We start from the raw sequence: 57,671 nt of genomic DNA, 5'->3' as shown, positions 1-57,671 counted from the left end.
AAAAAGCAGCCGGTACAGCCAGTGATGTTCGATATTCAAAAACGTAGTAACATAATTTTTCTTCAGGTTTGCGGACGATATCCGTTCCCACAAATCCTTTACGGAGCAATTGCTGAAAAAGAGGCCTCGTTTTCATTCTCCAGTCAATGGCCAGCTGCAGATCCTTCTTTTTAATAGACTGAAAGTGATCCGGGATCGGAACGAGCCATCTGTCTCTCTCCTCCAGATCAGCAACGGATTTTTGACCTTGAATGAAAAGCAGCCCGTCCCTATTGATCTCCGTTTCCAGCAGACTGTTCTCATCATCCTCAGTTAAAGGGCCTCTACCATATGAATTCACATGAGGTTCTGCAATCCACCATTCCAGTTGAAACCGGTCCGTTGGAAGTCCCCTGTTTAAGGCATCATCCATGTCCCCGTATAGATTGACATGGTAACAGCCTGTTATGGCCCTGAGTTTATGGAGATTGAGGTAAGCATTGACACTCTCAAGGGGGTCAAAGGTCCAGGTAATGAGTGTATAACCCTTTGTCAGGGCCATTCGTTTTTGTTCATGTTTTAATCGTTCCCCCAGATTTCGAGATTGATAGTCAGGCAAAATCCCCATCATATGGGAGCATAAATAAACTTCACCATTCTTAAATCCAGCAAATCCATAAGAAAAACCGATCAGTTCTTTTCCATCGTATGCCCCGATTAAAATTCCCCCATTTTTAACTGCTGTAAAAGTCTGATGTACCGGTATGGGCTGCATATCCCATACTTTTTTCTCAAGATCCTGTACTTTTTTCATATCATTAAGACTTTCCAGAGGTTTAATCTCAATGGCCATTTTTCACCCACCCCTCAATGTGCGCATGATGGTACGAGATAAAATTTCCACGCCAACCAGAATCGCGTCATGATTAAAGGTCATCTTCGGGTGATGAAGACCTGGAGTTAAGCCACATCCTAGCCCGAGCATCGTCGCCTTTACATGGGGACGTTTAATGGTGTAAAAATGAAAATCATCTCCTCCGGTGGTTACCACAGGTTCCTTGAGACAGAACTTCCCTAACGTCTCTTCAATGGAAATCGCCATGATTTGCTGGGCTTCCGGATGGATTTTGGCAGCGGCCACATCCGCAGCAACCTCTAATTCGATCTCTACCTCATGCAGCTTTGCCAGATGGTTCACAATTTCGTATGTTTTTCGGGTTAATTCTTCCATCACTTCATTGGTCTGTGCCCGTAGGTCCAGGGAAAACGAAGCAGATCCGGGGATAATATTGGCATTTTTCTCCCCGCCATGAAACCTGGTCATTTTTATGGAATGGGGGACCATTGGGTCTGCATGAATGCCTTTTATCAAGTTGACCAGAGCAGCACCGACTTCTATGGCATTGACCCCTAAATGGGGGCGGGCTCCATGAGTATCCTCCCCGCTGATTTTTCCACTGATAAATCTTGCTGCACCGTGTTGAATGGCAGGAGATGCAGTTCCGTCCGGGATTTCCTGGACAGGGCGCAGATGCACTCCATAAAGATAATCTACATCGTCAATTACTTTTTCGTTTATAAAGTGAAGGGCACCCGTCCCTTTTTCTTCAGCAGGCTGGAAAAGAAAGCGGACCGTCCCCTCATTTTTAGAAAGGTAGTCTTTTAATACTAAAACAACCCCGGCAGCCATCGCCATATGGGCATCGTGTCCGCAGGAATGGTTGGCCTGAAGTTTTCCGTCTACTTCCTGCCACAGAGCATCAATGTCAGCTCTTAAGGCAACAACAGGTTTGCCTCTACCCAGATCAGCAACCAATCCTGTACTGCTGTCAAACGTACGGACCTGAAGCCCCTGCTTTTCAAGAAAATGTTTGAGATACTTTGTCGTTTCAAATTCCTCCCAGCTGATTTCCGGGGTGCTGTGGAGATGACGGAACATCTCCATAATCTGTGGACGTAACTCTTCGATCTGGTCTCTCATCTGAATTCCTCCTGATTATGCAAAAAAATGATGAAGATGAATCTCCTCATAAGCTTTTCTTCTTTGCTCGAACGTTTTCCGATCCTTTAAAGCCACACCTGCAACGAGGGAGTTCAAAAGGGATATCACCGCCGGAGCGGCATCTAACGTTGATTTCACCGGCAGTTGTACCGGAATCACCAGATCAGCGATTTCCCGGATCGGTGCTACTTCACTGTCAGTAATCCCAATGACGAATGCGTTTCGTTTTTTCGCTTCTAATGCTAAATTTAATGTATTTAAGGTATACCTGTGAAAAGAAACGGTCACAAATACACACTCTTCATTTAGTTCAGCCAGACGAAGGATAATATCATCCGTATCCGGGCGGAGTAAACGTGTGTCGCCTCGTATCAAATCCAGAGCAAAGACAAACCAGTGGGCCATAGAAAAAGAAGATCGTGCACCCGTAACCGTAATTTGTTGCGCATGAAACAGTTTTTCGACTGCCAGCTGATAGATTTCCTGATCAATTTGTCTGGCTGCCTGTTTGATGTGATCTGAATCTAATTCCATGACATGCTGATGCAAGGGTTTTTTCAGATTAGCCTGCGATTTATCTGCTTCATATTCCCAGAGGCTACTCCTGGGATTCAGCATTTTCTCCTTTATTTCTTTTTGGAGACTGCTATATCCCGAAAAGCCGATGGCTCGACTAAAGCGGATAACGGTTGTTTCGCTGACACCGATTTCTTTTCCCAATTGATTAGCCGTTTGGATCGCAAACAACGATGGATTTTTCAACAGCGTTTCTGCTACTTTTTTTAAACCAGCAGAAAAGGTGGAATAGTTCTGCTCTATTTTTGATTTAATGTCTTCCATTGATGAATTCTCCTTAAAAGTGGTATAGGATGAAGTTTAACCTTCATTTTTATCATTTTTGAAGTTTATAATTTTTTATATGGTAACATGGTGTTTGAATTTTCGCAATATTTCATTCAAAAAAAATGATCCTTTGGCTTAAATTTTTCCAGAGTTAATACAAACGATAATGGGTCGGAGTGGCGTGTTAGAAGTATCGAATGAACCGGGGGATTTGCAAAAAAACTTCCTGTCCGATTCATACAGGAAGCAAGGGTAAAGCAGAATGTATGGTTATCCTTACGATAAACCACATTCCCAACCAGTTGCTATCGGCGGATCCTCCTAAAAAATAAAATCAGTCCATACAGAGTTGCCCTGCATGGACTGATTGAGTAAGATTATTTCACTGCACAGCGGTTTGGCCCAATTTCCATTTCGCGCTGTTTTTCTTCGTCCGGTATCATTTTACCCATGTTGGTCTGACGAATCTCTTTGTAAGCATTTGGCTGCGGTGGCAGGTTCTCTGTTACCGTTTTTCTAAATACGTTATCATCATCAATATTTAAGCCGTGATTTTGCTTGTAAAGGATACCCAATTTTTCTGCCACGCTGCCGTCCTCATTTAGCTCTTCCATAATCATAAAGTGGGCAGGCAAGACAATCATATCGTCAGCCAGTTCTTTATAACGCTTATAAAGAGTTTCTCTTAGATCCGCTACCCAGTCTTCCGCTTTACCGGCAAGGTCAGGACGTCCAATAGAATCAATGAACAGGATATCACCCGTCAAAAGATAGTTGTCATCTACAATATAGGACGTACTTCCAATCGTGTGACCAGGAGTATAAACAGCCTTAATCGTTGTATTCCCCACTTGAATAACATCACCATCTTGAATCTGATTATATTCATACGTCACTTCACCGGCGTCTTTTGGTGGAAGGTAGTACTCCGCACCTGCTTTTTCGGCCAGTTTTCTTCCCCCGGAAATATGGTCAGCATGAAGGTGCGTATCCAGTACATGCTTTAACGTGAGATGATTCTCTTCAATAAAGTTCTCATACTGGTCAATCATCCGATTGGCATCAATCATTGCCGCTTCACCGTTTGATTCTACTAAATAAGATAGACAACCTTTCCCCAGGCGTACAAACTGATAGATGGCACCACCATTTTCCAGATCACCGATTTTTACGGGTCTCAAGTGTTCACTCCAGGCCTTCATACCGCCTTCAAGGGAGTACACTTCTTTTTTGCCCGCTTCTTCAAGCAAATCGGCCACGAATTCAGAAGATCCACCTTTTGCACAGACGGTTACGACTGGTTTGTTTTCAGGAATTTGATCAAGAATGGAATCCACACCATCAATTAAGTTAAAGTATGGTTCATTAATGATTTCCACAGACTCCCCTTCAATTTTCCAGTCCTTGAATTCATCCTGATTTCGAACATCTAAGATGAAAAGATCCTCTTTGTTAACTACCTTATTGGCTATATGTTTCGCTGAAATAAGCTTTGCCATGTTATACATCCTCCTTATATATTAATTTCTATCCCATCTGTGGGATGTTACTTCCACTATAATACCCTCATGGGTATTTTTCAAGTTAAACAACCTGGTTATGTTGTAAACCTATCTAACAAAAGATCTTTAACCTGGTGAAAAAGTGTATTGGAAAATGGTGGTTTTATTATTGACATTGAGAATCATTATCAATATAATTGAAAATGATTCTCATTATCTTTCCGGGAAGGGGGAGACATTCTATACAAACGACCTGGTATCCATCTGTTATGTAACCTATTCCGATGAAGAGTGCCGACCGTTCAAAAAGAAAGCCCATTCCAGGAGCCTGAATCAAAAAGAAAAAGGAAGTACATGCAATGAAAAAAAGATACTTGCTAGCATCTTTGATTCTATTATCGTTTTTCTCACTTTTTATAGGTGTAAAAGATCTTTCTCCTGTGGATCTATTTCAATTAACGGAGGATCAGCGTGAGATCCTCCTGATCAGTCGCATGCCACGCCTTATCAGCATCGTCATTGCCGGTATGAGCATGAGCATTCTGGGACTGATCATGCAGCAGCTGAGTCGCAACAAATTCGTCTCACCAACAACCGCCGGCACCATGGACTCAGCTCGGTTGGGTGTGCTTGTTTCACTGGTGATTTTTTCTTCCGCTAGCATGCTGGAAAAGATGGTAGTAGCATTTATTTTCGCACTGGCTGGAACATTTATCTTTATGAAAATCCTTGAAAAAATCAAATTCAAAGACGCGGTATTTATCCCATTGGTCGGGTTGATGTTTGGAAATATCATCAGTTCCATTACCACGTTCTTTGCTTACAAATATGACATGATTCAAAGTATCGGAACATGGCTGCATGGGGATTTTTCCATGATTTTAAAAGGGAGATATGAACTACTTTATATCAGCATTCCTCTGCTGATCATCGCATATCTATTTGCCGACCGATTTACGATTGCAGGAATGGGTGAAGAGTTTTCTGCCAATCTGGGACTGAACTATCGGCAGGTTGTCAATATCGGTCTGACGATCGTAGCCCTCGTGTCTACATCGGTCTTACTGACGGTGGGCATGCTGCCGTTTTTAGGTTTGATCATCCCCAATATTGTAACGATCTTTCGCGGGGATCATGTAAAAAAGAATCTTGGCCACACGGCGCTTTTGGGAGCTGTATTTGTGCTGGTCTGTGATATTCTGGGGCGCATCATTATTTTTCCATACGAAATTTCTATTGGCTTGACCGTAGGGGTCATTGGCAGTGCTGTATTTCTTTATTTGTTAATAAGGAGCAGAACCCATGAAACTTAAGTTCAAAATGACCATGCTTGCCATTCTATCAGTGACCGTAATTTCTCTGTTTCTATTTACCGAAATCGGACCCCACTGGGATTATGTGCTGCCCCGGAGATTAAATAAAATACTTGCTATCGTTATAACAGGTGGTGCCATCGCTTTTTCAACCATTATTTTTATGACGATCACCAATAACCGAATTTTGACGCCAAGTATTATTGGCCTGGATTCCCTTTACTTATTGATTCAGACAATCATTGTCTTTGTATTCGGTTCCACTACTCTGACGATGATGGATCAGCATGCCCATTTTCTCCTGTCTGTCGGATTGATGATCGTGTTTGCCGGTCTGCTGTTCCGAATATTGTTCAGAGGAGAGGGAAACAACATATATTTTTTACTGCTAGTAGGAATTATCTTTGGAACCTTTTTTGAAAGTTTGTCTTCCTTTATGCAGGTTTTAATAGACCCGAACGAATTTCTGATTGTACAGGATCGGATGTTTGCCAGTTTCAACAACATCAACACAGATATCCTTTATCTTACGATCGGGTTATTTTTGATCGTCGGGCTTTACTTTAAGCGATTTGCAAGATTTCTAGACACCCTTTCCCTCGGGAGAGATCATGCGATTAATCTCGGAATACATTACGACCATGTCATAAAACAGCTATTAGTAATCATTGCTATTCTCGTTTCAATCGCAACAGCCCTGGTAGGTCCCATAACTTTTTTAGGCCTTCTTGTGGCCAATGTAGCCCATGAATTTTTAAAAACATACAGGCATTCATACTTAATAGCCGGTTCCATTCTCATCAGCATCATTGCTCTTGTAGGCGGACAATGGATGGTTGAGCGGGTTTTTACCTTCTCCACAACATTGAGTGTCATTGTGAATTTTGTCGGGGGAATTTACTTTATCTATCTCTTGCTAAGGGAGCGTCAAACATGATCGTTGTAAAAGATGTAAGCAAACAATACGGAGATAAGATTGTCGTGGATCAAATTTCGGTTACCATTCAGAAGGGGAAGATTACTTCCTTTATTGGGCCCAATGGTGCCGGGAAGAGTACCCTGCTGTCCATGATCAGCCGTCTGTTGAAAAAAGATGCGGGAGAAATTTTGATTGATGGTCAGGAAATCAGCCACTGGAACAACAAGGAGCTGGCCAAAAAAATCTCAATACTGAAACAATCCAATCACTTTAATGTACGTTTAACCATCCGGGAACTGATTAGTTTTGGCCGCTTTCCATATTCTCAGGGAAGACTTTCCAGGGAAGACTGGCATGCGGTGGATGAAGCGATTCAATATATGCAGCTGGAAAATATACAGCATAAATATCTGGATCAGTTAAGCGGCGGACAGCGCCAGAGGGCACTGATCGCCATGATCCTGGCCCAGGATACTGAATATATTTTACTGGATGAACCGTTAAATAACCTGGATATGAAACATTCGGTTCAGATTATGAAAACGCTGCAACAGATGGTTCATGACCTGGGAAAAACCATTGTCATCGTACTTCATGATATTAACTTCGCTTCCTGTTATTCCGATTATATTGTTGCCTTAAAAGATGGCAAAATGGCATATCAAGGAGAGACAGGAGAGATTATTGAATCATCGATTTTAAAAGAAATATACGATATGGATATTCAAATTGAAAATATAAACGAAAATAAAATCTGTGTCTATTTTACGTAAAAAAGGATCGATTGCTTAAACGGTCTCATTCAGGTTAAAAAACCTGATTCTTATATAAAAAAAAAAAAATGATGTAGAGGTGAACGATTATGAAAAAGCTTATGACAATTGTTGTTTTAGCCTTGCTCGCTATTTTAATAACAGCCTGCGGAAATGCTGAAGGATCGGACGGGGAAGCTTCAGGAGACCAGCAAGAAAAGGAATCGTTAACGATTACCCATGAACTCGATGAAACAGAAGTAGAAAAAAATCCGGAAACAGTCGTTGTGTTTGACTTTGGAGCTTTAGATACCTTAGACAAACTTGGAGTAGAAGTAGCAGGTGTGCCTAAGTCCAATCTTCCTGAGTACCTGTCAAAGTATGCTGCTGAAGAATACACGAATGTAGGAAGTTTAAAAGAGCCAGATTTCGAAACAATTTATGGTCTGGATCCTGATCTAATTATTATTTCCGGAAGACAGTCTGGACTATATGAAGATCTCAGCGAAATTGCCCCGACTATCTATGTAGGTATTGATACTGCAAATTATATGGAATCCTTTACAAACAATGTATTAACATTAGGAAAGATTTTTGGAAAAGAATCTCAGGCAGAAGAAGAACTGGCTAAGATCGAAGAAAAAATTCAAACATTAAAAGAAACAGCATCAGAAAATAACGGCAAGGCACTTGTGACCTTAACAACCGGCGGGAAAGTGAGCGCTTATGGCCCGGGATCCAGATTCGGTCTTATTCACGACGTATTTGGATTGACTCCAGCCGACGACAATATTGAAGCATCCACACATGGCATGAGTATTTCTTTTGAATTCATTGCGGAGAAAGACCCTGATTATCTGTTTGTAATCGACCGTGATGCGGTAGTTGGTGGTGAAAAATCTGCAAAAGAAGTGATTGAAAACGAGCTCGTGAAACAAACAAAAGCTTATCAGAATGACAAGATCATCTATCTCGATCCAAACTACTGGTACCTTTCAGGTGGAGGATTAATTTCTATGACTGAAATGATCGATGAAGTATCTGAAGGCATAAAATAAAGAACATGCATTCTTTCTCATGAACACCCGGCTATTGTGGTTAACCGGGTGTTCATGTTTTTCATGTTCATGGATCATTCATCACTTCAGCCGTAACGTCTTCTCTTATTAAAATTTCTCCTAAAATGTCCCCATTTTCTGAATTGAATTGTGCCCCGAAAAGTGGACAGTTATAAAAACCTATGCAGCTAAGAGATGATCCCCGATATTGATTCGAGGTCATCTTTTTTAATGCCCATTGATACCTTTATGTGAATATCAAAAGTTGCCAAACTATCAAAGAACTGAAAGCATTAATTAATGATTATGTGTTGGACTACAATACAAGACTCCAGTTCGATTAAAACCGGCCACGTCCTGTGGCCAACGTCGACACGAGCACGTCCTGTTCGTCGCAGGAACAGCAGGTACCGAAAATCCCTAAAGACAGGAGGATGAGCTGCCTTAGGAAGCCTCAGGCCATGCCCGCGGAAAGCGAAGCATGTTGACGAAGCAAAAAATATCCGAACTTATTCATGTGATGATTGAATATCGTTCGGATATTTCATTTTCTGATGAAGTTTTGTCCAGCCTCTGGCGGATTACAGAAGCAAACCCGTAATTTCCCGTTTTAATTCCATAAAGGTAAGGGAATATTCTATTTCTGAATTTCTGGGTCGATCAAATGGAACCGTTATCATTTTTTTAATGCTTCCTGGCCGGCTTGACATCATGTAAATACGGTCCGAAAGGAAAAGGGCTTCATCAATATCATGGGTGATTAGTAAGACCGGGACTTGCAGTTCTTCCCACCTTTTCATCAGCCACTTTTGCATATGGCGCCTTGTGATGGCATCTAATTTGCCAAAGGGTTCATCGAGAAGCAGTAAAGGGTGTTCGGGGAGTACGGTGCGTAAAAAATTAGCTCTTTGCCTCATCCCCCCGGACAATGATCCTGGATATTTATGCTGAAACCCGATCAGACCAAAGGATTCAAGATAGTGTTCAGCGTTTTGTCTGGCTTCACCTTTTGGAACCCCTTTTAACTCAAGACCAAGAATGACATTATCCAGAACCGTTCGCCAGGGCATGAGCACATCATTCTGGGGCATATACCCAAATAAACCGGTTTTTCCTGTTACTGACTGGTCCATATAAAGAATATCTCCCTGATCCGGTCTTTCGATACCAGCTATAATGTTCAGCAGGGTACTCTTGCCGCAGCCACTTGGTCCTATGACCGAGACAAATTCTTTTTTCCCAATTGAGAGAGAGACGGCATTCAGGGCCTGAATATTTTTTTGCTGGGCCCGGTAGGTTTTAGAAATCTGATTGACTCTTAGTATGGTCATGACGCATCAGGAAGAAATTCATTGGTAAATGCGTTTTGCGGATCGATGTTTTTCTTAATCAGACCCTGTTCATACATCCAGTCCGCATACCGCTTCCATACTTCTTCCTTCTGCTCCCCCCATCGCTCAGCTTCGTCCTGATAACGGGGACTGAGCCATTTTTGGCTACTGATAACTAGCTCCTCGTCTAATTCTGGATTCAATTGCAATAGGATTTCTGCTGCTTCTTCAGGGTTCTGAATGGCATATTCATAGCCTGAACTCAGTGCCTTCATAAATTTCCGAACGGTCTCCGGGTCTTCCTGAATTCGCTTTTCGTTTGTAAGTACAACCGGAGTATAATAGTCCAGGGCTGGATGAAGATCCCGAAGCCACATTACATTTAGATCGATTCCGCGCTTTTCCGCTTCGACTCCATCCCAGCCATAAAAAATCCACATAAAATCAGCATTTCTTCCGATTGTCTGGAAGAAGTCCGAAATTCCAAGGGTAACCATTTCTACCTGAGAGAAGTCTGCACCTGATTGGTTCATCACAGCCTTGATCATCGCTTCCTCGAATGCTGACCCCCAACCGCCATATGTTTTGCCAGCAAAATCTTTAGGGGATTCAATCCCTGATTCTTTTAAGGAAGCAAAAGCCGACGTGTTGTGCTGAATAATGGCGGCAATGGAAACAATTGGTATTCCATTTGCTCTCGCCTGTGTGACACCCTCCTGGCTTCCGATGCCAAAATCAACTTCCCCTGAAGCTACCATTGAATCGACTCCAGCATTTTGGCCAGGCTGCAAGATTTCCACTTCTAACCCCTGTTCTTCAAAGTAGCCTTTTTCTTTTGCCACATACAACCCGGTATGATTGGTGTTAGGGTACCAGTCCAGCATGATGCTCACCTGTTTTTTCTCTTCTTGAGAATTTTGAACGTTCTCCTGACTGCAGCCTGTGGTGACAAACATAGCAAAGACAGCAGCGATCCAAGTAAGTATATTCTTCATTTTGCATCTCCTCCTGTTTATGATTGATTGTTCCATGGCATCATAACTCTTGATAACATTTCTACAATAAAAAAAACCAGCAAACTTAACAAAACAATGACGACGATAACCGCAAATAGAAGGTCAGTACGGTAGGATTGGGCTGCTCGAACAAGCTGAATTCCAAGCCCGCGGCTGCCGCCCAGCCATTCACCTATGACAGCACCCATTACACTGTAAGTTGCTGCGATTCTCATTCCCGAGAAAAAAAAGGGCAATGACGATGGAAGCTTTACTTTCCAGAAAATATGTCTGCCTTTTGCCCCATTTGCTTTCATCAGCTTCATCATCTCAGGATTCACTTCCCGAAAACCATCTGATACATTAACAGCAATCGGAAAAAAACAGACAAGAGCAACAATCAACACTTTGGGCAGCATCCCATATCCAAACCAGATCAAAAACAGGGGGGCCAGTGCGATAATTGGAATCGTCTGGGAAGTAATCAGCAGGGGATAAAAAGCCTTTCGCACCCAGCGGGAGGAATCCATCACAACAGCCAATGTCACGGCTGTACCCGTGGCTAAGAGGAGACCGGTTACTGATTCTTTGATGGTCGTTAAAGAATGGTACATGATTAAAGGACCATCTTGAATGAGCGTTACGAACACTTTAGTAGGAGCGGGCAAAATCCAGGCAGGTACCTTAAAAAGATAGACACTGATCTCCCAGACAACCAGTGCCATCAACACAACGGACACAGGGAGCAAACCGTTGAACCAGCGTGAAATCCATTTAAGACTTCCTATATTTGCAAACCTTTTCATCTATTGTGACACTCCTGTGAGCACTGTATTGTATTTTAATATTCGTAAAAACATCTGTAGCACCAGCTTTTATACAGGCTTCTTGAGCTTTCTTCACAATATCCAGCAATTGATCCAATTCGCCTTCCATTACCGTTTCAAATGGGCAAACTTCATGTTTAACCCCGGATTCCTGAACGACTTTAATTGCTTCATCTACTATTGGATAAATATCTTTGCCTTCTGCTTTTGGAATCACCTGAAAAGCAACATTTACATCCGGCATGGAACATCCCTCTCCTTTCCTGAACATAAGGATTCTTGCCATAATGAAATCTTGGGATCTTTTTTTGGACTTTGTACCGGCAGTTCATGAATTAGTCCCGGGATCAAACCCTCTTTTATTGACTGCCTTTTCGCCCAAATAAAAAAGCTGCCGCAAACGGGCAGCCAGACATCCAACACTCGTTTTTTCCCACGAGCTCATACTATACAAGAAGAAAAGGTTTTGAGTCCTATCCCTACGCTGGCATTACCCAGATCAGGTTCAAGGGTCGATACCCGCTTCTGGTATCCTCTCAGCCAGGTTCCGCCTGGCTCCCCACACTTCTATATACAGTTGTCAATGACTACTATAACAATGATGAACTGAAAAGTAAATGCTAAGCTTCTTAAACTTGTTTCCGTTTTAATTCTTTTCGTCTCTCCTCTCGCTCCACATCACTCATGGAAGGACACGTATAGCAACAACGTCCTCCTTCGGTCAAGTAATGAAAACAGCAGCGATGGCGCTGAATGGTCTTTTTATCATCGTCATAGGCATGGGGAATAGGAACAAATTCGATATCTAAAGGGTTGCGGTCCAAGCCAAACCACGTCGGATTCGCTTCTTTGGTCAAAAAAACATAATCCTCTTCCATGGCCTTCTTTATGGAATGGTCCAGTGTCTGTCCCATTAGACTATGTTTGATCTGGTATAACTTAAAAGCCATGTGTGACCAGAGCGTCTGCACAGGAATGCCGCTGACGTCTGCAATGGATTGAAAAACTGGTGTTATATTTTCCTCCAGTATGCGTTTGATAGCGTCCTCATGCTGCTTTCGGGTTGTTATTGTATAAGCCCTCGAATCTTTAAAATGGAAGTTTAATTGCTTTCCATCAAATTGCAATTGAATATTGTTCAGTGATACGTCCAGCATGGATGTTTGATGAGTTAAAAGAAAAAACACGATACCTGATAAACCGGCATAGCGCTTTCCAAACAATGACCCTGCTGCAAAAAACGTAGTAGCCTTTAAAGAATCTTGAACATCTTGCAACACCCGGTACAGTTCTGATTGATCCAACAAGCATTCGCCTTGAATCACAGGCTTTTGATGGTCAGTTTCCAGAACGACGGGAAAATTATTTTGAATACACGTTTGAAGAATGGTAATCAAGTTTAACACCTCATGGCGATAATGAAATTCATTTTCAATTATAGATATTTATCTTCATCTGTGTCAATACTGAGAGAAAACCTTATAGAAATCGAGTGCTCCTACCCTTCATCCTGGAACTGTTTTCTGGTTAGAGTTCTCTGTCAATTCATTCACTGGATAATCAGCATATATTCCTGGGCGATTAGCGAAAAGGTAGCTCGCACCTTTGGGTGGTCACTCTAATCTTAAGGTACAAACAAAATAATACCACAGCCCATTTACTGTGGTATCCAGAAAAGTTATGCAACCCGGTCGCCATCTATGCCATTTTGAAGCATGCTGATAACCTTTTTCCCTGTTTCCTGCAAAATAGGAGGAATCCATAAACCTTCGCGAGTCATCGTAACATACAATAAGAATCCGACCAGCTCGGAATGGGAAATAGTCAACCTTTCTGCCATGTATGCTAATGAACCTTTCGTTGCCAGCGATGGAGTTCCATTTACATCAATCACATATACATTTCCATGATCATCTTCCTTTAAATCAATACGGATGAGATCCCGTGCCCCAAGTGCCTGAAACACTTGAACAGCTGCTTCTCTGATTATGATTCCCTTTGGATCTGACATTTCCAATAACTCAAATTCGTTTCTGTTCTGATATTCTACTGACTTGACCTTCTGGCTTCGTACAGAGAAATATTCAGGAAATGCGATAATAGGAAACACATATGGGATTCCGTTGCCAATTACACCAGCAGTATATTCCCTTCCAGATAAATAGGTTTCCGCAATGATTGGCTGGTCCCCGATCAGTTTCCGTAGCTGTGAAACTTTGTTCAAAAACTGTTCACGATGGTAGACTACTGATTGAGGGTCAACCCCTATGCTTCCTCCCCCGCCAGCGGGCTTTACAAACATCGGATAACCTACAGCCTGTTCAGCCCTCAAAATATCCTGACGTTCTTCTCTGCCGGAAAAAGCATAAAATCGGGGAATAGCAATCCCGCTCCTGGATAAAGCCTCATAGGTCAAATCTTTGTTCCGACATGCCTCCATGGTTTCCACACCTGAATGAGTGTAAGCAATCCGATGGGATTCAAGAATAGCCCGTATCTCTAAAGGCCCAGAGCCGTCATAAAGGGACTCCGGATGATCCAGAAAGCCCTCAGCAATGACAAAAGCTATATCCAGTGGTGCGTTTGACTGAATAACCTCTTCTAATTGAGCAGGGTTAAAGAGATTAACCGGAACCACATCCATTTCAAAATCAGTGAGGGCCTGTGTAATTCGTTTCACCGTATCCATCTTTGCACATTCATGAAAACGGGAAGTGCGTTCATGATCCGGAACCCAGTTATAAAGAAAAAGAACTCGCTGTTTCAATCCTTCATTCCCCATTTCCTATAGTTTGGCAAGCTAATTATACTTACAGTCTCAACGTCTGGCAATAAAAATGTTGCTGGTACCATTGGAAACATCTGGGGGGCAATTTATTTATCAAAAAAATGGAAAAACCGGGTCCTCATCCCGGTTTTTCACCCTATTCATCAGATGTTTTTTTGTCCTGATCACGAAATTTTTTATGTTTTTTGTCATCCCATTTCATCACAAAACCGTTTTCTTTTAGCTTCTCGTAGTGCTTGTCCAAAAAAGAAATTTTCTTCTCCGCTTTTTCCTGGTCCATGATACCGAATTCGACGTACTTGTTAATAATATCTTTGTGCACCGCAAAATACTCCTGATACATGGCATCCAGTTCCTTTTTTTGCTCATCCGTCAGTGTGACATCTTCGGTTTTTACATCCTCTTCTTCATTTTCTGCACTTGCAGGAGTCACAGCTGCAAGCAACCATACAGTCATAAAAGTAATACATAAAATGGTCAGCCGTTTCATCAACTCACCTCCTTATGAATTTTTTTCTTCTATAGTTTGCCGTCCATATAAAAGAATATGTAAAAAATAATGGAAAACCAATCAGACGCTTTTTCCCTCCTGACCTTTTTTATAGTCCCGTGAACTCAGCCAGGTTGTTTGGCAGAAATATCGGCTGATCAGCATGTTAAACATGTTTTGTATTTAAAATAATTTTAATTAGATATTCATTTTTATTACGGAATCTATATAATAGGTAGTAAAGGCACTTAATTGTAGGGATTCATACGCTTTTTCCCGGGAGATCACACTCCAGATATGCATTATTGTTCTCATTTATGTAAGTGATAATAATAATCATACTGAAACGGTGAGCCTATACATGTGGCTGAACGTGTACCTTATGATCATGGTGATCTTTCCACACAACCTTGAGACTCGTATCGATTGTTGAGCTTTGGTTCTGTTTGGACTTCTTGCATACAGAACCGTCTATTTCGAGCCTATTTATAGTAAGAACAGATTCTCAATCTGTTCTCACGAAATGAGTTATATTTTATCTTTCCCCCATCGCAGGGCATTCGGAGGGTGCTGGACATAGCAAAAAATCGGGTGCGAAACCGTGTGCCCGATTCCCCGAATACCCAATGAAACACACGATTTTGAGGATATCGAGAAGATTCGACCTTTTGATCTTCTTGAAATGAAAACTTTTAAAAAGGGTGTGTGATGGTGAAAACATTAAATGATACCCTTCAAACTCTTTCCCGTATGGGGCTCCGTCTCACTCAGCAGCGCATTGAAATTTTGCGCTATCTTGAAGAAAATCGGGGACATCCCTCTGCTGAAGAAATTTATAAAGCTTTAAAGGACCATGTGCCTGGCCTTAGTTTAACAACGGTCTACAATAATTTAAAATTATTAACCGATTATGGTGTCATCAACGAACTTCCTTTTGGAGAAGGACTGTCCAGATATGAGTGGAAAGATGCGGGCCATTATCATGTCATTTGTGAGTCTTGCGGGACTGTTGTGGATTTTCAATATCCACATTTAAAAGAAATTGAAGAACTGGCCAACCAGCTTTCTCATTTCCAAATTAAGGGGCATAACCTTCAGATTTATGGCCTTTGTCAAACATGCAAAACGTCTAACCGGGGTGATTCTTCTTGAAACAGATGGGATTATTAGTGATGGCTTACGGAACACCATACTCAGAAGACGATCTTCTTCCCTATTACACACATATTCGTCACGGAAAAACGCCGTCCCCAGAACTTGTAGAAGATCTTAGAAAACGTTATGAAGCCATTGGAGGTATTTCGCCGCTGGCAGCAATCACGCAAAAACAGGCCGAAGCTATCGAAAAAGCGATCAATACCGCACAACATGAGATAACGTTTAAAATGTATTTAGGTCTCAAACATATCGATCCATTCATTGAAGACGCCGTCCAGCAAATGAAAAAAGATGGGATAAGAGAGGCTGTCAGTATTGTTCTTGCCCCTCACTACTCCACATACAGTGCAGAGATTTACAACAGACGGGCCATTAACGAGTCCAGACGAATTGGTGGTCCTATCATTTATACCATAGACAGCTGGTATGATGAACCCCTTCTTATTCAATATTGGGCGAAACATATTCAGGACATCTTGAAAGAAATGACCGAATCCGAAAAAAAACAAACAACCATCATCTTCTCAGCCCATAGCTTACCAGAAAAAATCAAACAGTTGAACGATCCCTATCCCGTTCAGCTTGAGGAAACAGCCAGACTGATCGCTGAAAACATTGATCCTGTTCCCTATCACATTGGCTGGCAAAGCGAAGGCAATACCCCCGAACCCTGGCTGAGACCTGATGTACAGGATTTAACCCGTGAGTTATTTTGTAAAGGCTATCGGTCTTTTATTTATGCTCCCGTTGGGTTTGTAGCCGATCATTTAGAAGTCCTGTATGATAATGATATTGAATGTAAAGCGGTTACCGATGAACTGAACGCCCGTTACGATCGACCGCCAATGCCGAATACCGACCCCCAATTTATAAAAGCACTGGCAAACGCAGTGTTCAGGCGGGCAGGGCAATCCAAAACAAGCAAAGTGAGTGGATGATCATGATTTGTCCGACGTGCAAACGCACAGTAAAGGTGCTCAAGCATTCAACCCGGTGCGGCTGCGGGTTTAAAATCAAAACAAAGAATCACAGTCACTAAACAGGATGCCCGGGCCTGCGGGCATCCTGTTTCACATGAATCACTTTCGTTTACGTACGTTCATTGCCGCAAGGATACACACAAATGCACCTACAAAAACCGTAAACATGGCAACAAAAGCACCATTTCCCATTTCAAAAACCTCCATATAAATTATAGGGTTTTTACAGGAAGATTAATCTCAAATGTTAATTCTGTAGCAGACGTTATTTGTTCAGCCTGTTCCATGCTGTAAACTTCCAGCTTCAATGTGTCGTGAAGCAATTGAATTCCCTTGTTCTCCAATTCACGGTAGGCCTGTTTATAGGTTTCAAATACTTTTTCCACCGGTCCACTATGGGTAAAAGTTGCATACTCCCTGGCCGGGATGTGTATTTTTGTCATCTCCGGCGGCAGCTCGGATAATTCCGTATCTCCAACTTCAAGACCGATATAATAAGTGAATTCCGTTTCCCGGTCATGGAAAGGACAGATGACTCTGGGTTTATCGGTCGAGTACGAGATTTTTCTGATATCTTCTAAAAAACGTGCCCATACCTTTTGAACTTCTCCTCTTTCAGCTGCCTGATAGGATCCCGACCATCCATACCCCATAACCATAATCGAATCTTTTTTGACGATATTCATATGATTTCCCTCTTTTCGTTGTGATTATCTTCTTTATACCATAGAATATGGACAAAACATGTCATATTTTTAAAATGTTGTTTCGAAAGGAGCAGCTCCAACTGAAAAAGTCGAAAAGAATGATTCAGATTCTGATGTATATTCATGTCAACCCCAAATTTACCATCAGAAGACTGGCCGATCATTTTCAAGTATCCTACCGCACCATCCAGCGGGACTTGCAGGAGTTGATCGAGATGGGGGTTCCCCTTTATTCAGAGCCTGGAGTAAACGGTGGTTATCGCCTGATCAATCAAGGGGCGCTTCCCCGCCAATATACACCATCGGCACAAAAAGTTTTCGGGAACCTTGAATACCTGGACAGTTTCTATGCAGCAGGCTTCTGCGTAGAGGCTCCCTATGATGCCCGGGAAGAGATGCATTTAATCGTACCTAAAATGTGGATTGAACTGAAAAAACGGGTAAATGAAATTTCTCAGATAAGAGACACCAAAACAAAAATTGGAATATCATGGATGAAAGAAGAAGGGTTTACATACTATGTTACATTTGAAGTGAAACAGGAAGTAACCCTCCCATCTGATATGGTGCTGACCAGGGTTGAAAGCGGAAGCTATATTCGCTTTACTCATCGTGGCGCTCTGGATAAGACAGCTATTGATCGCACCTATTATTCCATTTACGACTGGCTGAAACAGCACGCTTATGAAATCGATCATAACCGCCCCTGGCTTGAAATGTTTGATCAGCGTTATTCTCCGGGAGCACCTGATAATGCTTATGATATACTTGCTCCTGTTACAGTAATCAATCCGTGAGATAGCATCTCATCAACAGAAAGGTTCTGGTAGCACTCCGCCCTCATGTTTTGAAACATTCGTATGAATACGGGTATTTTTGAAGAAGGAAGATTGCCCTACATGAATAATGAAATAGCTGAAAGAAGAAATAAAAAAGAAATCGAAGCAAGATGTACTTAAGTTTGGGAATGTGCCTACCAGGGTATACATGTCCGTGTAGAAAATGACTATCATGAGGAAAAGTTATAGATCAATCAAAAACTAGCCGCACATAACCAAAGAAATTCCTGAATTTCCTGGCCTGTACCCTTTTCCCGTCTATCTGCCCTTGTGCCGCGTTTGATAAAGTGTCCGTAACCATTTATGGTTCTCCTTCTAGAACTTGTGTCATGAAAGTCAATGGACAGACTTTTTATGGAAAAAGAAAACTCCCGATAGTAAAAAAATAGAGAAAGATCGAATTCTCATAAGACAGGCCCTATTACTCTTTTAATATCCCCAGATATTCTTTCCAGGGGCCGACATCTTCGCGATATCTATGGGCCATTACCCTCACAATTTGTGAAATATGGGTTAAATCATGAACCGCCCAGGTGGAAATCAATTCTCTCAGCTTCACAGTCCCAAAAGCCGGATGGGTTCCTGTTAATTCCAGGGTTGATTCAGATGTGATGAATGGTTTAAGCCTGGATAAGTTCTCTTTTCTCAGAGCTCTAAATTCTTTTAGCTTTTCTTCAATAGTCGCTGCTGACTCCTGTTTCAGGTGACTGAAACGGTCGAATTCAGGGAAAGGCTTATTTTCACCTTCCGTCAGGATCGTCTCAATTCTCGGAATCCAATTATGTTTTTCCCCCTCAATCAGATGTTCGACCACTTCTGTTGCATTCCATGTTCCTTCACCCTCATTGCAGGTCAGCCACCCTTCAGATAAACCGGACAAAAAATATTCCAGCGATTTCGGTGTCCGCTCCAGCACTTCTATAGCTTCTTCCAGTTTAAAGTTCATGTCACTGCTCCTTCCAAATTTTTATACTTTTATTATATACTAAAGGTTCTTCTGTCTTTCTAATATATTCAGAAAGGCTTGAACCTGCGGGAGTTTTCGGGCATCTTCTGTAAAACATACCCATGTTTTTCTGCTTACCTGCTCTTTATTTATCGTGAGAGGAATGAAATGATACTCTTCCCGTTTCAAATCTCTAATAGCTATTTCAGGAAGGACAGCCATCCCAAGCCCCTTTGACATCAATTGTTTACAGGTTTCGATCTGGTCCACTTTGATTTTCCTGGAAAAAGAAGAGTTTCTGCTATTGTTTATAAACCATTCATTGACAGTAGAGTAAAAGGTGGGATCACTTTGAAACTCAATCAACGGTTTTTCACCATGGATGGATCCCTCCTTCTTCTTTTCTACCAGATACAGCTTATCCGAAAACAGTTCATAACCATTTAAATTCGGTATTTTTTCGCCCCTGACAATACAAAGGTGATAATGTTCATAAGAGGTTCTGAACATTTCACTTAAACCCGTCTGAAGTTCCACTTTGACATCAGGATAAGTGTCTATGAAGCTTTCCAGAATTGTCGGAAGCACATACTGTCCGATCACGGATGACACACCCAGGGATAGAGTGCCTGCCACTCGATCTGACATAGCATCCACTTTCTCTTTTACTTTTACTTCTTCCTTTATGATTTTCTCAGCAAAACGGACAATTTCTTCCCCAGCAGGTGTGAGCAGCAATTTTTTATGTGATCTGACAAATATCTGCTTTCCCCATTGTTCCTCAATCTGTTTCAAACGCTGACTGAGGGCAGGCTGGGAAATCAACAACTCCCTTGCTGCTCCCCTGACCGTTCCAATTTGATTCAAAGCCACCAGCAATTGATAATCTTCTATTTTCATCATAACTCTCCTATTGATTTTACTTATCATTTTTGATAAAAAATAAGTATTTTCCTTATCACTAAACATTATATATACTTTTCAGTGAATAAAAAAGCCTGGAAACGGAGAAAGCATCCAGCCTTCCCTTTTCCTTCATCCTTTGGAGAGGATAATCATGCGAAAAATTTTGTATACGAACGCTCAATTGATATCGAATATGGGAGATGGGATGCAGCAAATCGCTTTGTACTGGTATATTTACACCCTTACAGGCAGCCCTTTATCCATTGGGATCATGATTGCTATTTATTATCTGCCATCTATGGGGCTGTCACCATTTGCAGGTGCTCTTTCCGACCTGATCCACCCTAAACGACTAACGATCATCGTCAACTTCTTTCGAGGGATTGCCGTTTTGATCCTGGCACTTGTCATCTGGTTTGAAGTCAGCAGTCTTTATCTACTGTATCTATTTCAATGGATCATGGCAATTCTTTATACGATTTATAAACCAGCTTCACAGCGTTTTATTAAGCACAGCTTTTACAGAAAAGAAATCCCATCAATCATGGCACTTTCCAATTCTCTCGAACAAGTCGGGTATATTCTGGGAACAGGGCTAGCTGGATACTTGATTACAATTTTACCTGTAAGCATTACCATCGGACTGAATGGTATATCATTTGTGCTGACAGGCCTACTGTTCCGTTATATATCATTGGTTGCGAATCCTGAAAAAACGATCAACCATCATACTTATCGCTCCATGATTGCGGAAGGTATCCAATATATTAAATCTAAGCCTGATCTCAAATGATTGCTGTTGATATCCGTCTTAGGAAGCTTTGGCCTACAACTCACCATCACCGTCTTACCTGCACTGGCTTACCAACTAGGAGGAGAGGGAAGTTTTTATGCAATCCTTGATATCACTTTTACCGCAGGGGGGATAGCAGCTGGTCTAATACTGGGGATCATTTTAAAAAAGCAGCCAAAAGGCGTGTTCATTAGTACCGTTGCGGGAATGATGGGCACATCCATTGTCATTTCCATCAATCATAATGCGGCCATTGCCGTTCTGATGCTATTTCTGTTTGGGGTCTTTGTAACGGGGCATTTAATCGTCTCGCACACATATATTCAATTACGTTCATCCCATGAGATGATTGGAAGAGTTATAGGCGTCAGAACGATCCTTGCATCAGCAGTTAAAGTCACATCCTCATTGTTAACCGGCTTATTCGCTGCCAATTTTGGTGTTCATTTTATTTATCTCATCTTCGCTGCCCTGCTTCTCATCACTTTAGTAATCATCTTTCTGACAAAAATGTTTCAGAAGCAGTTAGCCCTTTAGGAAAAAGCCCATGCTTCAGTCATCTCTGCCCAAAACCTGTTTAGGAGGAAGCCGGCATGTTCAAGCTCTCTCGATCGTTGTTATATATTGTTATGATACTCGTTTCTTCTATTGCTACTTCGATGTACACCATCGTCGTTGCCTGGGTTTTATATGAGATTTCAGGAAATGCCTTTTATTCAGGAATGCTGATCGGGGTCGGTTTTTTGCCAGGTCTTCTGTTCAACCTCTTTTTTGGGGTATTTGTTGACCGGTTCAATCGATGGAAAATAGCTTTGGCAGGTTTTAGTGTGTCCAGTCTTGTATTTTTGGTTTTTACAATGACCATCCTCACAAATGTCATGGAAGTCTGGATGATTTTATTATTTCATGCCGTTATCCAGCTGATGAATTCCATGAACAGACCGGCTCTTCAGGCCTATTTGACGCAGCTGTTTTCCAGGGATCAATATGCCAAAATGATCGGACTTTCTTCCAGTTTAAGTGAGTTAGGGTGGATTGCCGGAGTCAGTATAGCCGGCTTTCTTCTGGTTGTACTGGGGGATGCATGGATGATGGGGTTTATCTTTTTCATCAGTCTGCTCGCGTTGCTCTGTTTATCCTTATTAAAATCAGCAGGAGATCAACATGAGATGCAGCCAATACCTCACCAATCGATGCTCAGCGAACTGAAGAATGGTTTCGGCTATCTGTTGAATCATACGACTATTGCAGGAATGATGATCATCGGCTTTGTCGGTCAGCTGGTTCTTCATTCCAATACTGGACTTCTCCCAGTTTATACAAGCTCTTACCTGGGAGAATCCAGTCATATTTTCGGGCTGCTGGAAGGCACGCTGTCAACCGGGGCTATAGCGGCCGGTGTTGCCGCTTCATGGGCGCTCAGAAAACTGAAGTACTGGATAACTGTTTACGCTAACCTGACCATGATAGCTGGAGTTTCTTTGTTATCGTTCAGCCATTCCGTCCATCTATCTTTTCTGGGCATTTTTCTTATTGGTATTGGCACTACACTGTTACGGGTCAGCACCCAATCCATTCAGCAAATGCTCACGGAACCTTTATATCATGGGAGAATGGCCAGCTATCGTATGGTTATGAACCAGGGATCTGTGGTCATCGCCAGTCCAATTCTCGGATTCGTCAGTGAATCCCATGGGGCTAATGCAGGATATATGATTCTATTGATTCCTCTGATCTGTGTATTCATGTACTCAATGATCTTTCTTAGAAGAAATGCATGGTTTGCCGAAACAGCCATATAGTTTTACATAATCTTCCGGATTATTGTATGGGAACATAAATATCAACCTCGGACTCCTCATGGTCTGGCCCGAGAAAACGTTCATCATACCATTCAAAATCATCTGCTTCCGCCAACTCATAGCCGGATTTCGGAAGCCAAATCGCATAAATATAATCATAGGCATCACCCAGGGTTTCTACACTTCCTTTATGGGTAACCACCACATATTTTTGAGCCGAAACCGTTTTGACTTCCATGCCATCCGGCACCTCTTTCACATTGGTGACCGGTGTACAAGCCATATAAGTAAATTCATCATCATATGGATTCATGCAAAATTCACAAAGCCCTATGGTGACATTTTGATTGGCCTGATTTTGGATTTCCCTGATTCTGGGGATAAATTCATTCCACAATTCAGGAATATGATTTTCTTTCAGCGTTGACGTGCACTTCAAACCTACAACTGTAAAGGATGGCTTTTCCACTATTCTCGGTTTCATGAATGATCCACCCTCTAAATGTTTTAAGATGGAGCTGGTCAGCCGGGGTTTCTCTTTTAATAACAGCCTCTCATTTTTCCTCCGATATTGCCCGGGTGTGACCCCGAACATTTTTTGAAAAGCCCGTGTAAAGGATTCTTGTGAACTGAATCCATATTCGGAAGCTATGTCAATAATCCGATAGTTGTTGTCCCTCAGCAGCTGAGCCGCGTTTGTTAAGCGGCGGCGTCTGATATAATCTCCCAGTGACTCGCCGACAAAAGTTTTGAAAATACGATGGAAATGATGCACAGAGAAATTGACCTGATGGGCAACTTCGGCAATCGTCAAATCGCTTCTCAGATTATTCTCAATATAGTCTACTGCTTTTTGAATTTCGTTTAAATAACTCAAAAGATTCACCTCAATCGTTCCAACTATGTAAAACTATTTTTTCATAAAGCTCTATTTATTTTTTGATTATTATTGCTCCATTTGCAAAAGTTTTATTTTTTTCAAAAAAAAAAAAAGACGCCAGTCGGCGCATGTGATTTTACATATTTGGAGGTTCAATCCCCTGCAATCTCATCATGAGGTTTACCTGACCTAAATGATACACTTCATGTTGAAAGACACGGTGCAGGATCCAGCCAATGGTTGGATTCTCGATCGGTTCTCCACGGTAACCTTCTGGAAGTTGCCGGGTTTCCTGAAGAATCGAAATATCCTGGCTCTCCAGAAAGGATAGGGTATTTTCCCTTGTCCACTCTAAATAGTCAAAAAGCTTGTCTCTGGTATCCAGTTCCCTTTTTCGTCTGGGCATCATCTTTTCCTGCTGGATGACACCTCTGAGGAACCAGTCTTCTGCCTGAGCTGTGTGACGCAGTAAAAAAGAAATATTGTTTTTATATCCTTCTGTCTTCCATTCCAGCTGTTCTTCTGTCAATTTCTTGTATGCCGGGAAAAAACGGTTGCGCAGGTCATTGACGTGGAGAAAAACTTCAATGGCCTTCATAGGATCACCCCCCTTATACTTCACTCCCCATTCATATGTATGTATTTCTACAGCCGACTATTCAATTCCTGTATGATTTCCCTTGACCTCTTGAAGTGTTTCGAGCAGCACAACGGCATGATTATGAATCGGATCCTTCGCAGCATACAAAAGGGTTAAACGCCCGGATTCGGACCACCTTAGCAATTTTTCCAGAGCCTCTATTTGGACTTTACATGTCTTCAGTTCTTTTTTATATTCAGCAGCAAACGTTTCAAATCGTTCCGGACGATGATCAAACCACTTTCTCAATTTAGGAGTTGGAGCTACATCCTTCAGCCACACATCAATTCTAGCCTTTTCTTTTGACATACCCCTTGGCCATAAGCGATCAATCAAAACCCTTTTGCCGTCATTAACAGAAGACTTTTCGTAGACCCGCTTGATCTGGATATTGGAGGCCATGTTTCTCCCTCTCCTTTTCGAACATTGGAACGGATAAAAAATGGGAAACGGCATTTATGATTGATCCAGCATTGCCCTTTTAATTTTCCGAACCTGCATTTACATTAGCCAATAACGTTGTTTTCCCTGTATGTTTAATTTTTGATGAAGGATATATGTTGCAGAAATTAAAGCCTAAAAATATTCAATCATTTTCAACGTTGGCGCTGAATGTAATGCTGCCATGTTGCCGGAATTCATGAAGGCAGTAGATAAAATAAGTCTGCTTTCCGTCGATTTTGTTATGCCCGACTTCCCATCTTCTCATCCATTAACCGATTATAACAATAGCAACAAAAAATTTTAAACTATCCGGATCTTTTTTTAACAGCATAGAGACATGCGCATTCCAGTTACAGAATGCGCACAATATAGAAGCTAATTTTAATTGGCGATGTGAAAAATTGAACTACAACTAACAAGCTCGCAGAAAGACTTTATTAATCTTTATTTCCCTTTCCCCGTGTCTGCTTTGTGGAAACATCTTCATGATTTTGAAACTGATCCGGCGTGTCGTTTCCCGTTGTCGCTTCATAACCGACGTTGACTTTCCCTTTATTCATGTTGTTTATATCCATTTGGTACTGATTTTTATCTTTTTGCGGCATGAGATTAAGCTCCTTCATCGATTTTTTATTAGGTTGTGATGAAGGGGCAATGACATGCATAACAGATTTATCCTAAAAAGCGGCGTGTTCTTCGGGGTTCGCACGTAAAGAATCAGGTTTCACCTTGAAGAAATCAGAAATTGCTTGTCAGAAATCAGGGCTCAGCCTCGAAATATCAGGGCTCGCATGTCAGAAATCAGGGCTCAGCCTCGAAATATCAGAGTTCACGGGTGCAAAATCAGGGTTCACATGCCAGAATTCAGGGCTCACGCGCGCGAAATCAGGGCTCGCTCATCAGATATCAGGACTCGTGCACGAAATACCAGGGTTCATGCACGAAGAATCAGAGATCAAGCGCGAAGATCAGGACTGACGCGCACGTAATCAGGGTTCACACACGAAGAATCAGAGCTCGCGCATGTAAAATCAGGACTCGCGCATAAAAAATCAGATTACGATGCAAGGAGGTAGAGATCCGCGCTCAAGTAATCAGAATCCTGATAAAATCTTGTCCGGGATAATTTCTTCACCATTGAAGGTTTATTTTGGGCCGAATGTATTCAGTCGACAGAATTCATACTAAGGATGAGTCATGAAATCCATGACCAGGGGAGGTAAATGAATGTTTTATCATGTAAAGGAATTGCAATATGATGCAAAACCGAGTCAGCCGGATCCGGTATATGCAAAGAAACTACAGGAGATTTTAGGCGGACAATATGGTGAGATGTCCGTGATGATGCAGTACCTTTTCCAGGGATGGAACTGTCGGGCTGACAATAAATATCGGGATATGATTCTAGACATTGCCACCGAAGAAATTGCCCATGTGGAAATGATTGCAACCATGATTGCTCAGCTCTTAGACGGGGCACCGGCACATGATCAGGAGCAAGCTGCTCAGGACCCCGCAGTAGAAGCTGTGCTTGGAGGAATGAACCCCCAGCATGCCATTGTAAACGGATTGGGGGCACAGCCCAATGACAGTGTCGGATTCCCGTGGACTGCTCGTTATACCATTGCCAGCGGAAACTTGCTTGCGGATTTCCGCGCTAATCTCAATGCGGAATCCCAGGGGCGCCTGCAAGTTACCCGTCTGTATGAAATGACCACTGACCCTGGTGTAAGAGATATGCTTTCCTTTTTAATTGCTCGTGACACGATGCACCAGAACCAGTGGATGGCAGCCATTGAAGAGCTTGAACAAACTCAGGGAGCCATTGTTCCGAGCACCTTCAACCAGGAATACGAAAAACAGGAAGTATCCTATTCCTTTATGAACTTCTCAGAGGGAGAAGAAAGCCGTGAAGGCCGCTGGGCAAGCGGACCAACCTTTGATGGACAGGGTAATTTTGAATATATTCAGAAGCCTGAGGCCATGGGGCAAAAACCTGAGCTCCAGCCAGCACCCGCTTATATTCACGGTACACCGCCGGAAGAACTTAGAAAAATTCAGGGTACAGGAAAACTGGAACCATCCTACAGCAATCAGCCTGTACAGTGATGAGATGAAGCACATTCCCGATTAGATGGGGATGTGCTTTTTTTAATAAGGGACAAACCTATCTGCTTCATGGACCGACCCAGTCATTTTCATTGATTTTAAGCGATCATATGTTATATAATTCAACTAATTAGTTGAATAGTTGAATTAAGAGGAGATGTTTGTAATGAAATCAAGGGAATTTAAGGACAACGTTTACCATCATTTTTCCCGGATCGGAAAAGTACTATCCAGCCCGAAACGCATCGAACTTCTGGACCTCCTTTCCCAGTCTCCAAAAACCGTGGAAAGACTCGCAAAGGAGACTGAAATGAGCGTTGCCAATACGTCGAAGCATCTGCAGGCTCTGCTGGAAGCCCGGCTCGTCCGATTCCGCAAAGAAAAAAATTACGTCATTTATCAGCTTGCCAGTCAAGAAGTGGTGGATCTGCTCTTTGCCATTAGAGGACTGGCGGAACATCAGCTGCCGGAAGTGAATATGCTTAGGGAAGCATTTATTGAACGCCCGGATCATCTGGAATCCATTGAACTGCCGGAACTTTTGAATCGGGTGGATCAAGATGATTATGTGCTTCTCGATGTCCGTCCTAAAGAAGAATATGAAGCCGGACACATCGAAGGTTCTGTTTCCATCCCAATTGATGAGCTCCATGATTTATTATCAAAAATTCCAAAAGACAAACAAATCATCGCCTACTGCCGCGGTCCTTACTGTGTCTATGCAACCGAGGCGGTCGAACTCCTAAAGTCAGAAGGCTATAACGCTTACCGGCTGGATGCTGGTGTTCATGAATGGAAGATGCATCAAAAGGATGAATTTCATTAATCATTTTAAAGGAGGAGATTTTTATGTTATTTCGTCAATATTTACTCACCAATCCTATAGCCGCATCTTATCTGTTGGGCTGCGGAAGTTTGTCACAGGGAGTTGTGGTTGATCCATTAGAAGATGAGGTTGACATCTATATTGAAGAAGCCAAAAAACTGGGGATGAATATTGTTTATGTGATCGATACTCATCTTCATGCTGATCATGTTTCTGGTGCTAAAAAACTGGTTGAAAAAACTGGAGCACAGTATATACTCCACCAATCTGCTGATACCAGCTATGACTTTACACCTGTTCAAGACGGGGATGAATTAATGGCCGGGAATACCAAGCTGACTTTTCTTCATACTCCCGGACATACACCAGAACACATTTCTGTTGTGGTGACAGATACAACAAGAGGAGATCAACCGTGGTTTGTTTTAACTGGACACACCTTAATGGTTGGGGATGCCGGACGAACAGAGCTGGCTTCTTCTATAGAAGAAGGTGCCAAAGACTTGTTCGAAAGTTTAAAAAAACTTACATCACTAGAGGATCACATTGAAGTATACCCTGGAGCATTTTCAGGTTCGGTTTGCGGACGAAAATTAAGCGGAAAACCATCCTCTACTATTGGCTTTGAAAAACGGTTCAACCATGCTCTTCAAATTGGAAACAAAGAGGAATTTATTGACTACATGACAAAAGACGTTCCTCCAAGACCAGATAACTTTAAAGAAATAAGAAAAAAGAATCAGGGAAAGTTATAAGCAGTTAGTGACTTTTAGGAGTGGTTAACTATGTCTGCTGAAAACCAAGTCAAGATCGGAATCAAAGAGAACATCATACAATTTTCGCTACTAGTATTCATCAATCTATTCGTAGGTTCTATGGTTGGACTGGAGCGGACGGTGCTGCCGATCATCGGAGAGGAGCAATTTGGACTCGCTTCAGCTAGTGCCGCCCTCTCCTTTATTGTCAGTTTCGGTTTTTCCAAAGCCATTATGAATTTTTTTGCAGGAAACATTGCCGATCACATTGGGCGAAAACAGGTACTGGTACTCGGATGGGCAATTGGATTGTTTGTACCTGTCATCGTTATTTTTGCACCGAACTGGTGGATGATTGTGTTTGCTAATGTTTTATTAGGAATTAATCAGGCTCTCACCTGGTCTATGACCGTAAATATGAAAGTGGACCTGGCAAAGTCCACCCAGCGGGGGCTTGCCGTTGGATTAAATGAATTTGCGGGATACGTAGGGGTTGGGCTCATGGCCATGATTTCTGGACATGTAGCCTATACTTATGCTCTCCGTCCAGAACCCTTTTATCTTGGAATAGGAATTGCTGCAGTTGGACTTCTGTTATCCTTTTTTGCCAGAGATACTGGAAAACATCTAAAAGCCCAGGCACAGCAGGCTAAACCAGCCCCTGCTATATCCATGAAAAAAATATTTGTTCAAACCACATGGAGAGACAAAAACCTTTCGAGTGCAACGGTTTCAGGACTGACAACAAACTTGAAAGACGGGATGATCTGGGGACTGCTCCCGATTTTTCTCGCTGCCTCTCAATTACCGGTTGATCAAATTGGAGTCGTTGTGGCCATTTACCCGGCTGCATGGGGTGTGTTCCAGCTTTTCACTGGAGGATTAAGCGACCGGGTTGGACGTAAATGGATGATCGTGTTTGGGATGTGGACCCAGGCAGCCGGCATCTGGTGGATTCTATTCTCCGAAACCTATATTTCCTGGATCATGGGAGCCGTTATCCTCGGAATCGGTACCGCCATGGTATATCCAACTCTTCAGGCAGCGATTAGTGACGTTGCCAAACCTGAATGGAGAGCCTCGTCCCTTGGGGTCTATCGCTCCTGGCGGGACAGCGGTTATGCCTTTGGGGCTATCATTGCCGGGATTCTGGCTGATCTATTGGGGGTGAGCTGGGCTATTGGCCTCGTCGGTTTTCTGCCGCTTCTGGCTGGAATCAGTGCTGCTGTCAGGATGAAGGAAACACTGGAGGAGTAATCTCTTATATCGTTGTTACAGGGGGTATCTCAAGCATGAGATCCCCTTTTTAGTTACTCGTGCGTGAGTCATGATTTCGCGTGCGTGAACCCTGATTCTTCGTGCCTGAGTCATGATATTTCGAGCGCAAGCCCTAATATTTCGTGCGTGAGTCATGATATCGCCCGCGCGAGCCCTGATTTCCCGCGCGTGAACTCTAATTTCTCACGCTGAAACCTAACTCTTCATACGTGAACTTTTTCACCTGCATAAAACCTGATTCTTCGGACTAGAAATTTGATTACTCTCTATTAGTCCTAACTTTCCCGATACAAAAAACAGTTGTTCGGTCTCAGATACTTTCCATAACAAGCAAAATACACTATAATATATACAAATTGAATAAAGGAGTTTTGAAAATTGATTGTACTACCCCATAAAAAACCCCCTATTTTACATCAATTAGAAGCTCTTATTCCTCGCTTAAGCTCTAACGATCCTCTCTACCCAAAGCTAAAGGATTTGCTGTTACGTAAGCAATCCGGATATCAAGGAGAGTTATCTCTTGATTATTATTATCAGCAGCTCGGCCTTGACTCCTTTCCTATACTACATGGATTGCGCTTGCCTAATCATCATCATTCCTGTTTTCAGATGGACACCCTCATCCTTTTTCCTGAATTTTTCCTGGTGATTGAAGTGAAAAATTTTACTGGTATTGTAACTTACGATAGTCAAACAGGTTTACTCACTCAAGAAACCTCTCAGGGTGGCATCAAACGCTTTGATGATCCGAAAATGCAAACGCTGATTCAAAAACAACAACTGCTAATATTCCTCAAAAAACTTGGCCTTCAACAGATCCCCTCTATACACAGCCTCATTGTTTTTTCAAATCCTAACGTCATCCTCAAACTGAATGGTCATGAACCCGACTTCATTCTTGCACAGAAATTAATGGAGCGAATCCCACTTCTTCAAAAGCAGCATAATCAACGTTTCTTATCTCATCAAGAACTTATCGCTCTGGGGCAGCATTTAATTAAAGCACATACTCCTAATAATCAAAAAGTAATTGAAGAATATAACATTCATCCATCAAGAATACAGAATGGTGTCTGGTGTACCAATTGCAGAGTTGGGATTATGACCTGGAAGAAAAGAAATTGGCACTGTCAAAAATGTTTTCATAAAGATAAGCTTGCTCATATCCCTGCACTACAGGAATATGGTTGGATTTATGGTCCGGTTATAACAAACTATGAAGCAAGAAAATTTCTTGGTGTATCATCCATGGATACAGCAAAACATTTAGTTATAAGTGCAGGATGTGAAAAAAGGGGAAATAATAGAGGAAGGAAATATTTAATTAAATTAGATGATTGAACATATTTTTCGCGTTAGAGTCCTCATTTGCTTGGGATGAATCCATATATCCTGCGTGCGAGTCCTGATATCTTCCACGTGAACCCTGATATCTCGTGCGTGAACACTAATTTCTCCCGCGCGAGTCCTGATATCTCGTGCGTAAACCCTGATTTCCCGTTCGCGAGCCCTGATTCCTCGTGCGTGAACCCTGATTTCCCGTTCGCGAGCCCTGATTCCTCGTGCGTGAACCCTGATTTCCCGCTCGCGAGCCCTGATTTTTCTGTCAAGTCCCAAATTTCCTTGATTAACTATGCTGATCAAACTTTTGTGAGATGCTCACAGCGTTTTACCACAATTCTACATAAATGCTTATCTGAATTTATCTCAAAAACAAATATCTCGAATTCGTAATAATGGCATGATATGATAAATTAAAGTAAAGATATCAAAAAGGAGCGCTTGTTATGCATAAAAAAACAGCAGGGATCCATCATATTACCGCTATTGTGGGCCACCCGCAGGAGAATGTCGATTTTTATGCTGGGGTTCTGGGTTTGCGTCTCGTCAAACAGACCGTTAATTTCGATGATCCGGGAACATACCACTTTTATTTTGGTGATGCAGAGGGCACTCCCGGCACACTGATTACCTTTTTCCCATGGTCAGGAGCCAGACCGGGACGAATTGGCGATGGTCAGGTCGGTGTCACTTCTTACGCCATCCCAAAAGGAGCCATGCCATTTTGGAAAGAACGGCTGCAAAAGTTCGACGTTCCCTTTACCAGACAGGAGCGGTTTGGAGAACCAGTCCTAACATTAAAAGATCCCCATGGTCTGATCCTTGATCTCGTCGAACGGAATGAAGGCAAAATCAATACCTGGAGTTTTGGTGGCGTTACCCCAGATGTAGCTATCAAAGGTTTTGCAGGAGGAATTCTGTATTCTTCCCAACCGGAACAAACCGGGGAATTACTGGAGAATCTGATGGGATTTAAAAAAGTGGATGAAGACAGTGATTGCATCCGCTTCCGATCATCCGCTGATATCGGGAATACCGTTGATGTTAGAAAAACCCCCGGAATTCGCGGGCAAATGGGTGCAGGCACGGTTCATCATATCGCCTTTCGGGCCAGAGACGATGCCGATCAACAGGAGTGGAAAGCCCATCTCAGCAGTAATGGCTATATAGTAACACCTGTACAGGACCGAAATTATTTTAACTCCATTTACTTCAGGGAACACGGTGACATTTTGTTTGAAATTGCCACCGATCCACCTGGGTTTGCTATTGATGAATCAAAAGAAGAGCTGGGCAGCAGTCTGAAACTGCCTGAACAGTACGAACCCCATCGGGAAAAAATTGAAAAAGTGCTATTGCCATTTGAAGTAAGGGAATTGGATTAATGGTCAGAGAGGCTACAAGAAAATGTACGACACCCGCTAGTTCTGAAAAGGGATAGCGGGATTTTTTGTGAAAACAGAATACTTCAGCAGCTGTTCCTCCTTATTTAAACCATAAAAAGCCCGGGGTCATAAAGCCCCGGGCACCTTTTCATCGAATACGCTATTCAATCCTTTATCCCCGCTCGGCTTCTGCTTTCTTATCCTTTTCCAGCAGGACAATGAATCCTGGAAGCAGCACACCCCGGATCAGGAAGGTATCGAGAATAATACCTACAGCGACGATGAATCCGAACACGAACAGAAGCTGAATCGGCTGGGTCATGAGGACCGCAAAGGTGGCGGCCAGGATAATTCCGGCCGAGGAAATGACTCCTCCCGTGCTAGCAACCGCCCGCTTTGTTGCTTCTTTAACTGAATGCTTCCGCCGTTCCTCCTGAAACCGTGAGACCAGTATAATATTATAGTCGATCCCGAGGGCCACTAAGAAAACAAAGGCGTAAAGGGGTACCCTTGGACTGATGGTGCCAATATCAAAGAAAAGATCTGTCAGGAAAATACCCAGTCCCAGTGCAGCCAGGAAGGAGACCAGAATTGTTCCCATCATGTAAATCGGCATTTTTACCGATTTCGTCAGCACAATCAGCATTAAGAAAATCAAGATGGTTTCTAAAAGCACAATCACGATAACATCCCGATTATTCAGCGTTCGTTCCTCTACTTTTTTCGCCGTTTCACCCGCAAAATAAAGTTCTCCCGTTACATTGCCTTCCTCCAAGATTTCGTCATGATCAGCAATGATCTTTTCCAGCGTGTCTATCGTCTCAATTTCATAAGGATTTTCTTCAAAGGTCAGGCTATAGTTGATCACGTTTCCATCATCAGTAACATCATTGATCTGAACACTGCTCACCAGCGGCTGATCTGCCAATGCGTTTCGCAGGTTCTCCTGCTGATCCGGTGACAGTGCTTCTTCTCCTTCAAAGAGTACAGTAGTTGGAGCAAGATCACCTTTTGCAAACTTTTCACCTAAAATTTCATACCCCTGTCTGGATGGCATATCCTCCGGGAATGACTTAATCGTGTCATATTCATACTGGAGATTCACCATGTTTCCTGCAGACACGAGCAGTAACAGGATAATAGCGGTGACGGATAGCCCTGGCTTTTTCACAACAAAGCGGCCTACCCTGCTCCAGAAAGAATTCTTTTTAGCTGCTTCATCTCCAACCCGTGGAATTCTCGGCCAGAAGGACTTTCTACCAAACAGAGTAAAGAGTGCAGGCGTAAAAGTAATCGATGCCAGCATAACTACAGCCATGATTGTAGCAAAGGTCGGGGCAAAGTTCTGATAATCCCCGGATTTCGCAAAAAATAGCACTAGCATCGCCGCTAAAACGGTACCGCCAGAGAAGAACACCGGCACACCTGTCTCCCTCATAGCTGCTTTCATGGCTTCGAATTTATCTTCGTCATGTTTTAACTCTTCACGGAACCTGGAAAACACAAACAAAGAATAGTCCGTGACAGCTGCAAATAATAGAATAGAACCGATGGATATCGTCTGATTGCTTAACGTCAGTCCGGCTTTTCCGAGAATGCCGAGCAATTGAATGGACACCTCATAGACAAAAGCAGCTGCAATCAGCGGAATCAGTGCCAGTAACGGGGAACGATAAATCACAATTAGTAATACAAGAATGATTCCAATGGTTGAAAAAAGCAGAACGAGATCCGCTCGCGAGAACAGATCCAGTGAATCAACCGCAATTCCCGCCGGGCCTGTCATATACAGCTGCAGATTCGATTCTTCCTCCACAATAGCCTCAATCTGTTCCTTCGAATCCCTGAGTTCTGCTGTCTCGAGTCCAGGGGCAAAGGTTAATGGTAACGCAGCTGTTTCTTTATCCTCTGAAAAAAATGAGGCCTGTGCCTGAGGCGGCAATGTACTCAGGGGAATGAGCTCTTCCACACCAGGAACATCTGCAGCCCGGATGCTGTCCAGCACCTCCACAAGCTTAGGCGTTTCTATTTCTCCTTCATTCGATTGAAACACCAAAACCGCCGGAGTTCCTTCGTTAGCAGGAAAATATTCATCCAGCTTTTCCTGAGCAATCATCGACTTTGCGTCATCCGGCAAAAAGTTGACCGTGGACACTTCATAGTCCTTCGCATTCGGTGCAAAAACCGCAAGCAGCATGGTCACGATCAACCAGACAGCCAGGGTCACCCACATTCCCTTTTTCGTCGACACCCTGTCCGTAAGCTTATTTAATAAGGATTTCATCGTGTCATTCCTTTCTTTGTTCAATTCAAGCCCAAAGTGACACATGTGTCACTTTGGGTATAAAAATAACACTTCCATTACCCATTATTATTATCTAAAGTAACAGAAGTGTCAATGATCATCTGTGAACATACCGTTACGGATGATTTCCTTTATGGATTGAACCCACTCGGAATGAGGGATTTGGGCAAAATTAGGAACCAAAAATGACTGCAGAATGTAGCCCACAATCAGTGTGTCAGGAATATGCGGCTTCAACTTCCCCTCTCCCTTGCCCTGCTGAACAAACCCGACAAGGGATTGATACATATCCAGGTGAAGTCCATCCAGCTTATCATTTTTCTCTTTCAGTTTCTGATTATTTACCGGAACATGCCGGCCAATTTCTATCAGCTGATGAATTTGAGGGTGGTTCATCAGCAACTCAAGCAAATAATCAAACTGGTCCTCAAAACGGTTATAGTCATTGATTTTTCTTAACTTATCCATAAACTGATCCAACTCATACATCATAAACTCCATGATCAGTTCTTCTTTATTGCCAAAATACTTATACAACGCACTTCTGGAAACCCCCAGCCGCTCCGCCAGAAGCCCGAAGGTAAACCCCTCATACCCATAATCCAGAAGCAGTTCCTTTGTCGCCAGAAACAAATCTTCATCCGAAAACTTCCGCTCTCTTACCATGATCTCACCCCTCCTCAATTATAAAACAACAAAAAAGGAAAGAAAACGACAGAAGGCAACCTTTTACTCTCCAGGACCTTCCGAACAAATGGAAAAGCCAGAATACACGCTGTACCCGCATGATTCTGGCTTTAGTATCATTGACTAATTTATTCGGCTTGTTTCAGCTCTTCCTGATTTTTCTTTTTCTTCTCTTTTTTCTTCTTCTCTCTTTGATAAATGTGGAACTGCTGGTTTCTATCGGCTAATTCTTCAAAAACCGATTCGAAATTGATAATGCCTACATACAGTTCTTGCGGGAAAGACCATTCCTCGTACATATTGTCCCGTATTTTTCTCATATCCCTTTTAAAGGCATAATCATTGAATTCGATCAGCAAATACAGAGCTGTTCGATCAGGAATAGCTTTAGATGTTCTGGCAAATAAATAAGCCCGTTCCACTTCATTTCGTTCAGATAGCCTATTTTTTACATCATCTAGAATCGAAACATCTTTAACTTCGTCGTATTCCATATCCACATGTATGGAATTCAACTCTGCATTCGATTTTTCAAGCTGTTTTTCCCAGCTTTCCAGTCTTTCTTTCGTTTCCTTCTCCTGCTCCTGATCTCCAAATAAATGATAATACCTCATTAACTCATACAGCCCGTTAAACTTATAATTCCAGTGGTTGTCGATAATCTGGTTGATGATCTCGATTCCTTTTTCATCCCCGTTATCCAGCATAATCGTTCCAACCCGGAACAGCCAGTCCGTATTTTCCTTTAGAGAAGGGTATGTTGCAAGGATGTCGTCAAAATGTTCCGTTACATATTCTATCCCATGCAGTTCAATTAACATATTTGCCTGTTCGGTTGCTTTATCCATATCCAGTTCCTTATCTTGATTTTCTTCAAGCAACACTTGCATCCTCTGGCCTTCTTCGTACCTTTCCCTCCAGATGGACTGATTATGGGCAACCCAATCTTTATCCAGCAAATGAAGATATTTTTCTGCCAGCTGTTCACCTAAAAAGATTTCAGCTGCAGTATTTTCAATCTTGCCCGGCACATAAGCGTCTTCCTTTAACACGTTTAAACGGTCGCTTAACGACGGATGAGTATCATGGTAATCCGTTTCTACCATCTTTTCTTTCTTTAAAAGAACATTTACCTCATTCAAATATTCGGCATTTTTTAGACTATGAATCATCGGCTGAACTGGCGAAGAGCAATCTTTTTCATCATATGCTTTCCGGTTGAACACCGGCCAGAACTTTTCCCCTAGCCAGCGGCCAGCCACACCGATGCGCACCAATGTATCCCCGTTTTTGAATCCGTAACGATGGCAGCCTGCTGATCTGCCTCATATTCATTTTCTCTCCGAATCACAAAGGAGTATGCGTTAAATCTTGGGAAAAACCAGTTGAAAAATTTCTTGTAAATCCAAAGACCGTAAGTTTTTTTGTGTTCTAGTACATCGATCACTTTTAGCCAGCTTTCCCTTACACGATAGATCCAGCTTGAAAATTTCCCGTGTTTTCTTGATAAGTGTCCCAGTTCGTGACCGATTACCGATTTAAATTGATCAGCAGTCAATGCATGCATAAGCGGAAGGCCTATAATTAAATAGTTTTTATGAAACCCAAACATTCCGAGTCTTGGAACTTGAGAAATGGCCGCATTAAAATCCGATGTGATTAAAACCTTATGTATTTTCGGAGATTGGATTTTCTTTTTTATGTCTTCCAGCATGTCAAAAAGCAAAGGGGCCTGATCTTTTTTGATCTCCAGTCCTCCGGGAGGTTTGATTCTAAAGGTTACAGCTCTTAAAACGATGAAAAGAAATAATAGCGATAAGAATAATAGCTTAAAATACCCATAATGTCCTTTAATGAAAATAATGACATAGATGGATGCAACAGCAAGACCTGTCGCGACCAGAATCCATAGCCAGATATAAGCATATCCGAATAACGCAAAATGGCCGAGGCGTTTTCGATATTTTTGTGGATCCTGGGCATATTGAACCTCAAACGTTTGAATCAATTCTAAATATTTCTGTTCGGTCATCCTTATCCTCCTTCGTCAAAATCATTACTGTATATATCGGATGGATAAGCCAAAAGTTCTGCATTTCCTCACAAAAAAATCCCCGGTGATACGGGGTCGGTTTAAATCGGACAGTTGAAGTTGGGGGTGTGGTGATGTTGTCCGTTTTTTCCGCTATATTCAGATAAAACCATGGTTGCTGCGGCTGATGGACAAGTTACTAAATCCTATTACTCATCCACTTATCACAATATGGATGAGTTTAAGGATTACTTACTATTTTTAGTCTTAGACTATATAGGGGGATATATCCAAACGAACAAGTTCAAGAAGAAGTATTTAAACAGGTGGAGTCATATATTTATGAACTATATGGAAAAGAACAGGTAGTTGATATTTATCCCAGGTTTGACTCAAAACATGTCAAAAAGGAAAAAAAAATATCAAGTAGCAGTACTTTTAAAAGGTGAGTATAAGTATCACCTTTACATTGTTAAAGATGGTGAGGTAGTCCGAGCAGGTGGTTTTTTGGTTCATCCCAATGATAGGTAGTATTTCTTTGAAATACTTGTCAACTGGAGAGCAGAAAAAGAAAAGGGACACTTTTCCTGTGAGGGTTAGTGTCCTTTTTCCTTACACAATTACACATTAGGAGAAGACCATCCCGTTAAGGATGGGCCCCTTTATAATAATTCCATTTTAACAATAATTATGATTTTGCTTGGCTGCCCCCTACTCTCCCTTGTCATATTTTGATGTCTATATTTTACAATCCAATTACTCCCCCTCAACCCTCGGCTTATAGGCTGCTTTTTTCTGATCCAGTTTCAGGATTTCCACCAGCTGTTCAGCCATGTAGCGGGAGCTGTACTTGAAGTCGCTGTTGACCCATTCGATGATCATCCCAATAATGGCATAAACCCGGTAACTGGCATGTATTTCCCGGTTGATTTTTGGATCAGGTGCATACTCATCAAGGTCTTTTAATGCGAGATCCCGTAAAACTTTCCCGATTTTCATTTGAAAATCAACCAGGGAATTTGATTTGAAAAGAAGGGTGTAAAAGCTGGAATATTTATAAACATGGTCGAACACCCTAACTGCAGAAGAAGTCAGGTTTTTCATTTTCAGTGTGCGGCCGTCTTTATATGGTTCCCGGTAAGATGCAACCAGATCGTTCATGACCTCGTCCATCATTTCTCTCAATAAATCCTCTTTGTACTGAAAATGTTTGTAAAACGTGCCCCGGTTGAGATCGGCGTGATGGACAATTTCGGTCACGGTGATTTCCTTAAAGTCCTTTTCTTTCATCAATTGAATCAATGACTCCTGCAGGGCTTTTTTGGATCTCCTCACTCTTCGGTCTAATTTTGCCGGTGTATCCTTCATGGAATAACCTCCACCAAAGATTTTTGAATAATAAACAAAACGTATACTTTCTGTTAACTAATCAACAGATTGATCGTATTTTAATGATTGTATAAACCCATCTATGAACAGTATACTATAGACAAGTGTTCAATAATAAGCATTTGTTCACAAACGAAATGAAATCGTTTACATTTCCGGAGGGGTTTTATGAAACTCGAAGGTAAAGTGGCTATCGTAACTGGTGCAGGTTCAGGAATGGGAAAATCAATCGCCGTTCTGTATGCCAGAGAAGGGGCTAAAGTGGTGGTATCTGACATCAATGAATCGTCAGCAAGCGCGACTGTTGAGGAAATCAAAACCAATAGTGGTGAAGCCATTTCCGTATTGGCCAATGTCGCAAAAGAAGAGGATATCCAGAATCTTGTGGATACAGCCGTAGACACATATGGTACCCTGGACATTCTTGTCAATAATGCCGGAATCATGGATAATTTTGTTCCGGCTGCAGACGTGGATGATGCTCTATGGGACCGGGTTTTTGCCGTCAATACAACCGGCGTGATGCGCGCCACCCGCAAAGCACTGCCCATTTTTCTTGAAAAAGAAAGCGGTGTGATTATTAACATTGCATCAGTCGGGGGATTAAACGGTGCCCGCGCCGGAGCTGCCTATACCGCTTCGAAACACGCTGTTGTCGGGTTTACCAAAAACACTGGATTTATGTACGCCCAGAAAGGCATTCGATGTAATGCCATCGCACCAGGGGGAGTCGAAACCAATATTGCCGCTTCTATGACAAACATTAACGAGTTCGGCATGAGCCGGGCACAGCCTGGACTGGCTGTCAACCCCCGTTCCGGAAAACCCGAGGAAATCGCAAACATTGCACTGTTCCTCGCTTCCGACGAATCCAGTTTCATAAATGGAACGGTGATTACCGCAGATGCAGGCTGGACAGCGTTTTAGTCATAAATCGTTTCTCTGGTACAGATTAAAAAACAGGCTATAACCCTTGCTCTTTCCAGGATTATAGCCTGTTCACTTGAGATGCTGGTGACAGGATTCGAACCTGCGACCCCTTCATTACGAGTGAAGTGCACTACCAGCTGTGCTACACCAGCATGAATGGTTGCTAACTGTCTAAATCCTTCCCCAACATATAAACATAATATATTTTTCTCTTTTTTTCAATCGAAAAATATTCATCATGTGCATATATTTGTTAATCGCCCCATGATTAAAAATCAGGCAGCTCAAGTCTGACCGCATAAAACTCATCCTCTTGAAAATCCCAGTAACGGCCTTTCACCTTTACGTTCATCAAGTCAATAAAATACCCTATTTCCAAAAGAACTTCTTCTTGATGTTTGAAAAGAAGTTTGTCATCTGGCATGCGAAAGTCTAAATTGGCAGTTGATGCGGTATTTGCCGAATTCAGTTCTTTTACGAGCTTTTCAATAAATGGTTTATCGTCGATGACCCCTTTCAGTTGTTCGCTTTCCCAGTCATAGATCTCAATATAGGTAACGGGTTTAGAAACATTGAGATGGTTTTCCTGACATCCTATAACCGTCAAACATAGCAACACCCATACGAAAGTGATTCTTATTTTCGCCATCCAATCCCTCCGAAAAGCGGTTCTGAGATTCCACCAGAGCAGACTCCTCTTTCAATTTGCTTGATTCAAATGTTACATGACAAAATATATTGTTCACCGATCGTTCCAATTTTTCTTCGTCCTGTATCCACAAATCCGGCCCGTTTATACAACTGCTGGGCAGGGATATTTTTATGGTTGACAGCTAAAACCACTTCATTGCATTCGGGAAAATGTTGTCTTACAAAACCCCGCATAAGCACCATTCCACTTTTTCCATAGCCTTTTCCCTGACTGGTGGCATCGATGGACAGTGAGGCAAGCAATAAAGCGCGCGGGTTGTCTGTATACGCCTTCACCCGATCCCCCGAGTGAAGTACGAAAAAACCGACCGGGTTCTTCCCTTGAAGAATAACGACTGGATGCTGATTTTTGTCCCGCACCGCTTCCTGAATGAGGTGACTTGGAAGTGAAGTGAATCGCGCCTCTTCCTCGGGCAAATGAAAACGGTATAAAACTTCATCGTACTCAGGTCGATAGAAATCCAGTCTTACATCGTTCACTGGCTGACACATATGCTCACACTCCAAAACATTCAGTTTTAAAGTTTGCTGGTTGTTACCGATATTTGAGATATAAACCATAAAGAGAAAGAGTGATCGTTTATGCGAAAAATCGAAGTAAAATAAATAGGGTCAACATCCGCTTTCAAAGTTACGATTTACGCCATGAGCATCCCGTTTGCACTTATTTTTTCAGTGGGGATCATTATGGCCCTGATCGGTCTTGCAACGGGAGATTACACCGTGATTGTTGCGGGATTTCCTTTTATCATCATGCCTGTTTTGGGGATTTTTGTTTACGGTCTACTCGGAAAGTTAGGTGCTATCATTTACAATAACAAAAATTTGGCGGGCTGGAACTGGAATTTGACGATATGCATGAAAATTAACCCGCGGTTGTTTAGTAGTATGGTAGATGTAAGAAATCATCTAAAACGTTCCTATTCTGCACTTTATAAATGTCCTTCTCTGTTTAACAGGAAGGACATTTATATGTAAATTGCGGTAAACTCCCCTCAGCTATCCTCTTCCGGCAATTTTTCCTGTACAAGCAAGATCAGTGTCGCAAACGGACCAAGAAGGAGAGAAATAAAAAACCAGTTGAGCCCAGACCTGTTTTTCCCCTGTGCGAGCCCGGCATTAATCAGTGCAAGCGTTCCCCATCCAACGTAATACTCATTGTTTTCCATGCCATGATCACCATCCGTTTTTATATTTCTCCAACACTCTGGTTTTTTCTCATATACGACTCTGCAGATGTTCTGATGACTCCAGTTCATATCATGTTTCATTTTATCACATGAACCAGATGAAACCATCACGTGTGCATGTTCTACTGGATGTATGTTCCCGATAGCATTCATCTGCTTGCATTAAAAGACACCGGAAAGTTTTGTCCTTCCGGTGTCTCTGAGTCTCTACGAACAGCACGATACAGAAACCGCAGAGGGGTTGCAGCAACTGGATTCGTTCTTGCCATGGGACTCTATATCCTGTCTGGTATAGAAAAATTCCCACTCATTCCCGTCAGGATCCGTTATCCAGAATTTATCCTGGTTCGCGTAACAACAATTTGTATCCATTTCATCCTCAATTTCTAGACCTTCATTCCGGATTCTCTCCCGCTGCACGCTTAACTCATCCATCGATGAGACCTGAAATCCAAAGTGTCCTACCTGATTTCCTGTCACTTTATTTTTTAAATTTAATGTGACATTCACTCCCGGGTGATCCAATAAAAATTTCGCATAATCAGCTTTCACTTTGACTGGCTCGACCCCAAACACTTTCCGGTAAAACTGAATGGACTGTTCTAAATTGGTTACGTTTAACCCCATATGGATTTTCATGAAACCACTCCTTTATTAATTTCTATATCAAAAAAGTTTGATGAATAAGAGAAAAATTACGGCATCCGGCAGCAGCTGCTGTCTGATGCCTTTTCATTAGCCGGCCGAGTGCGAAATAAACAGCAAAGCTCTTCGGATAACAGATGATTCACTTCTGAATGATTGAGCGAATAATAGCTCCATGTCCCTTTTGTTTCCTTTTTGATCAGTTCAGCTTCCAGCAAAATTTTTAAATGATACGATAACTTAGACTGGAGCATGCCCATTTTTTCGACTAATTCACACACACAAACAGATCCGTTCTGAGTTAGCTCATGAAGAATCTGCAATCTCTTTTGATCTGCGACAGCCTTATATTTCTTTTCATATTTTTGAAATACTTCTTCCATGGAGACATCTTTCAACGTATGTTCCATTTCCATTCCGCTCACACCCTACATCAAAAATTTTTGATTAATTGCTTTTAGTATATAAGAACAAATCATATCATGCAAGGATAAAATCAAATTAATTTGATGAATTGTTTTGCCAGTGATACTCAAGAGTGATCAAGCTAATGTTTAGTCATACTTAACGAAATAACAGAATCTGTTTATACCTATGAATGAAAACTGACAGGAAAACATCGCTTCCTGTCATGGGTTTATGATTTAAACTTTCTGTGATAGATGACTTAGTTTAATTAGGTTATATTATAGAATAACTTATGCTTGTGAATAATATTATCATTCCAACTGTACCTATAAAAGCAAAATTGATGTTTTTTTTAAGTTGTTCGTAACTCTTATGGCAGTTTCGCCACCATCCTAACAAAAAGAAAAATGTATATGTAATAGAATGAATATTATATTGAATAACCATTTTCAAATCAAAAGGGAGAATAATCCAAAAAGTTATAACTTGCCCTATTAAAATCACATAATATGGTTTAATACCATTTTGAAAGAGACTCCTAAATTTAAGACTTGAATTATTCACCATAATAAATAGCCATAATAATAATGTTAAAAAACCTAAAACCAAAACTGGTTGAAAAAATGAAAATAATGTACCCAATATAATTCCTATCCAATAGGATAATTTGATAATTTTTTGGGAATCCTCAAATTCATTAAAAGTATTTATCATTTCTTGTTGAATTTCATTATCAACATTTAAAGATGCAATAAGAGAAATAATTGCAGATAAAAAGCAGATGACTAGCAGATGAACTTTATAACTGTTTTTCAATATTACCACCTCTGAAATAGTAAACTTTTCAAATATAATGCTTTGTTAACCTTACCAATAATTTAACCAGGACCATCGATATGACAATTTTACTTATAATGGGTAATTACAAAATATTCTATAATTCCTGAGATAAACAATAACAAAATGTGGAATGTGTAGTAGATTAGGAATTTCCTTGCTGTCCCCGTTTTTATTTGAAAATCATGTTTCCATATTGTTTTTATGATTGACCAAGGAATTAAAATTGATAATGCATAGCCGATAGACAGTCCTACTATCTCAAAAGGTCCATGAAATATGAATAGAGCAATAAAATGTAGCGGTTCAAGAAAGGGCATATTAGAAAAGAAAAAATACCCGAAATATAGACCATTAAAAAATACGATAAATGAGGATATTAGGCCCACACTAAATATACCAGTTATGATGATTACTAATGCTACTTTGAGATTATATAGAAAAACATCCATGAAAGAGGAAATATCTGTAATATTTTCACTTAAGTCGTAACTTTCAGGTAAAAACATTAAACTCAAAAAAAAACCTATAAAAAACAACAAAAAATATATTAGTATTAAATTTTTTATCTTTATTATTTTATTTAATGTATTCACTAAATAAAGCCTCCAGTTTTTTCTCATTTAAATTTTGACCTTCAGCTTCGTATTTAATTTCACCTCTGTCCAACAACAAAATACGATCACAAATATCAGATGCAAAGGATAATATGTGAGTTGAGATAATAATTGTTTTCCCCCGATCTTTTAATTCATTTAATTTTTTTTTCATTGATATTAAATTAGTTGGATCTAGACCAGTAAATGGTTCATCTAATAACAATATCTCTGGATCATGAAGTATTGTTAATAAAAACCCTAGCTTCTGCTTCATTCCTCTGGATAAGTCTTTAATCTTATAATCTTTTTTATCCAACAACCTATATTCTTTTAGTAGTTGATCTGATACATCGGAAGATATCGATAGATTTTGCATTAAGGAAAAGTAATGAATAACTTCTTTGACTGTTAGATACTCATAAAAGAATGGATCATCCTCCAGATATCCAATGAGTTTTTGATCAAAATTTTTTTTATTATTTATGACAATTTCTCCTCGTGTAGGTTCAACCAGTCCAGCAATAATTTCTAAAAAAGTCGTTTTCCCAGCTCCATTTCTTCCAATAATTCCAACTATTTCTGCGCTAGAAATAGTTACATTAACCTGGTTTAACGCATATATGTTGTCGTATTGCTTTGTAATATTTCTTATTTTTAACATAACTTTCTACTCCCTTAACAGTCGAAATGAAAAGAAATTTTTATGAATGGTTTTTTTCCAGAGAGACCGATTAATCATTAAAAGAAAGATAATTAAAATAATTTGTGTAATTATAACAAGAATTGAAAAATAACCATCAGCTAATACCCCAGCAATTCCTATCAATAAAATACCACCTAGAACAACCGCCAATAATATTTTGCTAAGTGTAGAAGGGATTTCATAAAAAAAGTTCCACTTAAAGTTAGGAAATGCTATTGTAGACGTAACAATTGAAATTGAGATCAAAACATACGAAAAGAACACTATAATCATACTAAGTAGACTAAATGGTTTTTTTAAAAATAGCAGTGTCAATGTTAAATAAATACCAAACAAAATCAGATTAAAAATTAAAGATATAATTTCTTTGACTACAATTTTATTTAAAATAAATACGTCGTTATTTTTTTTTAGTTGCATCATTTTCCCATCCAAATCAAAGCTTACAAAAGGTTGGATCATATAACTCGTTATAATTCCTGGTAACATGACCAGCGGGTAAGCTAATGCTGAGTTTTTATAATTTGTAAAATCATTGTTATTTTCAATAATAAAGATCATAACACCAAATAATCCCATAGATAATGCTACCATGAGCAAAATTACTCCTATGCTTACTGGTGGATTTCTTATCAATAACAATAACTCATATTTAACTTTACTATTACTGATTACACTTTTATGATCTAAACCACGTCTCTTAAAAAGAACTGTTGATTTATGAGAGTCATATATTTGTTGAATGGAGGTTCTATGAAGGTGGCGAAAAGGCAATCGAATCAGCCATAAAATTATAAGATATAATGTAAGAGCAAGGATGTTATACAAGATAGGGTGTTGGAGATATTGAGTGCTAAAAATATGAAATTTATAATTTAAATAGAGAAAAAAGGAAACAGATCCTAATAAAAAATAATTAAATATACTTAAAACATAAACTTTATAGAACAAAGATAAAAAAAGTATAAAATATATACGCATGCAATAACCGATCATGAGAAGCATGATAAAGGATATCATTTCTAGTGATATAACCGTTATTGGTATATCATGATTAACAATTCTTAACATAAAAAATGACAACAGAAACATAAATATAAATGTGATACGGGTGTAATATTTACTTAAATCTTTTGCAATAATATACTCAAACAATGAAAATTTTAAGTTATGTAACTGCTTCATATCCTCGGAATATTTGACTCGATATACTGCTTTATCTATGTCCAATAGGATTACAATTATTGGTATTAAAAGAAACAAACCACTGTGAAATTTTAAGACAGGATACAAAATCATCCCGAACGCTACAGGAATAACAATAGCATTTACAATTAGAAAAAAAACACTAAGATTTCTTTTCTTTTTTCCTTCCAACTGTTGTATTAAATTTTTAGCAGACAAAATCATATAGATTATAAGTTTTTTCATATTGAAGCGCCTTTCGTTTAATGTAATTTTAGTTTTTTGTAAAGATAAAAGTGAAGTCTTAAAATCTACTTGAATTAATATCTGAATATATATTTATTTACCACAAACGATCGATTTAAGATTTCATAAGAATAATCAAGGAATAATATGATTAGGAAAGCGAGCACGATATTAAGGAGGAATTATTCACATCCAAATCCAATCATGCTCGCTTTATCTATTGTGTTTATTTTACCATGCAATTGCATATCTAACGCCATAACGCCTTGCATAACTAACTACTAATGATGCAATTGCAGCAAGCCCAAAAGTTCCTAGAATGGCTGCTACAGCACTTGCGGTTGCGATTCCATTTAACACCCAAGTTATTGAAGTGATAGCCCAATTCGGCAACCATGGATACGTAGCAGTTAACTCCACCAGCGGCATTGTAGAAGAAGTCCCTAAAAATACTAAAATCACTGTAATAGATAATGTAATAGTTAGTAGAGATATGATAGAAATAACTCTAGAATGAACAGATGTATTAACCATACCTCTCACCCCCTCCCATAAAAGGAATATTTTACATTATACTACCTTAATTATACATTTTTACCCGGGTTATCCAATAGTAACTTTTTACTATTTTACAAAATAATGAGTGCTGTATCTGTAATTACTAATTAAAATGGACAACTTCGCTAAATAATAATGAACACTTTTCCACTTAACAATACGGGGGCTAAAAGAGGATCACTTGTTTATGACCTTCTCCTCTGAACACTCAATCAAACTCTGTTACTGATATAATTTGAGTTGCTAGCTATCTCACAGTAATGGAGTGAAAAGGGTGGAATAGTGGAACATGTATATGCCAATTTATCAGTTGAAGCAACAAGAATTCCGTGTCCGACAGATCGCTCGAAAGTTATGAATATCCAGGACTACCGTTTATAAATAATCCCAGGTGGAGATGAGTGAATGGATGGCCTCTACGAAAACGAGAAAGCAGAAGATGGACTCCTATGAAATGGTAATCCAAACCTGGTTGAGTGAACATCCGGATTTGGCCTCTCAAATTTAGGAATTACGTATGGAGGATTCGTTAATTTTGGTTAGCGAACATCCGGAGACTTAATCTTAACGAATGATGTTCAAGCCTACCGACAGGAAAGAAAACTTCAGCATTACATGTGTCGGAAGTCCGACAAAGAAAGTAAGGGGGAAATTGAAATTGTCGTAAATTTATTCATCAAAAACAACATACTGAGCTGGCGATGGTGTTCTTGGGGGAAATCCATCGACGATATATCCGTTACATACGGGGTCATCACAGAGTGGTTTTTAAAGCCATTCAATCCACAGAAATGGATAGGCTCTAACACGAAAGTGTTGATCGGAATCTATATCGTATATCCTACTATACCTTACCATGAAGTGAGGCTTTTTTTCCCACGCCAAAAGCTTTCCGGAACCCCTGGCATAGCCAGGGGTTTTCTAAAACATGAAACTGACAGGAAAACATCGCTTTCTGTCATGGGTTTATGATTTAAACTTTCTGGAATAGATCAGCTCTGTTATGGGAAGGATCACAAACGATAGGCTAACGACAAGCAGCAATGGGTAATTTTGAATATCGTTCAGATTGGTTACCCCTTCTGAGATAAATAAAATAAGTGCTGCCAGGATCATCAGCAGAAAATAACCGATTTTGGCGCTCTGGGTTTCAATGTGCCTGTCTAATTCATCCTTTTCTCCTCCCCCTTCATGATCGCCCCATTTCACCCAATTCAAAAAGTAGGATACAGCCAGACTGCTTGCAAATATCCCTCCCCCTTCAACGATTCCATATCTCACATATTTGTAGATCGTGAATCCTGCGATCACGGCAAACGCAAGAAAGGCAATCACAGCAATCATGTTTCTTGTTCTACTCATTCTGTCTCCCTCCCTCTGGTAGAAATAACTCCTCCATCTTGACCCCTAACTGTCTGGCAAGATCAAATGCTAGTTTTAAACTGGGGTCGTATTTGTCATTTTCGATGGCATTAATGGTTTGCCTGCTCACCTGGCATAATTCGGCCAGTTTTCCCTGGGAAAGCTCATTTTTTTCTCTGAATTCTTTGATTCTGTTTTTCATGCCTACGTCTCACCACCACAGCTTGTAAAAAACCCTTTACAGTTCAAAAATAAACCATTTTTTAATAGGTGTCAAACAAGTTTGACAGATAGATTTGCCATATAGTATAAAACAGATGTTCATTGAATGTTTCTTTGTCTGATTAAGGCAAGTATAATTGGGATGCCTGTTCCCATAATGGTAATGGGCAAAAACCATATTCCGAACCCAATTTCCTTCCCCAGGGCAATGAAAATCGATTCCATTAAAACGAGTGAAAATAGGATTAAGCAAACATTTTTCAATTGATTCATGAGTTTTCGACTTAACAGATAAAACTGTTTGGCATTGGATTCATTCAGTCGCTTTGGATAGTTATGAACCTCTGGAAACTTTTCCAGTATTTGCATCAGAAGGGCAATGAATGCCCCCGAACCCGGCAAAACCAGAAGCTCCCACTTCGATCCCCAGCGGTCCACTTCACCCAGCGCATTATAATGTCCGGGCACCTCGTCGGGAAGTCTATTCCAGACCAGGATGAGGAACAGAATCGACCCCACATATATGGAGTAGCCGATGATATCCCCTATCCATTCACTTTTTGTCTTTGGCAGCTGTAGTTTCGGACGTTTCCAGCTTTCAGTCATACCCACGCACCACCTTAATATCTTTCTTAATGACCATGTCGTATTTGCTCCTTGCCTGGACATAAACATAACATTGAACAGTTTTGGAACGTTGTGGATGACATTTTGATTTTCACCCAGGAATCCGTTCGGAATGCTAAGCCCATGTTCTGAAAAAAATCTCTTGCCATATCATTCATTTTATCGACAAAATTCATCTAATTGAGAATTTGGTTCCCTCTATATTCAATCGAATTCGATATGATTTACGGCTGGAATGCCAAAAAAGTTTCCATATGGTAATCATATTTAACCGCTGTCATCAGGCTATCCCTGGGCTTTTTTCTTCCTTTGAAACTATACACCGCCTTCCAAAAAAAAGATTTTCTTTAAAAACATTAAAAAATTAAACTATTTTTCTTTTAATTTCAGTGATATTTTATTATAATTTTAACATAAGAATAATTATTGAATTTCGGTCCGTCGTTTCTATGGCGGCTGGAATTCATCATAATCTACTTAAACGAAATGAGAAAAAGGAGGAAAAATGTATGGATTCCACAAACAATACGAACACGGGTAAATGCCCGTTCCACCACGGCAGTGTTACCACTCACACATCAAGTGCTACAACAAATAAAGACTGGTGGCCAAATCAGTTAAACTTAAATATTTTAAGGCAGCATGACACCAAATCGAACCCGATGGGAGAAGACTTCGATTACAAAAAAGAATTTGAAAAACTCGACTATGCGGCGCTTAAGAAGGATCTTCACGACCTGATGACGAACAGTCAGGACTGGTGGCCTGCTGATTATGGACATTATGGTCCGCTGTTTATCCGGATGTCCTGGCATGCGGCCGGTACGTATCGTACAGGTGACGGCCGCGGGGGTGGCGGAACTGGCTCACAGCGTTTTGCTCCGCTGAACAGCTGGCCGGATAACGTCAATCTGGATAAAGCCCGCCGGCTGCTATGGCCGATTAAGCAGAAATATGGAAACAAAATCTCCTGGGCTGACCTGCTCGTTCTGGCCGGTAATGTAGCAATTGAATCCATGGGCGGTAAAACTATTGGTTTTGGTGCCGGGCGCGAAGACATCTGGCACCCTGAGGAAGATATTTACTGGGGAAAAGAAAAAGAATGGCTGGATGATAACCGTTATTCCGGTGAGCGTGAGCTTGAGAATCCACTTGCAGCTGTTCAGATGGGTCTCATCTATGTAAACCCTGAAGGCCCCGACGGGAAACCAGACCCACTTAAAGCGGCTCACGACATCCGTGAAACCTTCCGCCGCATGGGCATGAACGATGAAGAAACCGTTGCCCTAATTGCAGGAGGCCATACATTCGGTAAGGCACACGGTGCCGGTGATGCTGAACATGTTGGCCCGGATCCAGAAGCTGCCCCTATCGAAGAACAGGGCCTGGGCTGGAAGAGTTCATATGGTTCCGGAAAAGGACGTGACACCATCACCAGTGGGCTGGAAGGGGCCTGGACTCCTACTCCAACAAAATGGGATAATAGTTACTTTGAAATGTTATTTAAATATGAATGGTGGCTTACGAAAAGTCCTGCCGGCGCCTATCAGTGGATGGCTGTGGACCCGGATGAGAAACATCTTGCACCAGATGCAGAGGATTCATCCGTTAAAGTGCCAACCATTATGTTTACCACCGATATCGCACTGAAGGAAGACCCTGAATTTGAAAAAATTTCACGCCGATTCTATGAGAATCCGGATGAATTTACCGATGCCTTTGCTCGCGCATGGTTCAAGCTGCTGCATCGCGACATGGGACCAAAATACAGATACCTGGGCCCTGAAGTTCCAGAAGAAGATTTTATCTGGCAAGATCCAGTTCCATCTGTTGATTATGAATTGACAGACGCTGAAATAGAAGACCTAAAAGCCAAAATTCTGGATACAGGACTGACCATCAGCGAACTGGTGAAAACGGCCTGGGCGGCTGCCAGCACGTACCGCTGCTCTGACCATCGCGGCGGCGCGAATGGTGGACGAATCCGTCTTGCTCCACAGAAAGATTGGGAGGCAAATGAGCCGGAAAAACTGGAAAAAGTACTTGCTGTGTACGAAGAACTGCAAAGCCATCTGGAAAAGAAAGTCAGCATTGCTGATCTGATCGTCCTGGGCGGCAGTGCGGCAGTCGAAAAAGCTGCCAGAGATGCCGGCTTTGATGTAACGGTTCCATTTGCTCCCGGACGCGGTGATGCCACACAAGAACAGACGGATGTTGAAAACTTTGAAGTGCTCGAGCCGATTGCCGATGGGTTCCGCAACTACCAGAAGAAGGAGTATAGTGTAAGTCCAGAAGAACTTCTCGTCGACAAAGCACACTTGCTTGGTCTAACTCCTCCGGAAATGACTGTTCTGATTGGCGGCCTTCGTGTGCTGGGCGCTAATTACGGTGACACCAAACATGGCGTATTCACCGATCGTGTCGGCACACTCACGAACGACTTCTTTGTAAACCTGCTTGACATGGGAGTTGAGTGGAAGCCTGCAGACGGAGGAATTTATGAAGGACGAGACCGCAAGACAGGCGAGGTCGTATATACCGCTACCCGAGTTGACCTCGTATTTGGTTCAAACTCCGAACTGCGTGCCCTGGCGGAAGTGTATGCTCAAGATGACAACCAGGAGAAATTTGTCCGCGACTTTATCAATGCCTGGGTAAAGGTGATGAATGCTGATCGGTTTGATCTGAAATAAACCTGCTGCGGTTATTACAATATCATAGAGACATTTTCCAGAAGGCCATCACCATTGATATCATCCACAAGCACCTTATGAGAATGCCTGATCTCAGCTCATTCCTTATAGTAGGATACGGGTTTGAGTCACCAGCACTCATAAGGTGCTTTTTTCTTATACGAAGAAATTTTACTGAGGGAACATCTCTGATCTTGACGGAAATCAGTCATTGACAAATTGGAGCCCAATCCAGATATACGTTTTCCGTTTTATGAAGGACACTTTCCTTGCGTTTCTGGCTCCTTTTGTCCCTCACCGTCCTTATGAAGAACATTTCCCTGTGTATCTACCCGTTTTTTGTCCATTAAGTATAGAAAAAAGCAACGCCGGTGTTGTCCAAACTTCTGCGTTAATATTTGTACACCCTTTATAGGACTGAAGAACCCATTACTCGATTCTCATCCATCACCCTTCTCGAATGAAACATCTTTATTCCATTTTTAAGAAGTCACGTGCTCAACCTCAGCCGGTTTTTCAGCTAGAAAGCTTTCCACTGTCTTGAGCAACTCATCCTGGTCCTCGCCCTGACAGATATGATGAGAAGAATGAGGAAGAAAGACAAGTGTTTTTTCACTTGCCGGAATCGTGTTATACAAATAGTTCGCGCTTTTGACAGGCACAACTCCATCCCGCTCTCCCTGGACAATAAGAGTAGGTATATGAATGTGCTGGAATGATGGTTTTAATTCCCTGACTAATTTTTGAAACTCAACCGTCGCACGAAACGGTGTCTCCTGCATTTTTTTCCGATAATGCTTAAACAGAGTATTGTGTTTCAGTTCACCTTTTAAGAAATCGGCAGCCATTTTTTTCAGATCCTTAAGCATCTGTTTAGGATTGATATAATAAACCGCTGTACTTAGCAATACCAGCTTTGTCACCGGGTATTTCGTAGTCAGATGCCCGGCGATCACTCCGCCCATGGAAAATCCAACCAGATACACCGTGTCACAGGACTTCACAAGAAGTTTTAATTCCTCTTCTGCGGCCGCAACCCAGCTCTGATAACGAATCCCTTTTAACGTCTCCGTTTCACCGTGTCCAGGTAAAGTTACCGTGCGAATCTCCCAGTCTGCTCTCCGCTTCAGATGATCGGCCAGCGGTTCAATTTCATCAGGGGCTCCAGTAAATCCATGAATAAACAAACAGCCAATCACAAGCATCACCTGCATATTCCATAAGTTGTCGTTCATGATGAAAGCAAGTCAAAAAATGACAGCCTCACGGACGCTGTTTCACTTATAGATTGGGAAAAATTCCGGATTTCATACCCCTATTTTTCATTTGAATGTGAAAAGCCGATAAAAAGACATACAAAATAAAACCCACGTGAATCCTTCTCAGTTCTGCAAAAAAAATGCCGAATAACACACGTGGAATGAACTGAACGAATCACGGTCGTTGCTGGAATAAATCTGGCGTTTGTTGAACCTTTTTGATCGATACCTGAGCTTCTTTCATATGTCTCAAGCAAAATTTCGATCACTGCCAGCCAATATCAGCCGCTGAGCCTTCGCAGTAGCATTTTGGTCATCACGAAAAAATGTTCAGTGCGGAAATTTCACAAATGGAACACTCGATGAATCTTAATAATCGAAACGCAGATATTATAAGATATTGGAAAATAGAGTTTTATGGGGTAGGATGGATGGAAGTGTTTCAATTATTAATCGAATATGCTTTTAAGGAAGATGAATGAACACTGCTTTATTTTGCATTCTTAATTTTCCATAAAAACAGCGTAATGGCATTTAAGAAGATGGTAACGGTGAGAAGAACGCCGCCGGCAAATTGCCGCAGCACTTCTTGTGTCCGTAAGAGCTGACCAGTCCTCCATTTTTACCAGATATAATCCATATAAAACCTGAAAATATAATGAAATAACGCAAGCACTTATGCTCAAAACAGTCAATAGTCAGAGTCTCAGGTTCACGGTCCTTATAAAACAGAAGACTGATAACGGGGAGAATGCAGGCAATGAACCCAGGTACAAGACTTCCTAAGTTCAGCCAACCCATGATATCGAACCTTCTTTCCACCCATGCTATGAATCATGTTTATCTTTCTTTTTGAAGAAATATTTATCAAAAATCCACCAGAATATCGCATATAATAACGAAACGGCAAGTATATCCATCCATACCTGTTCGATCGGATCACGCATGATGATATAATACCAGAGTACTTGAGCAATCAGCATGAAAATAAAATGAAGGAGATAGGTTTTGATTTGTTCAAATGCAGAAGCCATATTTAATGCCTCCTTTCACATTTTCATTTTTATGAACTCACCATATATCCATACCTTAGCAGAGGAAGGGACGGTTCAGCAAAAACGATCCTCATTCGCAAATCGTTCTATTTACTCAACCTGCCGTCTATTTTTAAGCCGTTTGGGATCAATGTCATTCGCTGAATCGAGTTCAACTTTTATCGTTACTCCCTCAAAATCGTCAATAAGATATCCTGCTATGGTCAATTATTTTAAATATATTTGCAATGACACTTGATCACCGGCATAAGACCATACCGTGCTTTCTATTTTCAGGTTTGCACTGAACTTTTCAATCCAGATCTGTTTTGCATGCAATAACGCCATAACTTGAGCTGTATTAAGGGTTACTTCTTCCGTTTCCTCATTTTTTTGAAAGACAAAAACTACATTGACGGAATCACTCTGATTAACTGCGACACTCACCAGAATTCCCTCCTTTTTCTTTGTTAAGATGAACTACGGTGAGCATTAGGAAAATGTTTCGTTTTTTACTGGATCATTCCCCTCCATAATATAAAAATGCGTGCTTGAAGTCATTCTTTTCATTCCCAGGCCTCCTAGAAGGGCTTACACATCCCCATATTCCAAATAAGGTCCTGGATATCCCGTAAACGTTTAAAAGAAGAAGGTTGAACTTCATTTGATCAATTCAATTCATTTTTTCTGGATAATCTAACTCTCTTAGGGCTACGATCTAGTAAAATTACAATTGCATTTTCTTTAAAATGAGCTGAAAGGAGTGCATAAACACGTGCTCAAACCCTGCTGCAGGCTTAGACAGCATTTCCTGATCCAATAGTGGATAGTCATACAATCTTCCCTCATAAACGATCTCAAAACGCGGGTGCTCTTTAAAGTCATTGGGAGTGATAAGGGCGGAAGGACGATCCCATAAATTCAGGCCACTTGTTTCAAAAACATCTGCAACAAATTGAGAGCAAAAGTATTTGTTTCGCTGGTAAACCGGATGGTGAACAGCTACACCAAAGAGCCCCAATAAATTATATGAATACAGATCTTTATTCTGATTAAATCCCTGGATAACATTTCGAATTCGAATGTATTCCTTTGATGACACATTGATCTTTAATAAAAGGCACCTTGTGTTAGAAAAGTATCGGTAGGTACCGTAATAGATATCCTCTCTGATAAAGCCAGCAGCCAGAGGATTTCTCGGATATTTTCGTCCAAAGCTATAGATTTCATTGAGTTTTTTGTCTAAAACAATGGAAGCATGATTGTAAGGCGCATGTGTAAACCATTTAATCATTTTCGTAAATAGTGTACCTGTGTCAGTTAATAATACATAAACCGACCTTATTTTACGATCTTGCATTGGCATCTCTTTCCTTTCCCATTACAAGCGGCTATTCGGTCCTTTCTATTATTATACTTGAACTTCTTCATCACTTCGATATTCTAAAATATCTCCAGGCTGACAGTCTAATGCCTCGCAAATTGCCTCTAAAGTTGAAAATCGAATTGCTTTTGCCTTGCCATTTTTCAGGATCGAAAGGTTCGATATCGTGATTCCCACCTTTTCGGAAAGTTCGGTCACACTCATTTTCCTTTTGGCCAGCATCACATCAATATGGACTATAATTGGCATGTGAACCACCTCAAATCGTTAAATCGTGTTCTGATTTGATATCGATCGCCTTTATTAACAGCTTTTTAAGAACAGTAGCAAAAAAGGCAATCACCATGCAGCCAAATATAATGATTTTTCCTATCAGAATTATCCCCGGAGCATCGCTACCTCTCCCATGAGATATATGAGTGGCATAAAAACGACATATAATGTCCCTATAGCAATAGCACAGATTTGGATATTATTTTAAAGCCTTCACAGACCATTCCGAAAACGCCTCATTCTTGTCTATAAAGCTTAACAGCTTTAACGTCTTGGTACAATGCTATGAAAAATACCGCGGCTGTTACATACAGTCCGATTAAAAACGGGTATTGTAAAAAAGCTAATGCAGGTACTAATTCCACAAAGTACTCCGTTATCTCAGGTAATACAAATATACATAAAGCAAGAACAGGAAGTTCCAAAAGAACAACTGCGAACTTTAAAAAAGGAGATTTCACCTTTCATCACAAACACCTCACCCGTTTGTAACTTGTGAAAAGATTATAATATACCGTTTATTGTTTTACAATAAATGATTATTTAAATACGGTAAATGTTTATTACGCTTTGCCATTCTTTAAAGTGGAGCGGTCAAAAACAGGAAAAGGGATTGGTTGAGGAGGAATACAAACAGTGTGTGTTTTAGCAACACTTGTCCCATTTATGGGCTATACTACCCAGCTGCTCCTTGAACGTTTCTGTATGTATGAGGAGATGCCCCAGGTCCAGTGGGGCCACTGCGGCAGATGTTCTGAAATAATATTTGATTGAGATATTGCTAGAGAAAAATGACAAGTGTATTTGAACTTGCGGCCGATCAGCAACAAAACTTGTATTCATGTATACCTTTGTAATCCGTCATTCTTTTTTTCGGGGCCAAATGAAATATGAAATCGTTATGATGAGGTCAATACCCAACACAAGTGTCCAGAGTAATAAAACTCGCGAGAATGCCTCGGTTCGGGAAGAATCATTTATGAAGAAAATTAGCCCTGCCAATATACCAGAACCTATTAAATATGAAAGAAGGTGTCTTCCCCACCCTTTTAAATAGTGTTTTGCAAATTCCATTCCATACCGTTTTATCGGCTTTGAACCTTCTTTTGTTACATAGTAGCGAAATCTTTCGTCAGCCCATTTAATCATGCTTTTTCCAAAGCCAATCGAAATTCCAATATAAACTGCAGCAATTGCATGTGCAGTTGTTGCGGTAGCCCCCCAATACAGATCCAGGCCAGTAATAACCAATAAAATTAAATCAATTACAGGGGTTAAGGCTAAGAAAAACAATCCCAGTTTATCTTTTTTTCGTACATATCTTGTGAATAAGCCCAATGCAATTACGATCCAAAATCCTATTTCACAGGCAACGATCATCCAGGCAATGAAATTCAAAAAGACACCTCAAATCTTATTGGAATACAATGAATTAATCATGGTCTTTATAGATGAAAATAACTTTTTTACTGTGGCGTCGTTATTTTGTGCTGATTACTGATCAGATAGAGAGAAGGATGTTTGCCGCCGAGCATCTACGCTACATGATCGGCTGGCCATGTTTTCGGTATTCAGGAAAATAAGGGTTCGTTGAAAATGCTGTCATACCCGATACTCCATATAAAACGGTTAACCTACCTTCGTCTCTTGACGAAATGGCGAAGTTTTTTATTAGGCTTTACATTTATTGCATGTTTTGAATAATTTGGCTCTCCCCAATGAAGTGTGTTGAAAATTGAAAAATGCAGAATCTTCCTCTATCGTTAATAGTAACCAACCAATACCGATAGAGAGGAAGTTC

Annotated in this window: 61 protein-coding genes, 1 tRNA gene, 1 pseudogene and 1 riboswitch (1 of these 64 running past the window's edge); of the genes and pseudogenes, 19 read left to right on the top strand and 44 right to left on the bottom strand. The window is 41.0% G+C overall.

Annotation, left to right across the window (positions count from 1 at the left end):
* The 4 genes from EDD68_RS11745 to EDD68_RS11730 form a co-directional block, all read right to left on the bottom strand.
* A protein-coding gene (locus EDD68_RS11745; protein WP_207902580.1) for a GNAT family N-acetyltransferase crosses the window boundary here: on the bottom strand, positions 1–832 show its 5' portion. Its footprint begins 29 nt before the window's first position; 832 of the gene's 861 nt are visible here — the first part of the coding sequence; the start codon lies at positions 830–832; the stop codon falls past the left edge of the window.
* A gap of 3 nt (positions 833–835) precedes the next feature.
* Entirely contained in the window at positions 836–1,960 is a 1,125-nt protein-coding gene (locus EDD68_RS11740; RefSeq protein ID WP_132372481.1) for a M20 peptidase aminoacylase family protein, read from the bottom strand.
* A 15-nt stretch (positions 1,961–1,975) separates the two neighbouring features.
* On the bottom strand, positions 1,976–2,821 hold the full coding sequence (locus tag EDD68_RS11735) for a MurR/RpiR family transcriptional regulator (protein WP_132372480.1): 846 nt from the start codon (positions 2,819–2,821) through the stop codon (positions 1,976–1,978).
* A gap of 380 nt (positions 2,822–3,201) precedes the next feature.
* On the bottom strand, positions 3,202–4,323 hold the full coding sequence (locus EDD68_RS11730) for an MBL fold metallo-hydrolase (protein WP_132372479.1): 1,122 nt from the start codon (positions 4,321–4,323) through the stop codon (positions 3,202–3,204).
* Between the two features lie 362 nt (positions 4,324–4,685).
* Between EDD68_RS11730 and EDD68_RS11725 the strand changes: the two genes are divergently transcribed.
* The 4 genes from EDD68_RS11725 to EDD68_RS11710 all read left to right on the top strand — a co-directional run bounded on the left by EDD68_RS11725 (position 4,686) and on the right by EDD68_RS11710 (position 8,368).
* On the top strand, positions 4,686–5,639 hold the full coding sequence (locus EDD68_RS11725; protein WP_132372478.1) for an ABC transporter permease: 954 nt from the start codon (positions 4,686–4,688) through the stop codon (positions 5,637–5,639).
* Positions 5,629–6,576: an iron chelate uptake ABC transporter family permease subunit gene (locus tag EDD68_RS11720; protein WP_132372477.1), complete on the top strand. Its 948-nt coding sequence runs from the start codon at positions 5,629–5,631 to the stop codon at positions 6,574–6,576. The genes EDD68_RS11725 and EDD68_RS11720 overlap by 11 nt, the downstream gene beginning before the upstream one ends.
* Positions 6,573–7,331, top strand: a complete 759-nt coding sequence (locus EDD68_RS11715; RefSeq protein ID WP_132372476.1) for an iron ABC transporter ATP-binding protein — start codon at positions 6,573–6,575, stop codon at positions 7,329–7,331. The genes EDD68_RS11720 and EDD68_RS11715 overlap by 4 nt, the downstream gene beginning before the upstream one ends.
* 89 nt (positions 7,332–7,420) lie before the next feature.
* Positions 7,421–8,368, top strand: a complete 948-nt coding sequence (locus EDD68_RS11710; RefSeq protein WP_132372475.1) for a siderophore ABC transporter substrate-binding protein — start codon at positions 7,421–7,423, stop codon at positions 8,366–8,368.
* A 581-nt stretch (positions 8,369–8,949) separates the two neighbouring features.
* Here EDD68_RS11710 and EDD68_RS11705 read toward each other — a convergent pair.
* From EDD68_RS11705 to EDD68_RS11675, 7 genes are all read right to left on the bottom strand, one after another.
* Positions 8,950–9,699, bottom strand: a complete 750-nt coding sequence (locus EDD68_RS11705) for an ABC transporter ATP-binding protein (RefSeq protein ID WP_132372474.1) — start codon at positions 9,697–9,699, stop codon at positions 8,950–8,952.
* Positions 9,696–10,694, bottom strand: a complete 999-nt coding sequence (locus EDD68_RS11700; protein WP_132372473.1) for an ABC transporter substrate-binding protein — start codon at positions 10,692–10,694, stop codon at positions 9,696–9,698. Before EDD68_RS11700 ends, EDD68_RS11705 begins: the two co-directional genes overlap by 4 nt.
* Positions 10,695–10,711: 17 nt before the next feature.
* The gene (locus EDD68_RS11695; RefSeq protein WP_132372472.1) at positions 10,712–11,500 is read right to left on the bottom strand and encodes an ABC transporter permease; all 789 of its coding nucleotides are present in this window, start codon (positions 11,498–11,500) and stop codon (positions 10,712–10,714) included.
* Positions 11,469–11,765 (bottom strand): thiamine-binding protein, encoded by a 297-nt coding sequence (locus EDD68_RS11690; RefSeq protein WP_132372495.1) that lies wholly within the window; start codon positions 11,763–11,765, stop codon positions 11,469–11,471. Before EDD68_RS11690 ends, EDD68_RS11695 begins: the two co-directional genes overlap by 32 nt.
* 215 nt (positions 11,766–11,980) lie before the next feature.
* Positions 11,981–12,093, bottom strand: a riboswitch (TPP riboswitch).
* 57 nt (positions 12,094–12,150) lie between these two features.
* Positions 12,151–12,918 carry a hypothetical protein gene (locus EDD68_RS11685; RefSeq protein ID WP_165902168.1) on the bottom strand — a complete coding sequence of 256 codons (768 nt, stop codon included), beginning with the start codon at positions 12,916–12,918 and terminating at the stop codon, positions 12,151–12,153.
* A 281-nt stretch (positions 12,919–13,199) separates the two neighbouring features.
* Entirely contained in the window at positions 13,200–14,288 is a 1,089-nt protein-coding gene (locus EDD68_RS11680; RefSeq protein ID WP_165902167.1) for a D-alanine--D-alanine ligase family protein, read from the bottom strand.
* Between the two features lie 157 nt (positions 14,289–14,445).
* The gene (locus tag EDD68_RS11675; RefSeq protein ID WP_132372469.1) at positions 14,446–14,799 is read right to left on the bottom strand and encodes a YckD family protein; all 354 of its coding nucleotides are present in this window, start codon (positions 14,797–14,799) and stop codon (positions 14,446–14,448) included.
* A gap of 711 nt (positions 14,800–15,510) precedes the next feature.
* On the opposite strand from EDD68_RS11675, the gene EDD68_RS11670 reads away from it, so the two are divergent.
* Entirely contained in the window at positions 15,511–15,951 is a 441-nt protein-coding gene (locus EDD68_RS11670; RefSeq protein WP_243646854.1) for a Fur family transcriptional regulator, read from the top strand.
* Between the two features lie 5 nt (positions 15,952–15,956).
* Positions 15,957–16,895, top strand: a complete 939-nt coding sequence (gene hemH / locus EDD68_RS11665) for a ferrochelatase (RefSeq protein ID WP_132372494.1) — start codon at positions 15,957–15,959, stop codon at positions 16,893–16,895.
* 254 nt (positions 16,896–17,149) lie between these two features.
* Here the strand turns inward: hemH and EDD68_RS11660 are convergent, their stop codons facing one another.
* Entirely contained in the window at positions 17,150–17,623 is a 474-nt protein-coding gene (locus EDD68_RS11660) for a GyrI-like domain-containing protein (RefSeq protein WP_132372467.1), read from the bottom strand.
* A 119-nt stretch (positions 17,624–17,742) separates the two neighbouring features.
* On the opposite strand from EDD68_RS11660, the gene EDD68_RS11655 reads away from it, so the two are divergent.
* On the top strand, positions 17,743–18,441 hold the full coding sequence (locus EDD68_RS11655; RefSeq protein WP_165902166.1) for an effector binding domain-containing protein: 699 nt from the start codon (positions 17,743–17,745) through the stop codon (positions 18,439–18,441).
* A 463-nt stretch (positions 18,442–18,904) separates the two neighbouring features.
* On the opposite strand, the gene EDD68_RS11650 is transcribed toward EDD68_RS11655, so the two are convergent.
* Both EDD68_RS11650 and EDD68_RS11645 read right to left on the bottom strand, forming a co-directional pair.
* Complete coding sequence (locus EDD68_RS11650; RefSeq protein ID WP_132372465.1) at positions 18,905–19,429, bottom strand: DinB family protein; 525 nt, start codon at positions 19,427–19,429, stop codon at positions 18,905–18,907.
* Between the two features lie 39 nt (positions 19,430–19,468).
* The gene (locus tag EDD68_RS11645; RefSeq protein WP_165902165.1) at positions 19,469–20,329 is read right to left on the bottom strand and encodes a LysR family transcriptional regulator; all 861 of its coding nucleotides are present in this window, start codon (positions 20,327–20,329) and stop codon (positions 19,469–19,471) included.
* Between the two features lie 142 nt (positions 20,330–20,471).
* Here EDD68_RS11645 and EDD68_RS11640 point away from each other — a divergent pair, with 142 nt between their 5' ends.
* From EDD68_RS11640 to EDD68_RS11630, 3 genes are read left to right on the top strand one after another with little or no spacing between them, the layout of a single operon-like run.
* Positions 20,472–21,128 carry an MFS transporter gene (locus EDD68_RS11640; protein ID WP_279388262.1) on the top strand — a complete coding sequence of 219 codons (657 nt, stop codon included), beginning with the start codon at positions 20,472–20,474 and terminating at the stop codon, positions 21,126–21,128.
* A 6-nt stretch (positions 21,129–21,134) separates the two neighbouring features.
* Positions 21,135–21,665, top strand: a complete 531-nt coding sequence (locus tag EDD68_RS11635; RefSeq protein ID WP_165902164.1) for an MFS transporter — start codon at positions 21,135–21,137, stop codon at positions 21,663–21,665.
* Positions 21,666–21,721: 56 nt separating this feature from the next.
* Positions 21,722–22,930: an MFS transporter gene (locus EDD68_RS11630; RefSeq protein WP_132372461.1), complete on the top strand. Its 1,209-nt coding sequence runs from the start codon at positions 21,722–21,724 to the stop codon at positions 22,928–22,930.
* Positions 22,931–22,949: 19 nt separating this feature from the next.
* On the opposite strand, the gene EDD68_RS11625 is transcribed toward EDD68_RS11630, so the two are convergent.
* The 4 genes from EDD68_RS11625 to EDD68_RS15300 form a co-directional block, all read right to left on the bottom strand.
* On the bottom strand, positions 22,950–23,807 hold the full coding sequence (locus EDD68_RS11625) for an AraC family transcriptional regulator (protein WP_132372460.1): 858 nt from the start codon (positions 23,805–23,807) through the stop codon (positions 22,950–22,952).
* Positions 23,808–23,946: 139 nt separating this feature from the next.
* Positions 23,947–24,408, bottom strand: coding sequence for a DinB family protein (locus tag EDD68_RS11620; RefSeq protein WP_132372459.1), 462 nt, complete (start codon positions 24,406–24,408; stop codon positions 23,947–23,949).
* A gap of 57 nt (positions 24,409–24,465) precedes the next feature.
* A complete protein-coding gene (locus EDD68_RS11615; RefSeq protein WP_132372458.1) occupies positions 24,466–24,852 on the bottom strand; it encodes a DUF488 domain-containing protein in 387 nt (128 codons plus the stop codon).
* Between the two features lie 479 nt (positions 24,853–25,331).
* On the bottom strand, positions 25,332–25,499 hold the full coding sequence (locus EDD68_RS15300; protein WP_165902163.1) for a hypothetical protein: 168 nt from the start codon (positions 25,497–25,499) through the stop codon (positions 25,332–25,334).
* 622 nt (positions 25,500–26,121) lie between these two features.
* On the opposite strand from EDD68_RS15300, the gene EDD68_RS11610 reads away from it, so the two are divergent.
* The 6 genes from EDD68_RS11610 to EDD68_RS11585 all read left to right on the top strand — a co-directional run bounded on the left by EDD68_RS11610 (position 26,122) and on the right by EDD68_RS11585 (position 32,591).
* Entirely contained in the window at positions 26,122–27,003 is an 882-nt protein-coding gene (locus EDD68_RS11610) for a manganese catalase (RefSeq protein WP_132372457.1), read from the top strand.
* A 166-nt stretch (positions 27,004–27,169) separates the two neighbouring features.
* Complete coding sequence (locus tag EDD68_RS11605; protein ID WP_132372456.1) at positions 27,170–27,829, top strand: ArsR/SmtB family transcription factor; 660 nt, start codon at positions 27,170–27,172, stop codon at positions 27,827–27,829.
* Between the two features lie 23 nt (positions 27,830–27,852).
* Complete coding sequence (locus tag EDD68_RS11600; RefSeq protein ID WP_132372455.1) at positions 27,853–28,584, top strand: MBL fold metallo-hydrolase; 732 nt, start codon at positions 27,853–27,855, stop codon at positions 28,582–28,584.
* Between the two features lie 30 nt (positions 28,585–28,614).
* Positions 28,615–29,841, top strand: a complete 1,227-nt coding sequence (locus EDD68_RS11595) for an MFS transporter (protein ID WP_132372454.1) — start codon at positions 28,615–28,617, stop codon at positions 29,839–29,841.
* A 399-nt stretch (positions 29,842–30,240) separates the two neighbouring features.
* On the top strand, positions 30,241–31,206 hold the full coding sequence (locus tag EDD68_RS11590; protein WP_132372453.1) for a nuclease-related domain-containing protein: 966 nt from the start codon (positions 30,241–30,243) through the stop codon (positions 31,204–31,206).
* A 446-nt stretch (positions 31,207–31,652) separates the two neighbouring features.
* On the top strand, positions 31,653–32,591 hold the full coding sequence (locus EDD68_RS11585; RefSeq protein WP_132372452.1) for a ring-cleaving dioxygenase: 939 nt from the start codon (positions 31,653–31,655) through the stop codon (positions 32,589–32,591).
* A gap of 172 nt (positions 32,592–32,763) precedes the next feature.
* On the opposite strand, the gene EDD68_RS11580 is transcribed toward EDD68_RS11585, so the two are convergent.
* The 5 genes from EDD68_RS11580 to EDD68_RS11560 all read right to left on the bottom strand — a co-directional run bounded on the left by EDD68_RS11580 (position 32,764) and on the right by EDD68_RS11560 (position 38,983).
* Positions 32,764–34,875 carry an MMPL family transporter gene (locus tag EDD68_RS11580; protein ID WP_132372451.1) on the bottom strand — a complete coding sequence of 704 codons (2,112 nt, stop codon included), beginning with the start codon at positions 34,873–34,875 and terminating at the stop codon, positions 32,764–32,766.
* Positions 34,876–34,986: 111 nt separating this feature from the next.
* Positions 34,987–35,562, bottom strand: a complete 576-nt coding sequence (locus EDD68_RS11575; RefSeq protein WP_132372450.1) for a TetR/AcrR family transcriptional regulator — start codon at positions 35,560–35,562, stop codon at positions 34,987–34,989.
* Between the two features lie 149 nt (positions 35,563–35,711).
* Entirely contained in the window at positions 35,712–36,857 is a 1,146-nt protein-coding gene (locus EDD68_RS11570) for a hypothetical protein (RefSeq protein ID WP_132372449.1), read from the bottom strand.
* Positions 36,827–37,615, bottom strand: a complete 789-nt coding sequence (locus EDD68_RS11565) for a M48 family metallopeptidase (protein ID WP_132372448.1) — start codon at positions 37,613–37,615, stop codon at positions 36,827–36,829. Before EDD68_RS11565 ends, EDD68_RS11570 begins: the two co-directional genes overlap by 31 nt.
* A gap of 756 nt (positions 37,616–38,371) precedes the next feature.
* Positions 38,372–38,983, bottom strand: a complete 612-nt coding sequence (locus EDD68_RS11560; protein ID WP_132372447.1) for a TetR/AcrR family transcriptional regulator — start codon at positions 38,981–38,983, stop codon at positions 38,372–38,374.
* A gap of 189 nt (positions 38,984–39,172) precedes the next feature.
* Between EDD68_RS11560 and EDD68_RS11555 the strand changes: the two genes are divergently transcribed.
* A complete protein-coding gene (locus EDD68_RS11555; RefSeq protein ID WP_132372446.1) occupies positions 39,173–39,931 on the top strand; it encodes an SDR family oxidoreductase in 759 nt (252 codons plus the stop codon).
* 82 nt (positions 39,932–40,013) lie between these two features.
* Here the strand turns inward: EDD68_RS11555 and EDD68_RS11550 are convergent.
* The 3 genes from EDD68_RS11550 to EDD68_RS11540 all read right to left on the bottom strand — a co-directional run bounded on the left by EDD68_RS11550 (position 40,014) and on the right by EDD68_RS11540 (position 41,137).
* Positions 40,014–40,086: transfer RNA gene (locus EDD68_RS11550), tRNA-Thr, on the bottom strand.
* Between the two features lie 116 nt (positions 40,087–40,202).
* Entirely contained in the window at positions 40,203–40,583 is a 381-nt protein-coding gene (locus EDD68_RS11545) for a hypothetical protein (RefSeq protein ID WP_132372445.1), read from the bottom strand.
* 65 nt (positions 40,584–40,648) lie between these two features.
* Positions 40,649–41,137, bottom strand: a complete 489-nt coding sequence (locus EDD68_RS11540) for a GNAT family N-acetyltransferase (RefSeq protein ID WP_132372444.1) — start codon at positions 41,135–41,137, stop codon at positions 40,649–40,651.
* Positions 41,138–41,290: 153 nt separating this feature from the next.
* Between EDD68_RS11540 and EDD68_RS11535 the strand changes: the two genes are divergently transcribed.
* The gene (locus EDD68_RS11535; protein ID WP_132372443.1) at positions 41,291–41,623 is read left to right on the top strand and encodes a hypothetical protein; all 333 of its coding nucleotides are present in this window, start codon (positions 41,291–41,293) and stop codon (positions 41,621–41,623) included.
* A gap of 17 nt (positions 41,624–41,640) precedes the next feature.
* On the opposite strand, the gene EDD68_RS11530 is transcribed toward EDD68_RS11535, so the two are convergent.
* The 11 genes from EDD68_RS11530 to EDD68_RS11480 form a co-directional block, all read right to left on the bottom strand.
* Positions 41,641–41,988 (bottom strand): hypothetical protein, encoded by a 348-nt coding sequence (locus tag EDD68_RS11530; RefSeq protein WP_132372442.1) that lies wholly within the window; start codon positions 41,986–41,988, stop codon positions 41,641–41,643.
* A 54-nt stretch (positions 41,989–42,042) separates the two neighbouring features.
* Positions 42,043–42,474: an ArsI/CadI family heavy metal resistance metalloenzyme gene (locus EDD68_RS11525; protein ID WP_132372441.1), complete on the bottom strand. Its 432-nt coding sequence runs from the start codon at positions 42,472–42,474 to the stop codon at positions 42,043–42,045.
* A gap of 56 nt (positions 42,475–42,530) precedes the next feature.
* On the bottom strand, positions 42,531–42,896 hold the full coding sequence (locus EDD68_RS11520) for an ArsR/SmtB family transcription factor (RefSeq protein WP_279388260.1): 366 nt from the start codon (positions 42,894–42,896) through the stop codon (positions 42,531–42,533).
* A gap of 265 nt (positions 42,897–43,161) precedes the next feature.
* Positions 43,162–43,704: a hypothetical protein gene (locus EDD68_RS11515; RefSeq protein WP_132372440.1), complete on the bottom strand. Its 543-nt coding sequence runs from the start codon at positions 43,702–43,704 to the stop codon at positions 43,162–43,164.
* 89 nt (positions 43,705–43,793) lie between these two features.
* Complete coding sequence (locus EDD68_RS15720; protein ID WP_132372439.1) at positions 43,794–44,348, bottom strand: stage II sporulation protein M; 555 nt, start codon at positions 44,346–44,348, stop codon at positions 43,794–43,796.
* Positions 44,305–44,985 carry an ABC transporter ATP-binding protein gene (locus EDD68_RS11505; RefSeq protein WP_132372438.1) on the bottom strand — a complete coding sequence of 227 codons (681 nt, stop codon included), beginning with the start codon at positions 44,983–44,985 and terminating at the stop codon, positions 44,305–44,307. The genes EDD68_RS15720 and EDD68_RS11505 overlap by 44 nt, the downstream gene beginning before the upstream one ends.
* 6 nt (positions 44,986–44,991) lie before the next feature.
* Entirely contained in the window at positions 44,992–45,621 is a 630-nt protein-coding gene (locus EDD68_RS15435; RefSeq protein ID WP_132372437.1) for a hypothetical protein, read from the bottom strand.
* Positions 45,622–46,689: 1,068 nt separating this feature from the next.
* Entirely contained in the window at positions 46,690–46,992 is a 303-nt protein-coding gene (locus EDD68_RS11495) for a hypothetical protein (protein WP_132372436.1), read from the bottom strand.
* 990 nt (positions 46,993–47,982) lie between these two features.
* Positions 47,983–48,378: a hypothetical protein gene (locus EDD68_RS11490; RefSeq protein WP_132372435.1), complete on the bottom strand. Its 396-nt coding sequence runs from the start codon at positions 48,376–48,378 to the stop codon at positions 47,983–47,985.
* Positions 48,371–48,580, bottom strand: coding sequence for a helix-turn-helix transcriptional regulator (locus EDD68_RS11485; protein ID WP_132372434.1), 210 nt, complete (start codon positions 48,578–48,580; stop codon positions 48,371–48,373). The genes EDD68_RS11490 and EDD68_RS11485 overlap by 8 nt, the downstream gene beginning before the upstream one ends.
* Before the next feature lie 119 nt (positions 48,581–48,699).
* Positions 48,700–49,206: a DUF1648 domain-containing protein gene (locus tag EDD68_RS11480; RefSeq protein WP_132372433.1), complete on the bottom strand. Its 507-nt coding sequence runs from the start codon at positions 49,204–49,206 to the stop codon at positions 48,700–48,702.
* Between the two features lie 530 nt (positions 49,207–49,736).
* Here EDD68_RS11480 and katG point away from each other — a divergent pair.
* The gene (gene katG / locus EDD68_RS11475; protein WP_132372432.1) at positions 49,737–51,920 is read left to right on the top strand and encodes a catalase/peroxidase HPI; all 2,184 of its coding nucleotides are present in this window, start codon (positions 49,737–49,739) and stop codon (positions 51,918–51,920) included.
* A gap of 482 nt (positions 51,921–52,402) precedes the next feature.
* Here the strand turns inward: katG and EDD68_RS11470 are convergent, their stop codons facing one another.
* From EDD68_RS11470 to EDD68_RS11435, 7 genes and pseudogenes are all read right to left on the bottom strand, one after another.
* Positions 52,403–53,155, bottom strand: coding sequence for an alpha/beta hydrolase (locus EDD68_RS11470; RefSeq protein WP_243646853.1), 753 nt, complete (start codon positions 53,153–53,155; stop codon positions 52,403–52,405).
* 851 nt (positions 53,156–54,006) lie between these two features.
* Positions 54,007–54,213 carry a hypothetical protein gene (locus EDD68_RS11460; protein WP_132372431.1) on the bottom strand — a complete coding sequence of 69 codons (207 nt, stop codon included), beginning with the start codon at positions 54,211–54,213 and terminating at the stop codon, positions 54,007–54,009.
* 228 nt (positions 54,214–54,441) lie between these two features.
* Positions 54,442–54,660: a hypothetical protein gene (locus tag EDD68_RS11455; protein WP_132372430.1), complete on the bottom strand. Its 219-nt coding sequence runs from the start codon at positions 54,658–54,660 to the stop codon at positions 54,442–54,444.
* 280 nt (positions 54,661–54,940) lie between these two features.
* Positions 54,941–55,573, bottom strand: coding sequence for a hypothetical protein (locus tag EDD68_RS11450; RefSeq protein WP_243646852.1), 633 nt, complete (start codon positions 55,571–55,573; stop codon positions 54,941–54,943).
* Between the two features lie 51 nt (positions 55,574–55,624).
* The gene (locus tag EDD68_RS11445) at positions 55,625–55,846 is read right to left on the bottom strand and encodes a helix-turn-helix domain-containing protein (protein WP_132372429.1); all 222 of its coding nucleotides are present in this window, start codon (positions 55,844–55,846) and stop codon (positions 55,625–55,627) included.
* A 10-nt stretch (positions 55,847–55,856) separates the two neighbouring features.
* Positions 55,857–56,331 (bottom strand): annotated as a pseudogene (locus EDD68_RS11440) (DUF2975 domain-containing protein).
* A gap of 400 nt (positions 56,332–56,731) precedes the next feature.
* Positions 56,732–57,268, bottom strand: a complete 537-nt coding sequence (locus EDD68_RS11435; protein ID WP_132372428.1) for a hypothetical protein — start codon at positions 57,266–57,268, stop codon at positions 56,732–56,734.
* Between the last annotated feature and the right edge of the window lie 403 nt (positions 57,269–57,671).

Source organism: Melghiribacillus thermohalophilus (assembly GCF_004342905.1).
In the GTDB taxonomy this organism is placed as follows: domain Bacteria; phylum Bacillota; class Bacilli; order Bacillales; family Alkalibacillaceae; genus Melghiribacillus; species Melghiribacillus thermohalophilus.
Note: the sequence above shows the minus strand (reverse complement) of the source record. Positions and strands in the feature narration are given on the sequence as shown.

Bases quoted from the DNA above. Each gene is read 5' to 3' on its own strand.
- EDD68_RS11740 (WP_132372481.1), bottom strand. From the start codon at position 1,960: ATGAGAGACCAGATCGAAGAGTTACGTCCACAGATTATGGAGATGTTC.
- EDD68_RS11735 (WP_132372480.1), bottom strand. From the start codon at position 2,821: ATGGAAGACATTAAATCAAAAATAGAGCAGAACTATTCCACCTTTTCT.
- EDD68_RS11730 (WP_132372479.1), bottom strand. From the start codon at position 4,323: ATGGCAAAGCTTATTTCAGCGAAACATATAGCCAATAAGGTAGTTAAC.
- EDD68_RS11725 (WP_132372478.1), top strand. From the start codon at position 4,686: ATGAAAAAAAGATACTTGCTAGCATCTTTGATTCTATTATCGTTTTTC.
- EDD68_RS11720 (WP_132372477.1), top strand. From the start codon at position 5,629: ATGAAACTTAAGTTCAAAATGACCATGCTTGCCATTCTATCAGTGACC.
- EDD68_RS11715 (WP_132372476.1), top strand. From the start codon at position 6,573: ATGATCGTTGTAAAAGATGTAAGCAAACAATACGGAGATAAGATTGTC.
- EDD68_RS11710 (WP_132372475.1), top strand. From the start codon at position 7,421: ATGAAAAAGCTTATGACAATTGTTGTTTTAGCCTTGCTCGCTATTTTA.
- EDD68_RS11705 (WP_132372474.1), bottom strand. From the start codon at position 9,699: ATGACCATACTAAGAGTCAATCAGATTTCTAAAACCTACCGGGCCCAG.
- EDD68_RS11700 (WP_132372473.1), bottom strand. From the start codon at position 10,694: ATGAAGAATATACTTACTTGGATCGCTGCTGTCTTTGCTATGTTTGTC.
- EDD68_RS11695 (WP_132372472.1), bottom strand. From the start codon at position 11,500: ATGAAAAGGTTTGCAAATATAGGAAGTCTTAAATGGATTTCACGCTGG.
- EDD68_RS11690 (WP_132372495.1), bottom strand. From the start codon at position 11,765: ATGCCGGATGTAAATGTTGCTTTTCAGGTGATTCCAAAAGCAGAAGGC.
- EDD68_RS11675 (WP_132372469.1), bottom strand. From the start codon at position 14,799: ATGAAACGGCTGACCATTTTATGTATTACTTTTATGACTGTATGGTTG.
- hemH (WP_132372494.1), top strand. From the start codon at position 15,957: ATGGGATTATTAGTGATGGCTTACGGAACACCATACTCAGAAGACGAT.
- EDD68_RS11660 (WP_132372467.1), bottom strand. From the start codon at position 17,623: ATGAATATCGTCAAAAAAGATTCGATTATGGTTATGGGGTATGGATGG.
- EDD68_RS11655 (WP_165902166.1), top strand. From the start codon at position 17,743: ATGATTCAGATTCTGATGTATATTCATGTCAACCCCAAATTTACCATC.
- EDD68_RS11650 (WP_132372465.1), bottom strand. From the start codon at position 19,429: ATGAACTTTAAACTGGAAGAAGCTATAGAAGTGCTGGAGCGGACACCG.
- EDD68_RS11645 (WP_165902165.1), bottom strand. From the start codon at position 20,329: ATGAAAATAGAAGATTATCAATTGCTGGTGGCTTTGAATCAAATTGGA.
- EDD68_RS11630 (WP_132372461.1), top strand. From the start codon at position 21,722: ATGTTCAAGCTCTCTCGATCGTTGTTATATATTGTTATGATACTCGTT.
- EDD68_RS11620 (WP_132372459.1), bottom strand. From the start codon at position 24,408: ATGAAGGCCATTGAAGTTTTTCTCCACGTCAATGACCTGCGCAACCGT.
- EDD68_RS11615 (WP_132372458.1), bottom strand. From the start codon at position 24,852: ATGGCCTCCAATATCCAGATCAAGCGGGTCTACGAAAAGTCTTCTGTT.
- EDD68_RS15300 (WP_165902163.1), bottom strand. From the start codon at position 25,499: ATGCCGCAAAAAGATAAAAATCAGTACCAAATGGATATAAACAACATG.
- EDD68_RS11610 (WP_132372457.1), top strand. From the start codon at position 26,122: ATGTTTTATCATGTAAAGGAATTGCAATATGATGCAAAACCGAGTCAG.
- EDD68_RS11605 (WP_132372456.1), top strand. From the start codon at position 27,170: ATGAAATCAAGGGAATTTAAGGACAACGTTTACCATCATTTTTCCCGG.
- EDD68_RS11600 (WP_132372455.1), top strand. From the start codon at position 27,853: ATGTTATTTCGTCAATATTTACTCACCAATCCTATAGCCGCATCTTAT.
- EDD68_RS11595 (WP_132372454.1), top strand. From the start codon at position 28,615: ATGTCTGCTGAAAACCAAGTCAAGATCGGAATCAAAGAGAACATCATA.
- EDD68_RS11585 (WP_132372452.1), top strand. From the start codon at position 31,653: ATGCATAAAAAAACAGCAGGGATCCATCATATTACCGCTATTGTGGGC.
- EDD68_RS11580 (WP_132372451.1), bottom strand. From the start codon at position 34,875: ATGAAATCCTTATTAAATAAGCTTACGGACAGGGTGTCGACGAAAAAG.
- EDD68_RS11575 (WP_132372450.1), bottom strand. From the start codon at position 35,562: ATGGTAAGAGAGCGGAAGTTTTCGGATGAAGATTTGTTTCTGGCGACA.
- EDD68_RS11565 (WP_132372448.1), bottom strand. From the start codon at position 37,615: ATGACCGAACAGAAATATTTAGAATTGATTCAAACGTTTGAGGTTCAA.
- EDD68_RS11560 (WP_132372447.1), bottom strand. From the start codon at position 38,983: ATGAAGGATACACCGGCAAAATTAGACCGAAGAGTGAGGAGATCCAAA.
- EDD68_RS11555 (WP_132372446.1), top strand. From the start codon at position 39,173: ATGAAACTCGAAGGTAAAGTGGCTATCGTAACTGGTGCAGGTTCAGGA.
- EDD68_RS11545 (WP_132372445.1), bottom strand. From the start codon at position 40,583: ATGGCGAAAATAAGAATCACTTTCGTATGGGTGTTGCTATGTTTGACG.
- EDD68_RS11540 (WP_132372444.1), bottom strand. From the start codon at position 41,137: ATGTGTCAGCCAGTGAACGATGTAAGACTGGATTTCTATCGACCTGAG.
- EDD68_RS11535 (WP_132372443.1), top strand. From the start codon at position 41,291: ATGAGCATCCCGTTTGCACTTATTTTTTCAGTGGGGATCATTATGGCC.
- EDD68_RS11530 (WP_132372442.1), bottom strand. From the start codon at position 41,988: ATGAATGCTATCGGGAACATACATCCAGTAGAACATGCACACGTGATG.
- EDD68_RS11525 (WP_132372441.1), bottom strand. From the start codon at position 42,474: ATGAAAATCCATATGGGGTTAAACGTAACCAATTTAGAACAGTCCATT.
- EDD68_RS11520 (WP_279388260.1), bottom strand. From the start codon at position 42,896: ATGGAAATGGAACATACGTTGAAAGATGTCTCCATGGAAGAAGTATTT.
- EDD68_RS15720 (WP_132372439.1), bottom strand. From the start codon at position 44,348: ATGAGAAAAAACTGGAGGCTTTATTTAGTGAATACATTAAATAAAATA.
- EDD68_RS11505 (WP_132372438.1), bottom strand. From the start codon at position 44,985: ATGTTAAAAATAAGAAATATTACAAAGCAATACGACAACATATATGCG.
- EDD68_RS15435 (WP_132372437.1), bottom strand. From the start codon at position 45,621: ATGGTAGCATTATCTATGGGATTATTTGGTGTTATGATCTTTATTATT.
- EDD68_RS11495 (WP_132372436.1), bottom strand. From the start codon at position 46,992: ATGGTTAATACATCTGTTCATTCTAGAGTTATTTCTATCATATCTCTA.
- EDD68_RS11490 (WP_132372435.1), bottom strand. From the start codon at position 48,378: ATGAGTAGAACAAGAAACATGATTGCTGTGATTGCCTTTCTTGCGTTT.
- EDD68_RS11485 (WP_132372434.1), bottom strand. From the start codon at position 48,580: ATGAAAAACAGAATCAAAGAATTCAGAGAAAAAAATGAGCTTTCCCAG.
- EDD68_RS11480 (WP_132372433.1), bottom strand. From the start codon at position 49,206: ATGACTGAAAGCTGGAAACGTCCGAAACTACAGCTGCCAAAGACAAAA.
- katG (WP_132372432.1), top strand. From the start codon at position 49,737: ATGGATTCCACAAACAATACGAACACGGGTAAATGCCCGTTCCACCAC.
- EDD68_RS11470 (WP_243646853.1), bottom strand. From the start codon at position 53,155: ATGAACGACAACTTATGGAATATGCAGGTGATGCTTGTGATTGGCTGT.
- EDD68_RS11460 (WP_132372431.1), bottom strand. From the start codon at position 54,213: ATGGCTTCTGCATTTGAACAAATCAAAACCTATCTCCTTCATTTTATT.
- EDD68_RS11450 (WP_243646852.1), bottom strand. From the start codon at position 55,573: ATGCAAGATCGTAAAATAAGGTCGGTTTATGTATTATTAACTGACACA.
- EDD68_RS11445 (WP_132372429.1), bottom strand. From the start codon at position 55,846: ATGCCAATTATAGTCCATATTGATGTGATGCTGGCCAAAAGGAAAATG.